Genomic DNA, 57,671 nt, shown 5'->3' on the forward strand with positions numbered 1-57,671 from the left:
CGGCCTCCACAGCAACCGGCGGCCGTCAACTCCGTGTCGGCCACGCCTGGCCCATCGCCTTCGACGCCTCCTGGCAACCCATGCTCTGGATGTTCGCCGGCCACGAGCTCCACATGGTCCCCGAGGACGTCCGCCGAGACCCCGCAGCCCTCCGGGACTTCCTCGCCCACCACCGCATCGAGTTCATCGAACTGTCCCCCTCCCTGCTCGCCGAACTGGTCGCCCAAGGAGCCGACTGGCAGGCCGACTTGAAGGTCCTGGGCGTCGGCGGCGAGGCCGTACCGCCCGACCTGTGGCGCACCCTGCGCGAGACGGACGGACTGGCCGCGCACAACCTCTACGGCCCCACCGAATGCACTGTCGACTCGGCCGACTGCGACCTCGCACTCAGCGAGCGTCCTGCGATCGGCCGGCCCGTGGCGGGCGGCACGCTGTACATCCTGGACGGCCACCTCAACCCCGTCCCCGTCGGCGTCGAGGGCGAGCTGTACGTGGCGGGCGCCGGCCTGGCCCGGGGCTACCTGGGTCAACCCGCCGCCACCGCGGCCCGCTTCGTCGCCGACCCCTTCTCCGGCGACCCCGGCGCGCGCATGTACCGCACGGGCGACATCGCCCGCTGGACCGGGGACGGCCTGGTGGAGTGCCTGGGCCGGGTCGACGACCAGGTCAAGATCAGGGGCTACCGGATCGAGCCCGGCGAGATCGAGGCCGTGCTGCTGGGGCACGAGTCGGTCGAACGGGCGGCGGTCGTCGTCCGCGAGGACACCCCCGGCGTACGACGCCTGGTCGCCTACGTCATCCTCTCCGAGCCGTCCGCCGAGGACACCGCGGAGCTGCTGCGCCGGGCCGTGGACGCCGTCCTGCCCGACTACATGGTGCCGTCGGCCTTCGTCCCGGTGGACGGCTTCCCGCTCACCCTCAACGGCAAGCTGGACACCGCCGCCCTTCCGGCACCGTCCCGGTCCGCGGGGCCGGCCGCGCAGCCGCCCCGGAACCCGGTCGAGGAGCGGCTGGCCGCGCTGTTCGCCCAGGTGCTCGGGCTGGACACGGTCGGCGTGCACGACAGCTTCTTCGCCCTCGGCGGCGACAGCATCGTGTCCATGCGGCTGGTGAGCCAGGCGCGCGCGGCAGGGCTCGCGATCTCGCCGCGGGACGTGTTCGAGCGGCCCACGATCGCGGAGCTGGCCGAACGGGCGGACGCCGCGGGCACCGCCGCCGTACGCAGGGGTACCGACCCCCACGCAGGGACCGGCGACATACCGCTCACCCCGATGCTGACCTGGCTCACCGAACAGGGCGGCCCCTTCCGTGGTCTCAGCCAGGCGCGCTTCCTGCGGACCCCGGCTGACATGGACCTCGACGGGCTGCATCGCACCGTCCAGGCCGTCCTGGACCGGCACGACCTGCTGCGTTCCACCTTCGCCAGGGCGCAGGACGGGGCCTGGCGTTTCCACGCGGGCCCCGTCGGCTCTGTCCGCGCCGACGGGTGCGTACGGCGGATCGACGCCGAGCGTCTGGACCACACGGCGATCGGCACGCTGGTGCCGGAGGCGTTCGACGAGCTGGTGGCGGAGCTCGACCCGGCGACCGGGGCGGTGGCTCGGTTCCTGTGGTTCGACGCGGGCGGCGGCCGAGAGGGGCGGCTGCTGGTCGTACTGCACCACCTGGTGACCGACGCGGCGTCCTGGGGTGTGCTGGTCGCCGACCTGGCCGCGGCCTGGGAGGGCCGGGAGCTGTCACCGGCAGGCACGTCCTTCCGCGAGTGGGCGCGGGCGCTGCGAGACGTGGCCCCGGACCGGTCGGCCGAACTCGCCTTCTGGAAGGAGATGCTGCAACAGCCGGAACCACCCCTGGGCGCCGGACCGTTGGACCCCGCCCTGGACACCAGGGCGACGATCCGCAGGCACTGGACCACCCTGGGCCCGGACATCACCGCCCCCCTGACCGCCGCCTCCGTCCAGGAGGTGCTGCTGACCGCACTGGCCCTCGCCGTACCGTCCTGGCGAAGCGCTCCCGATCGCACGCCCGATCGCATCTCTGACCGCTCGGTGCTGATCGCCCTGGAGGGCCACGGCCGCGAGGAACAGCTCCTCCCCGGTGCCGACCTCTCCAGCACCCTCGGCTGGTTCACCAGCGTCTTCCCCGTCCGGCTGGATCCCGGCACCACGGACCACGTACGCCGCATCCGCGACCAGCTGGCCGCCGTGCCCGACAAGGGCATCGGCTACGGCCTGCTGCGCCACCTCGACCCGGAGACGGCCCGGCAGCTCGCCGAACTCCCCGAGCCGCAGACCCAGTTCAACTACCTGGGCCGCATGGCGGTGGGCGAGCGGCGCGAGTCGGCCGTGTTCACCAGCGCACCCGAGACCGGTGCCATGGGCAGTGGCGCCGACCCGGGGATGCCGGCCTCCTACGCCCTCGTCGTCGACGCGGTGATCACCGGAACCGAACTCTCGGTGTGCTGGCAGTGGCCGGAACGGCTTTTCACGGAGACGGAGATCCAACGGCTGGCCGCGCTGTGGACCACGTCCCTCGAACTGCTCCTGAAAGGCGGAGACCAGTGACGCAGACCCCGACCGCCGACCTCGCCGCACGCAAGCGCGAACTGCTGCGCCGCAGGCTGGAAAACGCCGGTCTGGCCGCCGCCGGGGACCGCTCCGAAGGCATCCCGCGGCGCCCCGCGGACACGCCCCGGCTGCCGCTGTCGTACGCCCAGTCCCGGATGTGGCTGCTCCAGCAACTCGACCCGGCCAGCCCCGCCTACAACGTCTGCCTCGCCGTCCGGCTGCGCGGCCCGCTCGACCCGGCCGCGCTGCGCACGGCCTTACAGGGTCTGCTCGACCGGCACGAGGTGCTCCGCACCCGGTACCCCGCAGCCGAGGACGGCATCCCGGAGCAGATCGTGGATGCCGAGGCGGAGGTGGAGTTCGCCACGGCCGACCTGCGCGGGCTCCCGGAGGAGGAGCAGGACCGCAGGGCGACGGAACTGGCCCGCACCGCCTCGGCCACCCCCTTCGACCTCGCCGCCCACCACCCGCTGCGCGCCCTGCTGATCCAGCGCACGGAGGAGGACCACACCCTTGTCCTGACCGTTCATCACATTGCTTGGGACGGAGGCACGTTCAACGCCCTCTCCCGCGACCTGAGCGTCCTCTACCGGGCGGCCGGCACCGGCGAGCCCGCCGGCCTCGGACAACTTCCGCTCCAATACGGCGATTTCGCTCTCTGGCAGCGCACCACCTGGACCGACGAGCGACTGGCCGAGCACCTCGACCACTGGCGCACCACCCTGACCCCCGCCCCCCGCCCCCTCGCCCTGCCCACCGACGCCCCGCGCGCGGCCCGCCCCACCGCGCACGGCGACCGTCGCTTCCACACCTTCGCCCCCGACGTCACCGACCGCCTCACCGCCTTCGCCCGGGGCGCGGGCGCGACGCCGTTCATGGTGCTGTTCGCCGGCCTGGCGGCCCTGCTGCACCGCACGACGGGCGCCACCGACATCCCCATCGGCTCGGCCGTGATGAACCGCGACCTCCCCGGCCTCGAGCGGCTGATCGGCAACTTCGGCAACACCCTCGCCCTGCGCGCCGACCTGGATGGCGATCCCGGCTTCGCCGAACTCGTCGAACGCGTCAAGCACGTGTGCACGGACGGATACGCCCACCAGGACATGCCCTTCGACAGGCTGGTGGAGCAGCTGAAGCCGGAACGGCAGCCGGGCCGCTCCGTCTACTTCGACGTCATGCTCCTCTTCCTCACCCAGGGACTCGAAGGACCACAGCTCCCCGGGGTGACCGCCGCCTGGGAGACCGTCCACAACGACACCACCCAGTTCGACCTCTCCCTGGAGGCGTTCCTCACCGGCGGCCGTCTGCGGATCGAGGCCACCTACCGCAGCGGCCTCTTCACCCCGGACACCGTCGACCGGCTGCTCCAGCACCTGGAGACACTTCTCGCCGCAGCCCTCACCGACCCCGAACTCGCCCTGTCCCGGCTGCCGTTGATGACCGACGCCGAGCAGCGCGGGGTCCTGGAGGACTGGAACGCCACCGACCACCCCGTCCCCGCCACGCACCTCTCCGACCTCCTCGCCCAACAGGCCGCACGCACCCCTGACGCGCCCGCCCTCGGCGCCGACGACGGCTCACCGGGTCTCGACTACGCCGCCCTGCACGCCCGCGCCAACCGCCTCGCCCGCCTGCTGATCTCCCACGGCGTGGGGCCCGAGAACCTGGTCGGCGTGGCCCTGGACCGGGGAACCGACCTGGTGGTGGCGCTGCTCGCGGTGCTCAAGGCGGGTGCCGCGTACGTCCCGCTGGACACCGGCTACCCGGCCGAGCGGCTGGCGTTCATGGTGGAGGACGCCGCGCCGGCGCTGGTGCTGACCGCCACGGACACGGCCCGCATCCTGCCGCCCGGAGTGCCGCTGCTCCTGCTCGACGCGGAGACCACGGCGGCGGAGACCACCGCCTTCGACTGCGCCGAGCTCACGGATGACGACCGGCTCCAGCCCCTCCGCCGCGAGCACTCCGCCTACGTCATCTACACCTCCGGTTCCACGGGCCGCCCCAAGGGGGCCGTCGTCCCGCACGCGGGGATCGTGAACCGGCTGCTGTGGATGCAGGAGACGTACGGACTCGGCCCGGGCGACCGCGTGTTGCAGAAGACACCGGCCAGTTTCGACGTGTCCGTCTGGGAGTTCTTCTGGCCGCTGATCACCGGAGCCGAGCTCGTGCTCACCCGCCCCGGCGGCCACCGTGACCCCGCCCATCTCGCCGGGCTGATCCGGGACCGGCGCATCACGACCGCGCACTTCGTGCCCTCGATGCTGCGCGTGTTCCTCGACGACCCCGCCGCCGAGCAGGCACGCGGGATCCTGCGCAGGATCGTGTGCAGCGGCGAGGCCCTGCCCTCCGAACTCGCCGAGCGCTGCGCCCGGTCGCTGCCCGGAACCGAACTGCACAACCTGTACGGCCCCACGGAGGCCGCCGTGGACGTCACCGCGTGGCCGTGCGCCGACGGGACGAGGTCCGCCGCCGGTTCCGTGCCGATCGGCCGCCCGGTGTGGAACACCCGCACCCTCGTGCTGGACGCGTCCCTGCGCCCCGTGCCGCCGGGCGTCCCCGGCGAGCTCTACCTGGGCGGCGCCCAACTGGCCCGTGGCTACCACCGCCGTCCCGGCCTCACCGCCGACCGCTTCGTCGCCGACCCCTACGGCCCGCCCGGCGCCCGCCTGTACCGCACCGGCGACCTGGTGCGCTGGACCGCGCGAGGTGCCCTGGAGTTCCTCGGCCGGTCCGACGACCAGGTGAAGATCCGCGGCTTCCGCGTCGAGCCGGGCGAGACCGAGGCCGCCGTGGCCGCCCTGCCCGGTGTCTCCCAAGCCGCGGTGACGGTAGGTCAGGACGAGTCCGGCGGGCCGACGTTGGTGGCGTACGCCGTGCCCCACCCGCGCGCCACGCTGCAACCCCTACAGCTCAGGCAGGACCTCAAGGCGACGCTCCCCGACCACCTGCTGCCCGCCGCCGTCGTGATCCTCGACGACCTGCCGCTGACCCCCAACGGCAAACTCGACCGCGCCGCCCTGCCCGCCCCCGACCTCGCCGGCCTCACCACCGCCACCGCCCCTCGCACCGAGGCGGAAGCGGCGCTGTGCACCCTGTTCGCCGACCTGCTCGGGCTGCCCTCCGTCGGCATCCACGACGAGTTCTTCGCCCTCGGCGGCCACTCGGTCCTGGCCACGCGCCTGGTCGCCCGCATCCGGGCCGAGCTCGGGGCGGTGGTCCCCCTGCGGGCCGTCTTCGACACGCCTACCGTGGCCGCGCTCGCCCCGCTCCTGGAGGCATCGGCCGCCGAGCGACGCCCCGCGCTGCGGCCGGTCCGGCGCCCCGACCCGGTTCCGCTGTCCTCCGCGCAGGCCAGGCTGTGGTTCCTGTACCGGCTGGAGGGCCCGAGCCCGACGTACAACATCCACACCGCCGTACGCCTCACCGGACGGCTCGACGCCGAAGCGCTGCGAGCCGCCCTCCAGGACGTCGTGGCCCGGCACGAGGCGCTGCGCACGGTCTTCCCGGACGACGACGGCACCCCCTGCCAGCGGATCCTGCCGGACGCTGCCGTGCCGTTCGAGGTGGTGCCGACCAGGGCCGGAGAACTTGACGCGCTCCTGCGCGAGGCTGCCGCGTACGCCTTCGCGCTGGACGCCGAGATCCCCGTACGCGCCACGCTGTACTCCCTGGCCCCGGACGAGCACGTGCTGCTCCTGCTCGTCCATCACATCGCCACCGACGGCTGGTCGGCGGAGCCGCTGCTGCGGGACCTGGAGGCGGCCTACGCGGCCCGGGTGCGAGGGGGGTACCCCGAGTGGCCGCCGCTGGCCGTGCAGTACGCCGACTACACGTTGTGGCAGCGGCAGATGCTCGACGCGGGCGGGTCGGGCGAGGCCGAACTGGCTTACTGGCGGCGGCAGTTGGAAGGGATGCCGGAGGAACTCCAGTTGCCCGTCGACCGGCCCCGCCCGGCCGTCGCCGGATACCGGGCCGGTGCCGTCGACTTCGCCCTCGACGCGGACGTCCACGGCACGCTGCGGGAGCTGGCCGCGGAAGCCGGCGGCACCGTCTTCATGGCGCTCCAAGCCGCCCTCGCGGTCCTGCTCGGCCGCCTCGGCGCCGGGGACGACATCCCCCTCGGAACCCCGGTCGCCGGACGGGGCGACGCGGCGCTCGACGACCTCGTGGGCCTCTTCGTCAACACCCTGGTGCTGCGCACCGACGTCTCCGGCGACCCGACGTTCCGAACGCTGCTCGCCCGGGTGCGCGAGACCGACGTGGACGCCTACGCCCATCAGGACCTGCCGTTCGAGCGGCTCGTGGACGCCCTCGCACCGGCCCGCTCGATGGGCCGGCATCCGCTGTTCCAGGTGATGCTCGCCCATCAGCAAGCCCCGGACGACACACGGGACTTCGCCGGGCTGAGGCTCAGCGAGCTGCGCGTCGACTTCCACACGGCGAAGTCCGACCTCGCCTTCCACGTCTTCGAGCGGCCGGACGGCGCGGGGATCACCGGGTCGCTCGTGTACAGCCGCGACCTGTACGACCCTGAATCCGCCCGGGACATCGTCGAGCGGTTCGTGCGGCTGGCCGGCGAGCTGGCCCGGCGACCGGACCGGCCGGTGGCCCTGGCCGACGTCCTCACCCCGCGTGAACGGTCCCTGCTGCTGGGGGAGTGGAACGACACCGCGCACCCCATGCCGTCCACCACTCTCACCGCGCTGGTCGAGGAACAAGCGGCGAAGACCCCTGACCTCATCGCCGTGGAGTACGGCATCGAGGGCGGTACGCGCCTGACCTACGCCGAGCTCAACGCCCGCGCCAACGCCCTCGCCCGGCAGCTGACCTCGCTGGGCGTCGGGCCCGAGCGCTGTGTCGGCATCCATCTGGAACGCTCGGTGGAGATGGTCGTAGGACTGCTCGCCGTACTGAAGGCGGGCGGGGCCTTCGTCCCGCTGGAGCCGTCCTGGCCGGCGCGGCGGATCGCCGAGGTGTGCCGGAGCGCGGCACTGACGGCGGTGCTGGGCAAGCCGGGGGACCTGGGGAAGCCGGGGCACGGAGGGGCCCTCGGGGACGACGACGCCCCACCATTCGTGGAGGTGCGCCTCGACGGACCCGAGGAGCCGGACAGCCCGGCCGTCCCCGTCGATCCCGAGGGCCTCGCCTACGTCATCTACACCTCCGGCTCCACCGGCGTCCCCAAGGGGGCGATGATCCGGCACCGGGCCATCGCGCACCGGCTGCTGTGGCAGCGCGGCCTGCTCGGCTTCGGCACCGAGGACGCGGCCCTGTTCAAGGCGCCGCTCGGCTTCGACATCTCCATCAACGAGATCTTCCTGCCGCTGGTGAACGGCGGCCGTCTGGTGGTCGCCGAACCCGGTGGCGAACGCGACGTCGACTATCTGCTCGACACCGTCGAACGCCACCGGGTCACCTTCACCTACCTCGTCTCCTCGATGCTCGACCTGCTCCTGGAGCTGGACGGCTTCGCCCGCCGGGCCCGCTCCCTCAAGCACGTGTGGTGCGGCGGCGAGGTGCTCACCCCCGAGCTGTTCGCCCGCTTCCGCGCCGCGATCCCCGCGGTGATGTACCACGGGTACGGACCGGCCGAGGCCACCATCGGCGTCAGCCACGTCGTCTACCGCACCGGCGCGATCCGCAGCGCCGTCTCCATCGGGCGGCCCAACACCAACACCCGTCTCCACGTCCTCGACGACCGGCTGCAGCCCGTCCCCGTCGGAGTGCCGGGCGAGCTGTACGCCGGCGGTGTCCACCTCGGCCGCGGCTATGTGAACGACCCCCGCCGCACCGCCGACCACTGGGTGGCCGACCCGTTCGGCCCGCCCGGCGAACGGCTCTACCGCACCGGCGACCTGGTGAGGTGGCAGCGCGACGGCACGCTCGAGTTCCTCGGCCGGGCCGACAACCAGGTGAAGATCCGCGGCATGCGGGTCGAGCTGGAGGAGATCGAGGCGATCCTCGAACAGCATCCGGGCGTCCGGCGCGGCGTGGTGGTGCTCCGGGAGGACGCCCCCGGCGTCAAGCAGCTCGCCGGGTACTACCTGGCCGCCGACGACCTGGGCGACCTGCACGGCTGGCTCCGGGAGCGGCTGCCCGACCACATGGTCCCGCGCACCCTCACCGCCCTCGACGCCTTCCCGCTGCTGCCCTCCGGCAAGGTCGACCGCGGTTCACTGCCCGCGGCCGAGGCCACGACCTCCACAGCGGCGACACGGGCGCCCGCGAACGAACGCGAGCGGCGGCTGTGCGAGTTGTTCGCCTCCGTCCTCGGGCTGGGCCGCGTCGACGTCGACGACAACTTCTTCGAGCTGGGCGGCGACAGCATCGTCTCCATCCGGCTGGTGACCCTGGCCCGCAAGGCCGGGATCGCCCTCAGCCCCCGGCACGTCTTCCGGACGCCGACCCCGGCCGGGCTGGCCGCGGCGGCCGGTGAATCCGTGGAGCGCATCGGGGCCGAGGTCACCGACGAACCCATCGGTGAGGTGGAGCCGACCCCGATCATGCGGGCGACAGCAGGCTCCGACGGCTCCTACGGCGGCCTCGCGCAGGCGGTCCTGCTCGTGACCCCGCCGGATCTCACGTACGACGCCGCCGTCGACGTACTCCAAGCGGTACTGGACCGCCACGACATGCTCCGCGCCCGATGGACGGACACGTTGGTGGTGCCCGCCGAAGGAGCGGTGCGTGCGGGCGAGCTGCTGACGCAGGTGCGGCAGGCCGCGCTCGACGAGCAGCTGGCCGCCGCGGTGGCCCGGCTCGACCCGGCGGCCGGGCGCATGCTCCAGGCCGTCTGGTTCACCGACTCCGGCCGGCTGCTCCTCGTGGCCCACCACCTGGTCGTCGATGGTGTGTCCTGGCGGATCATCACGTCCGACCTGGCAGAGGCATGGCGGTCCGGACGCCTCCTGCCACGCTCCGGAACCTCCTTCCGCACCTGGAGCAGGCTGCTGGCCGAGGAGGCGCGCAAGCCCGAGCGGGTGCGGGAACTCGCTCGGTGGACCAGGGAGTTGGACGGCGCCCGCCCCTTCCTGGAGCGTGATCTCGGCACCGCGGGGAGCGCGCGCGACCACACCCTCGTCCTCCCGGACGACGTCACGGCCCCCCTCCTGACATCCGTGCCCACCGCCTATCACGCCGCCGTCCCCGACGTCCTGCTCACCGCCTTCGCGCTCGCCGCGGCGGCCTGGCGGGAGCGGCGCGGCGATCTGACCGGTCGCTCACTGCTCGTCGGCGTGGAGGGGCACGGGCGCGAGGACATCGCCGAGGGCGTCGACCTGTCGGCCACCGTCGGCTGGTTCACCACGATCCACCCGGTCGGCATCGACCCCGGCCCGCTGGACCTCGACGCGGCGCTGTCGGGTGGGCCCGCTGTGGGGACGGCGCTCAAGCGGATCAAGGAACAGCTGCGCGCCGCACCGGACCACGGCATCGGCTACGGCCTCCTGCGCCACCTCAACCCCGACACCGCGCCCGTCCTCGAGAAACTCCCGCAGCCGCAGATCCTCTTCAACTACCTGGGCCGATTCACCGCGTCCGCGTCCGGGGCGGCCGGCGAGCCCTGGGAACTGGCCCCCGAAGCCCCCATGCTGCGCATGCCACCGCCCGCCGGAGGGGGGCCCGCGGCCTTCGGTCTGGAGATCAACGCCGTGGCCGTGGAGGAGGCGGGAAGTGTCCGGCTGCATGTCTCCGCGTCCTGGCCGGACGGCTTCCTGACCGAATCCGAGGCGGGCGACCTGCTCGCCCTCTGGGAGCGCGCCCTGCGCGGCCTCGCCCGGCACGCCGAGGACTCCCCGGCAGGCGGCCTCACCCCGTCGGACCTGCCCTTGGTCGAACTGACCCAGGAGGACATCGACGACTTCGAGAACGACCTCGAGAACGACTTCGACGACTTCTGAGCCACCACGGACCACGACTTCGGAGGAACCGGTGACGCAGCACCCCCCGACCGCGGACGAGCTGCTCCGTTCGGTCACCGACACATTCGGCTCGGAGGCACCGCCGAGCGAGGACGACAGCCTCATCGCCTGGGGCCTGGACTCGATCACCCTGATGAAGATCGCGGGCGGCTGGCGAAAGCAGGGCATCCGCGTCAGCTTCGCCGAGCTCGCCAAGGACCCGACCCTGCGGGCCTGGCGGACGCTGCTCGCAGCGCACATACCGGCCGCCGGCCAACCCGCCGCGGCAGCCGGCCCCGCTGAGAGCCGGCCGGTCCCGCCGCAACCGGCCGCCCCCGAACCCCGCGACCCCTTCCCGCTGGCCGTGATGCAGCACGCCTACTGGATCGGCCGCGGCGACGAGACCACGCTCGGTTCGGTCGCGGCGCACCTCTACGTCGAGTTCGACGGCCCCGGCGTCGACCCCGACCGGCTCGACACGGCCGTACGAGCCCTCGCGGCCCGGCACGGCATGCTGCGTGCCCGCTTCACCGACGACGGCCGCCAGCAGATCCTGCCCGACCTCACCCGCCCCGCGACGGTCGTCAACGACCTGCGGACACTGGACGCGCGGACGGCGGCGGCCGCACTGGAGGACGTCCGGCAGTCCGCCTCGCACGCGCGCCTGGACATCGCGTCCGGCGAGGTGTTCTCCGTGCAGCTCTCGCTGCTGCCGGACGGCTCGAGCCGACTGCACGTCGACGTCGACATGCTCGCCGCCGACGCGCTCAGCTACCGGGTGCTCCTCTCCGACCTCGCCAAGCTCTATCAGAACCCGGGCACCCCGCTCCCGGCGATCCGCACCAGCTACCCGGAGTACCTGGCGGAGCGCGCGGACGTACGGCGGCTCAGCCGGGAGCAGGCACAACGGTGGTGGCAGCGACGGATCCCCGAGCTGCCCAGCGCCCCCGAACTCCCGCTCGTGCCCGAGGCGGAGCGCACCGACCCGACCCGGGTCACCCGCCGCCACCACTGGCTGCCGCCGGAGGAGAAGCGGCGGCTGACCGCCCGCGCCCACCAGCACGGCCTGACCCCGGCGATGGCGGTGGCGACCGCCTTCTCGGAGGTCCTGGCCGCCTGGAGCGGGCAGCCGCGGTTCCTGCTGAACGTGCCGATGTTCGACCGCCGGGGCTCCCACCCCGACACCGACCTGCTCGTCGGCGACTTCACCAGCTCGGTGCTGCTCGACGTCGACCTGGCCGAGCCGGGCTCGTTCACCGAGCACGCACGGCGCCTGCAGGACCGTATGCACACCGACGCGGCGCATGCCGACTACTCCGGCGTGGAGGTCCTGCGGGACCTGTCCCGGCACAGCGGCGAACAGGTCCTGGCCCCGGTCGTGTTCACCAGCGCCCTCAACCTCGGTGAGCTCTTCGACTCCGGCGTACGGCAGTCCTTCGGCAAACCCGTCTGGATCATCTCGCAGGGACCGCAGGTACTCCTCGACGCCCAGGTGACCGAGGTCGACGGAGGTCTGCTGGTCAACTGGGACGTCCGTGAGGACGCCTTCCCGCCGGGCCTGATCGACGCCATGTTCGCCGCCTTCCACGGGCTCGTCACCGGGCTCGGCACCGACGACACGGTCTGGGAGAGGCCGGTGCCCGCCCTGCTGCCGGCCGAGCAGTCGGCAGTCCGCGCCAAGGTCAACGCCACCGAGGGCCCGCGCAGCCACCGGCTGCTGCACCAGGGCTTCTTCGAGCGCGCCGCCGAGCAGCCGGATGCCCCGGCCCTGCTGTGGGGTACCGAAGGCACCCTTTCTTACGGCGAGTTGGCCGCCCGCGCACTGAGTACCGCAGCCTCCTTGCTGGAGCGCGGCGTACGACCCGGTGACACAGTCGCCGTCAGCCTGCCCAAGGGGCCCGACCAGATCACCGCCGTACTGGGCGTGCTGGCCGCGGGCGCCGCGTACGTGCCGATCGGCGTCGAGCAGCCGCCCGCCCGCCGCGACCGTATCCGCGCCACCGCGGGATTCCGTGTCACGCTGACCGACGGACGGCCGGTCGAGGGTGTCGACGCCCTGCCGGTCGCCGAGGCGGTGGCGGGGGCGCCCCTGTCCGAGCCGGTGGCCGTGGCCGGGGAGCAGCCCGCCTATGTGCTGTTCACCTCCGGCTCCACCGGCGAGCCCAAGGGCGTAGAAGTGCCGCACCGGGCTGCCATGAACACCATCGACGACCTCAACGACCGTTTCGGCGTGGGCACTTCGGACCGCTGTCTCGCCCTGTCCGCCCTGGACTTCGACCTCTCCGTCTACGACGTCTTCGGGCTGCTGAGCGCGGGCGGCGCGCTCGTGCTCGTGGACGACGACGACCGGCGTGAGGCGCGTCAGTGGGCCGACCTCGTGCGCACGCACCAGGTGACGCTCCTCAACTGTGTGCCCCCGCTGCTCGACATGCTCCTCCTCGCCACTGGACCCGGCGAACTGGCGGGACTGCGGGCGGTGTTGCTCGGCGGCGACTGGGTGGGCAACGACCTGCCGGGGCGGCTCGCCGAGCGGGCACCCGGGTGCCGGTTCACCGGGCTGGGCGGGACGACGGAGACCGCGATCCACTCCACTGTCTGCGAAGTGACGGGCACTCAAGTCCCTGCGCACTGGCGGGCGGTGCCGTACGGCACCCCGTTGCGCAACGTCCGCTGCCGGGTCGTCGACGCCCACGGGCGGGACTGCCCCGACTGGGTGCCGGGGGAGCTGTGGATCGGCGGGGACGGGGTGGCGCTCGGCTACCGAGGCGATCCTTCGCGTACGGCGGAGAAGTTCACCGAGGCGGACGGAGTGCGCTGGTACCGCACCGGCGACCTCGCGCGGTACTGGCCCGACGGCACCCTGGAGTTCCTCGGCCGCCGGGACCACCAGGTCAAGGTGCGCGGCTTCCGGATCGAACTCGGCGAGGTGGAGGCCGCGCTCGCCGGACACCCCGCCGTACGGCGTGCCGTCGCCGGGCTGACCCGGGGCCAGGGCGTCCAGCTGGCGGCCGCGGTGGCCGCCGAGGCGGGGACGGCCGAGGACGAGCTGCGGGAGTGGGCGCGGTCCGTGCTGCCGCCGCACATGGTCCCGGCCCGGATCGCCGTGGCCGGGGAACTGCCGCTCACCTCCAACGGCAAGCTCGACCGTCGTGCCGTACAGGAGCTGTGGCAGATGGCCGAGGCGGAGCAGCGGCACCGGGCGCCCGGCAGCGCCCTGGAGACCGTCGTGGCCCGCGTCTGGCAGGACGTCCTCGGCGTCGAACGCGTCGGCCTCGACGACGGCTTCTTCGCCCTCGGCGGCGACTCGGTGCTCGCCACCGTGATCGTCGGCCGGCTGCGCGAGGCCCTGGACACCTCCGAGGTGTCCGTGCGCTCCCTGTTCGCGACCCTGACAGCGGGCGGCATGGCCAAGCGGCTCTCGGCCGAGGAGGAGACGCCCGGGCGGCTCGAACAGGTCGCCGCGATCCACCTGGAGATCGAGGACATGTCGGCGGAAGAGGTCGACTCCGCGCTGAACGACACCTGAGCACCCCGCACTTGAGGACTGCGTACGGAACTGCCCACGAGAAGGAGGGGCGGGGCGCCCGCAGGCGCCCCGCCCCTCCTCCGATTCCCCCTCGGGCCGGTCAGTCGAGCTTCTTGAACCCGGGCTCCAGGTTGTTCAGCGCCCACGGGATGCCCAGCACGGACGGGCTGCGCAGCTGGCTGATGGTCGCGACATCGGTCACGACGTACCGGTCGTCCTTCACCGCGGACATGTTCTTCACCAGGTCACTGGCCTCGAAGGCCTTCTTCAGGTCCGGCGTGGTGAACGCGATGACGACCAGGTCGGCGTCGAGCTTGTCGAGCTGCTCGAAGGACAGCTCACCGGTCGGGCTGCCGTTGACCGTCTTGATGTTCTTCACCGAAGGGGTCAGGCCCATCCCGACCTGGCTCATCAGCTTGGCGGCGAAGTCCTCCTCGGACGCGATGGTGAAGATCTTCGCCGGGGTGTTGCCGATGGACAGGCTGTAGGTCTTGCCCTGCAGCTTCGGATGCTTCGCCTTCACCGCGGCGATGCTGTCCTCGGTCTTCTTGATGACCTGCGCGCCCTGCTCCTCCTTGCCGACGGCCTTGGCGACCACCTGCACGTGCTCCTGCCAGGTCTGCTGGCCCCAGGCCGTCTCGTAGCCGATGGTCGGAGCCACCGCGGCGAGCTTCTTGTAGTCCTTGTCCAGGGTGAAGTCGGAGGTGGCGAGGATCAGATCGGGCTGGAGGGACGCGACCTTCTCGTAGTCGACGGAGGTCAGCGTGTCGAGGAGCTCGGTCTTTCCGGTGTCGATCTCGTCCTTCAGCCAGGGGTAGACGCCGTCCTTGCTGAGGGCGTCCTTGGAGATGGCGACCGGCGTGACGTCCAGGGCGTACAGCGCGTCGATGTCGTCCGTACCACCGTTGCCGATCACGACGATCCGCTGCGGAGCCTTGGTGATCTTCGTCGTGCCGAACTTGTGCTTGATGGACACCGGGAAGGCGGACGAGGCGTCCGCCTTCGCGTCGCCGGAGGCGTCGGAGGAGGTGCTCGAGTCGTCCTTGACGGAACCGCAGGCTGCCAACCCGGCGGCCAGGGTGACGGTGAGAAGGGTGGTGAGGAGCTTTCTCGACATGTGCGTCCCTTGTCGCCGGTGACAGGCAGGAGTGGTGCGGCCGTCAGTAAAGCAAGGTAAGGCTTGCCTTAGCAACGGTTCTCGGTCAAGTGCCCCGATTTCGCAATGAATTGATGGAGCGTCAGCTCAGGGACGCGCCGTCAGGTAGCCGCCCATCGTGCGGAAGTAGTCGGTCGCCGCGTACTCCGTGCCGTCGTCGGTGCGCAGCCGCCTGACGAGCAGTCCCGGGTGCCGGCCCGTGTGGGCGTCCGCCCCGGCCACGATCACGACGCCGTCGCCCTCGCGGATGAAGATGCGGCCCGGAGTGCCGCCGTAGTGGCCCTCGGAGACGGCGGCCGACACGATCCTGATCCGCTGCCCGCGACGGAACGTGTACGCGTTGGGATACGGGTCCGACTGCGCGCGTACGAGACGTTCCAGGCGCTCCGCGGGCCAGGTCCAGTCGATACGGCTGTCCTCGAGGGACCGCTTGTGGAAGAAGCTCGCCCGGCTGCGGTCCTGGGGCTGCCAGTGGGCGGCGTCCTTGCCGGAGGCGATGAGGCCGAGCGACTCGCGCACGATGGGGGCGATGAGGTCGACCGTGCGGTGGAACAGGTCCGTCGCCGTGTCGGTCGGCCCGACCTTGACCGAGCGCTGCACCAGGATGTCGCCCGCGTCCAGCTCGGCGTTCATGCGGTGCGCGGTCACGCCGACGCGTTCCTCGCCGTTGATGAGTGCCCAGATGAGGGGGGAGAAGCCGGCGTAGGCGGGCAGCAGCGAGTCGTGGATGTTGAGCGTGCCGTGCGGGGGCAGGTCGAAGAGCTCGGGCGGCAGCCAGGTGCGCCAGTTGTTGGCGACGACGATGTCCGGCCTCGACTCGCGCAGGGTGTCGAGGAGTTCGGGGTCGTCGGGGCGGTTGCGCAGGAGTACGGGGACGTCGTTCTTCTCGGCCAGTTCGGCGACGGAGTCGTCCCAGATCTTCTCGTAGGCGTGGTCGCTCTTGGGGTGGGTGACCACGAGGACGACCTCGTGGCCGGAGTCCAGCAGGGCCTGGAGCGTGCGGTGACCCCAGGTCTGGTAGCCGAACATGGCGACGCGCATGCGGTTCTCCCCTTCGGCAGGCTCCATTGCAAGGTAAGGCTAACCTTATCTAACATGTGGCTGCCTGAGGGAGGCGATGCCACGGTGAAGTCACCGCTCACGGGATCGGACACCACCTACGACGTCCTCGGAATCGGCTTCGGGCCGTCAAATCTCGCCCTGGCCATAGCGATTGACGAACACAACGCGGACCTTCCGGCCGACCGTCGGACCAACGCCCTTTTCCTGGAGCGCCAGTCGCGTTTCGGCTGGCACCGGGGCATGCTCATCGACGACGCCACCATGCAGGTGTCGTTTCTCAAGGACCTTGTGACGCTGCGCAACCCGGCCAGCGACTTCAGCTTCCTGTGCTTCCTGCGCGAGCGCGGCCGGCTGGTCGACTTCCTGAACCAGAAGACGCTCTTCCCGCTCCGCGTCGAGTTCCACGAGTACTTCGAGTGGGCCGCCGAGCGGGTGCGGCACCTGGTGGCGTACGACCACGTCGTGACCGCCGTCGAGCCCGTGCGCGACGGCACGGGCACGGTGACGCACTTCGACGTCGTCTGCCGGGACCCGGAGCGGCCCGGCCGTCATGTCACCCACCGCGCCCGCGACCTCAGCGTGGCGGTCGGCCTGGAACCGCACGTGCCGCCCGGTGTCGAACTCTCCGAACGGGTCTGGCACAACAGCCAGTTACTTCCCCGGGTGAGTGAACTCGCCGCCTCCGGCAGGCCGGTGCGCCGCGCCGTCGTCCTCGGCGCGGGGCAGAGCGCCGCCGAGACCGTCGACTTCCTGCACCGCTCCTTCCCGGAGGCCGAGGTGTGCGCGGTGTTCGCCAAGTACGGCTACACCCCGGCCGACGACAGCCCGTTCGCCAACCGCATCTTCGATCCCGAGGCGGTGGACGTGTACTTCACCGCCCCCTCCGAGGTGAAGCAGTCCCTCTTCGACTACCACCGTTCCACCAACTACTCCGTCGTCGACATGGAGTTGATCGAGTCCCTGTACGCCACCGCGTACCAGGAGAAGGTCATGGGCCGGGAGAGGCTGCGCTTCCTCAACGTCTCCCGCATCCGCGACGTACGGCAGCGCGGCGACGGCCCGCTCGACATCTCGGTGGAGTTCCTGCCGACCGGGGAGCAGCACATCCTCCAGGCCGACGTGCTCGTGCACGCCACCGGCTACCGGCCCCGCGACCTCACCGCGCTGCTGGGCGAGGCGGCGAAGGTGTGCCTGCGGGACGACGGAGACGCGATCCGTGTCTCCCGCGACCACCGGGTGGAGACCGCGCCCGACGTCGCCGCGGGGATCTATCTGCAGGGCGGCACCGAGCACACCCACGGGCTCACCTCCACCCTGCTGTCCACCACCGCGATCCGCGCCGAGGAGATCCACCGCTCCCTGCTGGCTCGCCGCACGGCGTCCGTCTGAGCCGGTCAGACCGCCTCCGCCGCGGACACGGCGGGGTCGAAGACCGCCACCACCCGATCCGTGGACGTCACCGCCCCGCAGGTGTCCGCCACCCATTCGAGCGCGAACTCATGGCTCCCGGCCGACACATCGGCGATGGCGTCCGCGACGACGAAGGGCTCCAGGTCCTTCACCCAGGCGTCGGCGGCCGTCATCAGCACACCGACGCGGGCGAACAACCCGACGACCACCACCTGATCGCGCTTCAGGTCGCGTAACCGGCTCTCCAGCCGGGTCCGGGCGAACGCGCTGTACTTCCGGGCGGTGAGCACCGTGTCCCCGATGTGCGGCATCACCTGCTCGGCGAAGGCCTCGCCTTCCTCGCCGTCCTTGTCGGCCGATGGCCCGGAGAGGCGGCCGGTGGGTGCGGGACCTCGCTCGCCGGCCGGCACCGAGTGGATGACGGGGACGCCCGCCGCGTGGGCGGCGCTCACCAACCTGCCTGTGTTCGCGAGGAGTTCGCCGACCGGGGCGCCCTCGTGGTCCAGCTCCCGCAGGAAACGCCGCTGCAGATTGAGCACCAGGAGCGCCGCCCGGCCGGGGGCGAGGGTCCACTCGGTCCGGTCGTCGGGGAGCATCGCGGGGGTCGGCATGACGTACGGGAAGATCGAGCCAGGCGTCATCTCGGGTTGCCCTTCGGTGAGTCGGGAACCCTAGTTAGGTTAGCCTCACCTAAGTTCGATTGTCTCGCTCGTGCGTCCTGTGAACGCGCCTCATCCCAGGGCGCGGTCCAGATTGAAGGCCGCACTGATCAGCGCGAGATGGGTGAACGCCTGCGGGAAGTTGCCCTGTTGCTCGCCGGTGTGGCTGATCTCCTCGGCGTACAGGCCCAGATGGTTGGCGTATGTCAGCATCTTCTCGAAGGCGAGCCGCGCCTCGTCGATCCGGCCGGCCCGGACCATGGCCTCGACGTACCAGAACGAGCAGATCGAGAACGTGCCCTCGTCGCCGCGCAGCCCGTCGGGGCTGGCCATCGGGTCGTAGCGGTAGACCAGCGAGTCGGACACCAGCTCCTGGGTGAGCGCGTCCAGGGTGGACAGCCACTTGGGGTCGGTCGGGGCGATGAACTTCGACAGCGGCATCATCAGTACGGCCGCGTCGAGCACGTCGCCGTCCTCGTGCTGGACGAAGGCCTGACGCCGCTCGGACCAGCCGCGCTTCATGATCCGCCGGTAGATGGTGTCCCGGCACTCCCGCCAGCGCGGCAGATCGGCGGGCAGACCGCGCCGGTTGGCCATGCGGATGGCCCGCTCGATCGCCACCCAGCACATCAGCCGCGAGTACAGGAAGTTCTTGCGTCCGCCGCGGGTCTCCCAGATGCCCTCGTCGGGCTGGTCCCAGTTCTCGCACACCCAGTCCACCAGCCCGCACACGTCGTCCCACTGGCCGCTGGAGATCGGCTCCGCCCACTTGTCGTAGAGGTAGATGGAGTCGATCAGCGCGCCGTAGATGTCCAGTTGGAGCTGGTCGGCGGCGGCGTTGCCGACACGCACCGGGGCGGAACCGAGGTGGCCCTCCAGGTGGTCGAGTTCGCGCTCGGTCAGATCGGTGCGCCCGTCGATGCCGTACATGATCTGCAGCGGACCGGCGTGACAGCCGTCGCCCCGGCTGACGTACTGGGTCAGGAACTTCATGAACGCCTCGGCCTCGCCTGTGAAGCCGAGCCGCAGCAGCGCGTACACGCAGAAGGCGGCGTCGCGCACCCACACGTACCGGTAGTCCCAGTTGCGCTCGCCGCCGGGCTCCTCGGGCAGGCTCGTCGTCGGTGCGGCCACGATGGCGCCGGTGGGCGCGTAGGTGAGCAGCTTCAGGGTGAGGGCGGAGCGGTGCACCATCTCCCGCCAGCGGCCCCGGTACTTGGAGGCCGACAGCCAGCGCCGCCAGTACGCCACCGTACTGTTGAACTGCTCCTCGGCCTCGATCCGCGCGCACCGGCGCGGGGTCACCTCGCCACCGACCTGGTCCAGCGCGAACACCGCCGACTCGCCCTGGGCGAGCTTGAACTCGGCGCACGTGTCCAGGCCGTCGACCTCCAGCGGCACGGTCGCGGTCAGCCCGAGCGACAGCTTCTCCGACTCGAAGACCGCGACGTCGCCGACCATCCGGACGGTGTGCGGCGCGGCGCCGTAGTCGAAGCGCGGCGCCACGCGCGTGCGGAACGGGATGGACCCGCGCACGCACACCACGCGCCGGATCAGCCGGTGGCGTTCCGCCTCGACCGAGTCGCCGTCGACCGGCATGAAGTCCTGCACCTCGCCGACGCCGTCGTCGGTGAAGAACCGGGTGATCAGGACGTTCGTGTCAGGGAAGTAGAACTGCTTGGTCTTCGCCGGCACCGCGGCCGCCAGCTCGAAGCATCCGCCCCGCTCCGCGTCCAGGATCGCCGCGAAGACGCTCGGCGCGTCGAACGCCGAGCAGCAGTACCAGTCGATCGTGCCGTCCGTCCCGACCAGGGCCACACTGCGCAGGTCGCCGATCAGCCCGTGCTCGGCGATCGGCAGATACCGCGAAGCCGCCGGTCCGCCGTGGTCGATCGGTGTCGTGCTCATCGCAGCCTCCCTGGCCCGCCGCCATGCGCCTCGCACCCAGCCTAGGTCGAATCGGGCGGACGAGTGCCGGGATTGCCGCTCGCGCCGGGATCATGGCTGGGTCGGGACCAGGACTTGGCCCGGATTGGAGCTTGGCCCGCATTGGAGCCTGGCCGGGATCAGGACGTGGCCGGGATCAGGGCTTTGCCGGAACCAGGACTAGGCCGGGATCAGGGCTTGGCCGGTATCGGTGGGCTGAACCGGGCTCGCGGACCGCCGGTCAGACCGCGACGACCGTCAGGCCCGCCTCCTCGAAGCGCCGCACCGTCTCCGGATCGACCGCCGTGTCCGTGACCAGCGTGTCCACCGCGTCGGCCGCGCAGATCCGGGCGAACGCCCGCCGGCCCAGCTTGCTGGAGTCCGCGGCCACGACCACCCGCTCGGCCCGCTCGCACAGCAGCCGGTTGATCGCCGCCTCCGCCTCGTCGTGCGCGGCGGCGCCGTGCGTGACGTCGAAGGCGACGACGCCGAGCACCGCCACGTCGATCGTGATCTGGGCCAGCACCGCGTCCGCGAGCGGTCCGATGAGCTCGTACGACTGCGGGCGCGCGACCCCGCCCGTCGACACGATCTTGAACTGTGGCCGTACGGCCAGCTCATTGGCGATGTTGAGCGCGTTCGTGACGACGGTGAGCGCGGGTGAGCCCGACGCCAGGTCGCTGCGTACGGCCAAGGCGCGCGCCACCTCGGTGGTCGTCGTACCGCCGGTCAGCCCGACCGCCTCGCCGGGCGCGATCAGGTCGGCCACCGCCTTGGCGATGCGCTGCTTCTCGGAGGCGTGCCGGGCCGTCTTGTAGCGCAGCGGCAGTTCGTAGGACACCCCGTGCACGACGGCGCCGCCCCGCGTGCGCACGAGCATCTGCTGCTCCGCGAGCTGGTCGAAGTCGCGCCGGATCGTGGCGGCCGAGACCTCCAGCTCGGCGGCCGCCTGCTCGACGTCCAGCCGGCCCCGCTCGACGAGCAGCTCCAGCAGCGCCTTCCAGCGGGCATCGCGCGACATCCGCCCTCCATTCCTCGATCTCCGGCGACCTTAGCGCACGTTGTTCCGACGGGAATGCTTGATGTTGCTCGAAAAAGCGCGATATCTTGCAGGAACAATCAGGATCGGGGAAGGTGGCGGCATGACACATGTCGAGGACGAGCTGGGAAGCCAGCCCGAGTGCTGGACGCGCGCCGCGGCGGAAGCGACCGGCCTCGGCGGGGTGCTGCCGGCGCCGGGGGAGCGGGTCGCAGTCGTCGGCTGCGGGACGTCGTACTTCATGGGGCAGGCGTTCGCCGCACTGCGCGAGGGATCGGGCCAAGGGGAGACGGACGCCTTCGCCGCGTCGGAGTTCCCGCACGGGCGGGCGTACGACCGGGTCCTCGCCCTCACCCGCTCCGGCACCACCACCGAAGTCCTCGATCTGCTCGGCCGGTTGAAGCGGCGAACGCGCACCACTGCGATCACCGCCGATCCGGACACGCCCGTCATGGCATCCGCGGACGAGGTCGTCGTCCTCGACTACGCCGACGAACGATCCGTCGTGCAGACCCGGTTCGCCACCACCGCGCTCACCCTGCTCCGCGCCCACCTCGGCCTGCACACCGACGCCGCCGTGGCCGACGCCCGCACCGCGCTCGCCACCGACCTGCCCGAAGGGCTCGTGAAGTGCACGCAGTTCACCTTCCTGGGCCGTGGCTGGACCGTGGGGCTGGCCAACGAGGCCGGGCTGAAGATGCGCGAGGCGTCGCTGTCCTGGACCGAGGCCTACCCGGCGATGGAGTACCGGCACGGCCCGATCAGCATCACCACGGGCGGTACCGCCACCTGGATGTTCGGCGAGGCACCCGAGGGGCTGGCCGAACAGGTCCGCGCCACGGGCGGGTTGTGGATCGAGGGCCGCCTCGACCCGCTCGCCGAACTGGTCCGCGCCCAGCGACTCGCGGTCGCCGTCGCCGCGGCCCGCGGCCTCGACCCGGACCGGCCGCGCCACCTCACCCGCTCGGTCATCCTCGCGCCCTAAGGAGAGCTCGTGCCCCTCGTGACCACCGGTGAGCTCGTCACCGGCGCCGTACAGACACGCTCCGCCGTCGCAGCCTTCAACATCATCACCCTGGAGCACGTCGAGGCCGTGATCGCCGGTGCGGAATCCGTGCGCTCACCCGTCGTCCTCCAAGTCAGCGAGAACGCCGTCAAGTTCCGCTACGGACGGCTCCTGCCGCTGGCCCGCGCCGCCGTCGCCGCCGCCGAACGCGCCGCCGTCCCGGTCGCGCTGCACCTCGACCACATCCAGAGCGACAGCCTGCTGCGCCAGGCGCCGGAGGCCGGGTTCAGCTCCGTGATGTACGACGCGGCATGCCTGCCGTATGCCGACAACCTGGCCGCGACGAAGGCGGCCGCCGACTGGGCGCACGCCCAAGGCCTGTGGATCGAGGCCGAGTTGGGGCGCCTCGGCGGCAAGAACGGTGAGCCTCCCCTCGATGCCCACGCCCCGGGCGCCCGCACCGACCCTGCCGAGGCCCACGCCTTCGTCACCGACTCCGGCGTCGATGCCCTCGCCGTCGCCGTCGGCAGCTCCCACGCCATGACCACCCGCACCGCGACCCTCGACCACGACCTCCTCAAACGCCTTGCCGCCACCCTGGACGTCCCCCTCGTCCTGCACGGCTCCTCCGGCGTCCCCGACACCGAACTGACCGCGGCGGTCGCGGGCGGCATCGCCAAGGTCAACGTCGGCACGGCCCTCAACATCGCCATGACGGCCGCCATCCGTGACTTCCTCGCCGCCCATCCCGAGGCGGTCGACTCACGCAAGTACCTGAGCGTGGGGCGGGAGGCGATGGTGCAGGCGGTGGCCCGCATCATCCAGGTGCTGGGATCCCCGTGAGGCCTACCGTTTGACAGCCCTCAGCACCACGAACTTCGGGTCGCTCGCGACCAGTTGACTGTTGCCGAACAGCCGCCGCAGCTTCACGTGGTACCCGAGATGCCGGTTGCCGATCACCCACAGCTCACCGCCCGGCCTCAGCGCGCGCCGCGCACCCGTGAACATCCGCCAGGCCGTCGCGTCGGTCGTCGCCTGGTGGGAGTGGAACGGCGGATTGTTCAGCACGAGGTCGACGCTGCCGGCGGGCACGCCCGCCAGCCCGTCCCCGACGCGGAACTCGGCGTGCCCCGGCACCCCGTTCGCCTTGTACGTGGCCTCCGCCGAGGCAACGGCCGGGAACGACTCGTCGACGAACAGCACCTCGGCCTCCGGGTTCGCCAGCGCCACCGCCGTACCGACGACCCCGTTGCCGCACCCGAGATCCACCACCCGCCGGGCGCCCTGCCCGCCCGGCAGATGCCCCAGGAAGAACCGCGTCCCGATGTCGAGCCGGTCGGCACAGAAGACACCCGCGTGGTTGACCACCGTGCGCCCCGAGACCGCGCCGATGCCGTCAGGGAGCATGTAGGTGTACGGCCACGGGTTCGCGGGCCGCTCCAGGGAGGGGTCGGGCGTGCAGAAGATCAGCCGGGCCTTCTTCTCGGCGAGCGAGGTGCGGGTCGGGCCGAGGATCCGCTCGAACAGCTGGAGCGTCGAGGTGTGGATCTCCTTCACCATGCCCGTGCCGACGACCACCGTGCCCTCGTGCACCGCGGGCGCCAGCCGCAGCAACTGGTCCTCCAACAACGCCAGGCTCTTCGGGACCCGCACGAGCAGGACGTCGATGCGGTCCGGTGGTGGATCCTGCGTGGTGAGCAGCCGGACGGCACCGGGCTCGACGCCGTGCCGGGCGAGGTTGGCCCGGGTGGCCTCCTGGGTCAGGTAGGAGTCGGTGATCTGCACGGGCCGGTGCGCCGCGAGCGCCGTGACGAGGGCGCCCCAGCGGTCACCGACGACCACGACCGTGCCGGACAGCGGGATCTCCTGCCCCGCCAGGTGCCTGAGGAGGTACTCGTCGGAGGCGTCCCAGGCACGCAGCCTGTCACGCGGGTCCTCGGGGAAACGGGTCAGCGCGAGCTCGCCCCAGGGCGTCGTCATAGGGTCGTTCATCGTGCGTCAAGGCTAAGCGACCCCGGGGACGCACCCGCACCTGCCGCCGGCCGAGCCGCAGCTCACAGCCGGTGGGGGAGGATGGGAGGCATGGACGCCGAGCTGTTCCCCCGGGAGCGTACGCAGGTTGCGCCGGGCGCGGTGCACGTGCCCGACTGGCTGGACGCCGAGCGCCAGTGCGAGCTGCTGGAGGCCTGCCGCGCGTGGGCGCGCCCACCGGCCGGCCTGCGCACCGTCCACACGCCCGGCGGCGGCACGATGACCGCCCGGCAGGTCTGCCTGGGATGGCACTGGTACCCGTACGGCTACGCCCGCACCGTCGTCGACGGCGACGGCGCTCCGGTGAAACCGTTCCCCGAGTGGCTGGGCGAACTGGGCCGCCGCGCGGTGCGGGACACGCTGGGCGAGTCGGAGGCGGCGCACTCTAAGGCGTCGTACGACATCGCGCTGATCAACTTCTACGACGCCGACGCCCGCATGGGCATGCACCGCGACAGCGACGAGGAGTCGGACGCGCCGGTGGTGTCCCTGAGCCTCGGCGACACCTGCGTCTTCCGCTTCGGCAACACCGAGACCCGGACCCGGCCGTACACCGACGTCGAGCTGCGCAGCGGCGACCTGTTCGTCTTCGGCGGCCCGTCACGGCTCGCCCACCACGGTGTGCCGAAGGTGCAGCCCGGCACCGCACCGCCTGAGTTGGGTCTGACCGGGCGGTTGAACATCACGCTCAGAGTGAGCGGGCTGTAGGCCGCCACATCTGCGGATCATGGGAGACTCGCCCTCATGAGCGGCAAGGCGGACCCCCGGCCGGCGGGGGAAGGGACCACCTCGAGGACGCGGTTGGACCGGGGGCGCGGTGCGCTCGGGCCCGCGTTGGAGCTCGTGCACACCGGACGCGCCCCCACGCGTGCCGTGCTCACGGCCGAGCTCGGGGTGACCCGGGCCACGGCCGGTGCGGTCGCCGCCGAACTGGAAGCGCTCGGGCTGATCCGGGTCGACGCCCGGCCCGGCGCGGCGGCCGGTTCCCAGGGGCGGCCCTCACACCGGCTGGCGGTCGCCGAGGACGGGCCCGTCGTCCTCGCCGCACAGGTGCACGCCGACGGTTTCCGTGCGGCCCTGGTCGGCCTGGGCGGCCGTATCGTCGCCACCACGCCCGGCTGCGAGATCGTGGACGCGGACCCGGCGAAGGTCCTCGGCTCGGTGGTCGAGGCTGGTGCCGAGCTCCTGCGCACCACGGGCAGACGCTGCGTCGGCGCGGGCCTGGCCGTCCCTTCCGCGGTCGCCGAACCCGACGGCCTGGCGCTCAACCCGCTGCACCTCGCCTGGCCCGTGGGCGCGCCCGTGCGCCGGATCTTCACGGAGTGCGTGCGCGAGGCCGGGATCACCGGACCGGCCTTCACCGGCAACGACGTCAACCTCGCCGCGCTCGCCGAGCACCGGCACGGCGCGGGCCGCGGCGCCCGCGACCTGCTGTGCGTGGCGACCGGGCACCGGGGCGTCGGCGGCGCACTCGTCCTGGACGGCCGCCTGCACACCGGCAGTTCGGGCCTGGCCCTGGAGGTCGGCCACCTCACCGTGAACCCCGAGGGCCGCCCCTGCCACTGCGGCAGCCGCGGCTGCCTCGACGTCGAGGCCGACCCGCTGGCCCTCCTCACGGCGGCCGGCCGCGAGCCGGGACCCGAGGTCTCCCTGCTCCAGCAGGCCAAGGACCTGATCCGCACCCAGTACGACGACCCGGCGGTCCGCACGGCCACCGAGGCCCTCATCGACCGCCTCGGCCTGGGCCTGGCCGGCCTGGTCAACATCCTCAACCCCGACCGCATCATCCTCGGCGGCCTCCACCGCACCCTCCTCGACGCCGACCCCGACCGCCTGCGCGCGGTCGTCGCCGACCGCAGCCTGTGGGGCCAGAGCGGCGGCGTCCCGATCCTCGCCTGCACCCTCGACCACAACAGCCTCGTCGGCGCGGCCGAGTTGGCCTGGCAGCCGGTGCTGGACGATCCGCTGGGGGCGCTGACTTAGGGCCTGTCGTTCGGATCATGCCCGCGTCGCGGGGGCCCTGGCTCCGGCAGGACTCAGGCCTCGTCGGCGGTTTCCAGGATCCGCGTCCGGGGCGCACCGGCCAGCGCCGGCGCGTTCTCGGACGAGGACCACACCCTCGTCCTGAGGAATCCCAGGAACCGCTCGGCGTCGGCCACGTCGTCGAAGTCGAGGTCCACGACGACGTAGGCGGGGTCGTCGACCGGCTGCTGGACGCGGTAGTGGCGTACCCCTGCTTCTGCGCGCTGCGGGGCGAAGCGGTCGAAGGCCGACTTCCAGGTGGCGAAGTCCTTGATCGGATGCTCGATGTGCAGAGTCGGCATTGCTCCTCCTGGGCTGTTCCCGCCGGTCACTCCCGCCGGTCACCTCCATGCTCGGCGGCACGCCGGGCGGGCGCATGCCCGGCGGTAGGCTCGAGCCATGCGGATCTCCGTCTCCTCCGACATGGACGAACCCGTCGCCCGCCTCCTCGTCGCCGAGCTGCGCGAGCGCGGCCACGAGGTGGTCACCCACGGCGCGCTGAGCCCCGGCGACAACCCCCAGTGGGCGCCCTGCTCGGAGGCCGCCGCCCGAGACGTCGCCGCCGGGACAGCGGACCAGGCGGTGGTGTGCTGCTGGACCGGCACGGGCGCGTCCATCGCCGCGAACAAGGTGCCGGGCGTACGGGCCGCCCTGTGCACCGACGCCTACACGGCCAACGGCGCCCGCCGCTGGAACGACGCCAACGTGCTCGCGCTCAGCCTGCGCCTCACCTCCGAGCCGCTGCTCAAGGAGATCCTCGACGCCTGGTTCACGGCCGAGGCGAGCACGGACGCCGAGGACCGGGGAAACGTGGCCCATGTCGGGCGGCTGGACGACAGCAGGGTGTAGCCCTCCTGCCGACGTCCCCCAGGTCTACCCGGATGGCGGCTTACCCCCGTCACGGTGACGGGAACGTTGAGGAGGCCCACGAAGAAAGGCACGATCACATGGCGAAGAACACCGTCGTACGCCACAGCGGCGAGGGAAGGGCATTCTGGATGCTGGACAGCCTCTACGAGGTCAAGGTGTCCGGCGAGGAGGCCGGTGACGCGATGACCGTCATGGAGATGACCATCCCGGAGGGGATGGGTCCCCCGCCCCACATTCATCCCGGAACCGAGACCATCTACGTGCTGGAAGGAACCCTGCGCCTCCACATCGGCGACGAGGTGTTCGACGGAGGCCCCGGATCGCTGTTCCACATCCCCGAGGGGACGATGGAGCGGTTCGAGCCCACCAGCACGGTGCGTCTCGTGGTCACCTACACGCCGGGCGGCCTGGACAAGTTCTTCGCCGAGGCCGGTGAACCGGCCCAGCGCCACGAGCTGCCCCCGAAGTCGGACTCCCCACCGGACGTCGACCGCATCATCGAGATCGCCGCACGGCACGGCGTCGACATGCGGCCCATGCCCGGCAGCTAGGACAACGATCCGCTGGGGGCGGGGGAGTCGGTGGGTACCGGGCGCTCGGCGTACTGGGCCACACCCTCGCCGAAGGACCAGTCGATCGGTTCGTTCTCGGTCAGCGTGACGAACACGTTGCGAGGCTCGGTCCCCGCGTAGGCGTGGGCGAGTTCGGCGATCCGCCGGTACAGCGCCTGCTTCTGCGCGGGGGTCCGCCCGGAGCGCATCGTGATCGCCACGTACACGACGTCGTCGTCCCGGCGGACGCCGAGGTAGCCGTCGTCGTAGCGCAGGGTGCTCCGGCTGCCGTCATGGCCCACCAGCACCTGGAACCGGTCGTCGGCCGGAATCCCGATGGCCTCCACGAGGGCGTCGTGCACGGCACGGCCGAGGGCGTCCAGCCGCTCGGGGTCGGCTCCCAGAGCGTCGATACGGACGAAGGGCATGGGTGGGGACCTCCTTTTCAGGAGCGGCGAGGTCTGGGGACCAGCTCGCCACCGCAGTTGGGGCAGATGTCCCGCATCGCCTCGCTGCACGGCACACAGAAGGTGCACTCGTACGAGCAGATACGGGCGGGCGCGTCGAGCGGCAGTGCCGCCGTCTCGCAGCGCTCACAGCGATCGCGCATCTCCAGTGCCATGTCCTTGCCTTTCGTCGGGTCCGCAGACCATGGCGGTCTGTCACCTCCCATCCTCTGCATGGCCGTCGTGACCGAAAGTGGCCGCCGGGTCGGAGATCAACAGGATCGGGCCAGCCGGTCCCGCTCCGGCGCGGACATGTGCAGTACCTCGAACACATCGCCCTCGGTCTTGGGCGTGTCGTGTTCCCAGAGAGAGAAGTGGACGAGCTCCCAGCGGCTCGTGTCCACGGCTGCCGCCGCGAGCACCGCACCGTCCTCGCCGGCCAGCCGCCGGGTCTCCCGGGCCGCGTCCGCCATGACACCGCTCAACAGCCGGTCGGCCGGAACCGGTTGGCGCCGCCGCACCGCGAACCGCGCGCACGAGCGGGCGGCGCCGCCCTCCTCGTACGCCAGCCCGGACCACTGCCGGACCGACGGCCGTCCGAAGTCGTCGGCGACGCCCTGGAACGGGCCTCCCCAGAGGAAGGAGTTCATGCCCGCCGAGGTGTTCCACAGATAGAACGGCGCGTACTGGTTCACCGGCGATCCGTGCACACCTCGCTCCCGCACCAGATACGTCTTGAAGCCCAGGCCCTGCCACTCGTCGAGCAGATGCCCCTTGCGCGCCACGCGCCGGCGGATGATCTCCATGTCGTAGTCGGCGGGCAGGGTGATCTCGTACTGCATCGCGTGCATCGGGCCGCCTTTCCTGGCGTGGTGGGAGAGCCGCCTTCTCAGCGGGGTGAGAGAAGGGAGAGCAGACCCCGGACGCCCGCATCGAAGGCGGCGGGGGAACCGGACGCGCGGGCGAGGACATAGCCGCCCTGAACGGTCGCGACGATCGTCGCCGCGATGGCCTCCCCGTCGAGCCCGGGCGCGAACCGGCCCTGCTCCTTGCCCTCCTCGACGATCCCGGCAAGCCGTTCCCGCAGCCAGTCCAGCGTCTCGTCGACGGGCGCCCGCAGCTCGTCGCTCGCGATGACGTCCGGGTCCATCGTCAGCCGCCCGACCGGACAGCCGCGCAGCACATCGCGCTCGCGCCGCAGATACGCCTCGATGCGCTCGTACGGCGTCCCCGGACCGTCGAGTACTCCCGCGGCGGTAGCCCGCATCTCCTCGGCGGTCCGCCGGATCGCCGCCAGCGCGAGATCCGGCTTGCCCTTGAAGTGGTGGTACATGCTGCCCTGCCCGGCGCCCGCCCGCTCCAGGATGGCTTTGGGGCTGGTGCCCACGTAGCCGCGCTCCCACAGCAGCTCCCGGGTGGACTCGATCAGTCGGTCCGAGGTGTCCGAGGTGCTCATGCCGTCACTGTACATACTAGTAGTTACAGAAGTCGAGCCCTTCCGGAGCAGCCGCACCAGCCCCGCGTACTCCCCGCGAGGTACGCGCACTGCCGCTGGCCGTACGACGACCCGGACCCTTCCCCGGCGCGACTCTCGAGGCATCACCGAACGACCCACTCTCCGAACCGACTCGGGAGATGACTCGAGATGCAGACGCTGGCACACTTCGCCGACGGCGGCCCCGGCCCGTGGATCCTCTTCTTCCCGCTCGTCTGGGCGGCCGTCGTGATCGGCGGCCTCACGCTGCTGCGCCGCACCGTGTGGCGCGGACGCCGTGGCCCCGGCCGGTCGACCCCCGACGACAACTCACCGATCACCGTGCTCGGCCACCGCTTCGCCTCCGGCGAGATCGACGAGGACGAGTACTGGCGCCGCCTGTCCGTCCTGGACGAGCAGTTCGGCCGTACGGCGGGCAAGGGCGGTGCGGCATGACCACCACCACGACCGCCACCCGTACCGCCGCCCGCGTGGTCGACGCCGTGAAGGTGTACGGCACCGGCGACACCAGCGTGAGGGCCCTGGACGGGGTGAGCGTCGACTTCCCGGCCGGCCGCTTCACCGCGATCATGGGGCCCTCGGGCTCCGGCAAATCCACCCTCATGCACTGCGCGGCAGGCCTCGACACGCTCACCTCGGGCGCCGCCCACATCGGCGACACCGACCTCAGCACGCTCGACGACCGCCGCCTGACCCTCCTGCGACGCGACCGCGTCGGCTTCGTCTTCCAGGCGTTCAACCTGGTGCCGACACTGACCGTGGCCGAGAACATCAGGCTGCCCCTGGACCTGGCGGGCGGCAAGGGCGACCTGGAGTGGATCGACGCGCTGATCGACGTCGTCGGCCTGCGCGACCGCCTCCACCACCGCCCCTCCGAACTCTCCGGCGGCCAGCAGCAACGCGTCGCCGTGGCAAGGGCGTTCGCGGGGCAGCCGGACGTCGTCTTCGCCGACGAACCCACCGGAAACCTCGACTCCCGCTCCGGTGAGGAGGTCCTCGGCCTGCTCGGCCGCACGGTGCGCCAGACGGCCCGCACGGTGGTCATGGTCACCCACGACCCGGTGGCCGCCGCCCACGCCGACGAGGTCGTGTTCCTCGCCGACGGACGCCTGGTGGACCGTATGACCTCCCCGACCGCCGACAAGGTCCTGGACCGCATGAAAGCCTTCGAGGTGCCCTCATGACCGCCATGACCGGCATGACCGCCATGAACGCCTCCGTCCGCCTGAGCGTGTCCTCCCTGCGTGCCCACAAGCGCCGCTTCGCCGGTACGTTCCTGGCGGTCTTCCTCGGCGTCGCCTTCCTGGCCGGCACCCTGGTCATGGGCGACACCCTCCGCGCCGGCTTCGACACCATGTTCGGCAACGCGACCAGCGGCACGGACGCCGTCGTCCGCAGCGCCGACGCCATCACCACGCCCGGCGAGAGCGAGGGCGTCCGCGAACCGGTCGACACGGACCTCGTGAACACGGTCGAGAAGGTCCCCGGCGTCGCGGCCGCCGCGCCCGTCATCCAGGGCGCCGGCCAACTCGTCGGCAAGAACGGCGACCCCATCGGCGGCCAGGGCCCGCCCACCCTCGCCGGCAACTGGATCACCGACCCGGACCTCAACCCGTACCGCCTGGCCGAGGGCCGCGCACCGCAGAAGTCCGGCGAGGTCGTGGTCAACCGTGGTACAGCTGAAAAGGGTCACCTGAAGATCGGCGACACCACAACCCTGCGCACACCCGACCCGGTCAAGGTGACCATCGTCGGCCTCGCGACCTTCGGCGGCGAGGACGGCATGGCCCAGGTGACCTTCACCGGCATGACCCGGGCCGACGCCGAGAAGTACCTCACCGCCCGGCCCGGCGAGGCGACGAGCATCCAGGTACGGGCCGACTCCGGCGTGAGCCAGCAGGAACTGGTCGACAAGCTGACTCCCGCACTCCCCAAGGGCGTTGAGGTCATCACCGGTCAGGAGTCGGCCGAGGAGAACACCGACATGATCGCCAGCCAGTTCCTGACGATCTTCACGACCTTCCTCCTGGTCTTCTCCGGCGTAGCCCTCCTGGTGGCGACCTTCTCCATCCACAACACCTTCGCGATCGTCGTCGCCCAACGCACCCGCGAGAACGCCCTGCTGCGCGCCCTGGGCGCCTCACGCCGCCAGGTCACCGCGTCCACCCTCGTCGAGGCGACCGCCGTGGCCCTCACTGCGTCGGCGGCGGGCCTCGCAGGCGGCATAGGCATCGCGGCCGGCCTCCAGGCACTCTTCCCGGCGATCGGATTCCCGTTCCCCGAGGGCGACTTGGTGGTGAAGACCCTCTCCATGGCCCTGCCTCTCGCGGTCGGCATCGTGGTCTGCCTCGGCTCCGCGCTGCTGCCCGCCGTACGCGCAGGCCGCACCGCACCGCTGGCCGCCCTGCGCGAGACGGCCGTGGACACCTCCGGCGCCTCCCGCCTGCGCGCCGTCACCGGCCTGGGCCTCCTCGCCCTCGCGATCGGCGTGACGCTCACCGGCGTCCTGGTGTCCCCGTCCCTCTGGCTGGCGGGCACCGGCGCCGTCTTCGCCCTGGCAGCCTTCGTGGTCCTCGGCCCGGTCGCGTCGAACACGGCCGTACGCACCCTCGGAATCCCCCTCGACCGGCTGCGCGGCGTCACCGGCGGCCTCGCCCGGCGCAACGCCCTGCGCAGCCCGAAGCGGACGGCCGCCACCGCGAGCGCCCTGATGATCGGCGTGGCGGTCGTCTCCCTCTTCACGGTGTTCGGCGCCTCGCTGAGGGCGACGATGGACCAGACGGTGTCCTGCTCGTTCGCCGGCGATGTCGCCGTGAGCACACCGTCCTTCGGTGCGGGCGGCAGCGGCCTGAGCCCCCGCCTCGCCGAAGCCGTACAACGACTGCCCGAGGTGGACACGGCGGTCGGACTCGGCCGAGGCGTCGCCGAAGTCGACGGCAAGGGACGGGCCCTGACGGTCACGGACCCGGTCGCCCTGGAACGCACCTTCGACCTGGGCGAGATCCGCGGCTCCCTGAACGACCTCGGAACCGACGGCATAGCCATCACCGAGAAGGAAGCCGACAAACAGCACCTCACCACCGGCGACAAGACCCGCCTCACCTTCACCGACGGCCAGAAGCAGACCTTCACGGTCCGAGCGGTCTACGGCCAGTCCGAACTCGCCGGCGACTACGTCATCACCCGCGCCGCCTGGGCCCCGCACCGCGCCCAGGACGCCGACACCCTGCTCGCGGTCTCCTTCAAGGACGGCGTGAGCACGGACGCGGGCAAGGCGGCGGTGGAGAAGATCACGGCCCAGTACGGCAACCCGGAAGTCCAGACCCGGGACGAGTACGCGCAGTCCTCGGCCGGCGGCATCGACATGATGCTCACCCTCGTCTACGCCCTGCTCGCCCTCGCGGTACTCATCGCACTCCTCGGCATCGCCAACACCCTCACCCTGGCCATCCACGAACGCACCCGCGAACTGGGCCTCCTGCGAGCCGTGGGCCAGACGCGCTCCCAGCTCCGCGCGATGGTCCGCTGGGAGTCGGTCCTGGTCGCCGCCTTCGGCACGGTGGGCGGCCTCACCCTGGGCGCCTTCCTGGGCTGGGTACTGGTGAAGGCCTCCGACGGCGCAAGCGACAGCGCCTTCGCCTTCGCGATACCACCCCTGCAACTCACGGTGGTGGCCCTGGTAGGCCTGACAGCAGGAGCCCTGGCGGGCCTACGCCCGGCCCGCCGTGCAGCACGCCTGGACGTACTGAGGGCCATCGCCACGGAGTGACCCTCGCCGCTGCCCGGACCCCTGTCGGCCAACGGCCCACCGACGGCCAACAGGGCCAACGGCAAGTGCCCACCAACCCGAACCGGCCCAACGACACCGGCCGTGAGGGAGCCGAAGGGGCGCGCCGGTGTCGAGAGGGCGAACGCGCGGAGGCGCGAAGCGCCGAGCACGATCGCCCTCTCGACACCGGCATGTGGCGCCCCGTAGGCGACCGAACCATTCAAAGGGTGAGGGCGCTTGGAGCCACTGCCGGACCGATTCAAGGACCGAGGGTGCTTGGAGCGACCGCCGGACCGATTCAAGGACCGAGGGTGCTTGGAGCGACCGCCGGACCGATTCAAAGATCGAGGGTGCTTGGAGTGACCGCCAGACCGATTCAAAGATCGAGGGTGCTTGGAGCGACCGCCAGACCGATTCAAAGGGTGAGGGCGCCTGGAGCCACCGCCGGACCGATTCAAAGACCGAGGGCGCCCAAAGCCACCGCCGGAACGAAAGACCGAGCTCGTCCAACCACCACCCCCTCACCGCCCGATCAGCCGACAACGGCCGACCGGGCGGGAGCATGTTCCGGCCTGCGCAGATCAACCCGCGCCCCGACCTCCGCGACCGCGAACTGCCGCACGGGCTTCTCCACGTCCGCGCCCGTCCGCTGCGGCGGCTGCGAGGCCCCGGCCCGTGCCGCGGCAACGGGCGTCGGCAGGGTGAACCACACGACCTTGCCGGAGTCGCCGTCCGGCCGCACGCCCCAGCTCTCGCTGACGGCGGCCACCATCGCCAGCCCGCGCCCACACGTGGCGAGCGAGTCGGCGTCCTTGGCGTCGGCCACGACCGGCAGTCGCGGGTCGTGGTCGCGCACCGAGACCATGAGCCGGTCGAGCAGCAGCTCGATCTCGACGGTGCACGTCTTGTCCGGCTGAGCGTGCTGGTGGACGTTGGTCAGCAGCTCGGTCAGACCGAGCGCGGCGCGGTCTATCAAGGGGTCCAGATGCCAGTAGCGCAACTGCGCTGAAAGGATTCTGCGGACCTGGCCGATCCGCGACGGCAGGGCTTGGAGCTCCACCGTGCAGTGCCTGCTTGGGTAACTGATCACGGCTGCGACTCCCCGACTGAAGAGGTCCGGAAGAACACGGAGTACGGATCCAGCAGGGTGCTTGAAGGAAACGGCCGCCTGCTGTCGTGGCCGGCGGGCTGGTTCGCAGCGTTATCGCCGGTAAACCCAGAGTGACGTGAGACCAGCGTGACGCAAGGGACGCGGTATCGCAACTCCCCGTGACTCAGCCCTTACGCCCCGCAGCCTTCCGTACGGCCTCGATGAACCGGCGCGCCGCAGGAGGACCCGGCTCTCCCGGAGCCGGGTCATGGTCGCCCAGCGTCAGTGAGTACCGCTTGCCGTTGAGGTCGGCGAGCGCCTTGTCGTCCGGGGCGAACCAGGGCTTGGACGCTCGCACCGCCTGCACCGGCGCGCTGTCTATCTCGCTGCCGTAACTGGTGAGCAGCTGCACCCTGCCGTCGCTGATGCGCACCTGCCCGGCCCGGGTCAGCGAGCGCAGCCGCTTCCCGATCCGCACGCCCGTGGCCCTGAACTCCGGCTCCGCCATGCCCCGCCCCCTTGTGCGCCTCGGTGTGCCGGCTCCTTCTGCGTCGGTGCGGCCGGCCCTGGTCGTGATCCAGTGTGCCCCCGTTCGGGATCGTCGTCCCGTCCGGAGCAGTGTGCCCGCGTCCCGCAGTAAGCACCAGTACGCCCGTCATGGCTGACCGGGGGCGCTCGGAGCACTCGCGTGAATGCGCCCCCACGGGCCGCGTGAGACCAACGGCCCAGGGATGCCTTTGAGGCTCTCAAAGGTGTGTTTATGCAGGTGAGAAGCGTGCGGAAGATGTTTATGCTCGAAGCGACGGCCGCGCGAGTCGCCGCTGCCGCACAGCACGAGGAGCAGCGCCGTGAGCACCATCCAGCAGACCCCGTCCGGCGTGACCCTCGACGTCGACCACAGCGACGCCGCCTATCGCGCCTGGCTGAAAGAAGCCGTGCGCAAGGTCCAGGCCGACGCGAACCGCTCGGCCGACACGCACCTGCTGCGTTTCCCGCTGCCGGAGCACTGGGGCATCGACCTGTACCTCAAGGACGAGTCCACGCACCCGACCGGCAGCCTCAAGCACCGGCTCGCCCGCTCGCTCTTCCTCTACGGCCTGTGCAATGGCTGGATCCGGCCGGGCCGCCCGGTGATCGAGGCGTCCAGCGGCTCGACGGCCGTGTCCGAGGCGTACTTCGCGAAGCTGATCGGCGTGCCCTTCATCGCGGTCATGCCGCGCACGACGAGTGCCGAGAAGTGCCGCCTGATCGAGTTCCACGGCGGGCAGTGCCACTTCGTGGACGACTCGCGCAAGATGTACGAGGAGTCCGCCCGCCTCGCGGTGGAGACCGGCGGCCACTACATGGACCAGTTCACCTACGCCGAACGGGCCACGGACTGGCGCGGCAACAACAACATCGCCGAATCGATCTTCCGTCAGCTCCGCCTGGAGCGGTTCCCGGAGCCCACGTGGATCGTCGCCACGGCCGGCACCGGCGGCACCTCCGCGACCATCGCGCGCTACGTCCACTACATGCAGCACGACACCCGCATCTGTGTCGCCGATCCGGAGAACTCGTGCTTCTTCGAGGGCTGGACCACCGGCGATCCGGACGTCACCTGTGACTGCGGCTCCCGCATCGAGGGCATCGGCCGGCCGCGCATGGAGCCGAGCTTCGTGCCGGGCGCCGTCGACCGGATGATGAAGGTGCCGGACGCGGCGAGCGTGGCCGCCGTGCGGGCCCTGGAGCAGGCCATCGGGCGCAAGGCGGGCGGCTCGACGGGCACCGGTCTGTGGAGCGCGCTGAAGATCGTCGCCGAGATGGTGGCCGAGGGACGGCGGGGGAGCGTGGTGACGCTGCTGTGCGACCCGGGGGACCGCTACCTCGACAAGTACTACTCGGACGCGTGGCTGGCGGAGCAGGGCCTGGACATCGCACCGTACTCGGCGGCCATCGAGCAGCTGCTGGCGACGGGTGTGTGGCCGGAGTGACCTGCGAGCCTCAGCGCGCCCGCGCCGCCAGTCGTCGGTCCAGTGAGGTCACCGCGTCCCGGAACGCCCGGCCGAGGCCGGCTCGGGCGAGGCCGAGGGAGAACCGGAAGGGTGCCGTGCCGTCCGCGGCGAACGTCCACTGCACGCGCGTGCCCGTGCCCGCCGGGGCGAGCCGCCACTCCTCGACCAGCGCCCGCGCTCCCGGCGCGTTGGTGACGTCGACGCGGTAGGCGTACACATCGGGGCTCTTCGCCGCGAGGATCGTCTCCTCGAAGCGCGTACCGCCTCTGAGCCGGATCTCACGCCGGGCCCCGTCGTCCAGCGGCCGGGCCAGTGTCACCGCCGAGAACCACTCCGCCCAGCCCGGCACGTCCTCGGCCAGTGCGCGGAAGACCGGCTCCGGGGGAGCGGAGATCTCCCGCGCGAAGACATGCCGTACGGGCGCGCTCGCGACGAAGTCGAGCCCCACCTCACGCAGCAGGTGAGCCATGGACGAAACCCCCTATGCCGACGCCGCACCGGGCAGCGTCACCATAGCTGGCGCTCCGTCAGATGTCTGCACCGTCAGATGACTGCACCGTCCGGCCGCGCCGGACTCGGACGACTGCCCCGACGTCGGCGCCGGCCTCAGATGTCCTCGTCCTCGTCGGTTTCGCCAGCCACCACCAGCCTGAGGTGCTCGGAGATCTCCGAGCGCGCATCCGTCGGCAGCCCGGCGTCCGTGACCAGCGTGTCGACCTGCTCCAGCGCCGCGAACGAACTCAGCCCCACCACACCCCACTTGGTGTGGTCGGCGACCACGACGACCCGGCGCGCCGACTGCACCAGGCGCCGGTTGGTCTCGGCCTCCGCGAGGTTCGGCGTGGACAGGCCGGCCTCGACCGATATCCCGTGCACCCCGAGGAACAGCACGTCGAAGTGGAGCGTACCGATCGCCTGGTCGGCGACCGGGCCCACCAGCGAGTCGGACGGGGTGCGCACGCCACCGGTCAGCACGACCGTGGCCGCGCCCTGCCGCGGGCCCGTCGTGCGCGCCGCGGCGTGGAAGACGTCGGCGACCCGCACCGAGTTCGTGACGACAGTCAGGTCCGGCACGTCGACCAGCTGGTGCGCCAGCGCGAACGTCGTGGTCCCGCCCGACAGCGCGATCGCGGAACCGGGCGCGACCAGCTCGGCCGCGGCCCGCGCGATGTCCTCCTTGGCCGTCAGCTCCAGACCCGACTTGGCCTCGAAGCCCGGCTCGTGCGTGCTCGCCTCGACCACCGGGACCGCGCCACCGTGCACCTTCTCCAGCACGCCCTGCCGGGCGAGCGCGTCCAGATCGCGGCGCACCGTCATGTCCGACACGCCGAGCTTGCGGGTCAGCTCGTTGACGCGAACCCCGCCTCGGCGCCGTACCTCGTCCAGGATCAGGGCGCGCCGCTGCTCCGCGAGGAGGTTCTGATTCTCACTCACGTACGCTCCGGTCCTTTCGTTGCCTCAAGCCGTCCGACACGCCCTGTCGCACCTGCTCCCACGAGGACATTCTCCCCGTTCCCGGTGCGCGGGCGTCCCATCCTCGCACGGGTGGGCACCAGGGGCGCCACCGAGTGTCCCGACGCGCGCATGCCACGTCGGCAACTTCCGTTCCGCTGTTCTTCACACGGAACGGGGAGATTCCGTGACGACAGGTGTACAAGGGGTTCTCAGCGGAGATCCTTGTGCCCGCACGGACAGAGGCCGAAGGCTCGTCACGGGGGAAGTGCGAACAGTGGAACGTGCGCAGGAACGTGCCGCGATGAAGGGGGCGGAAGCCGCAACCGCCCTGGAACTCCTGGTCCACGGTGTCGGCGGCACGACACCGCAGGAGATGCTCGACGATCCGCGCACCGTGCGGATCACCGGCGACGACACGGCGGCCGTCTTCCGACGGGCCGAGGACGTCGACGCCGAATCCAGACCCGACGACTACCGGGGCAAACCGGTGCCCGAGGCGTACGTCTGGTGCAACCTGACCTCGGGAAACAGCGCACGCGCCCTGTGGCTGCTGTTACTGCCGTTCATGGTGGTCAACCTCGCCCACTGGATGCGCCCCACCGCACCGGGCCGTGAGCGCACGATACGCCTCTACGGCCTGCTCGTGCGGCTGGCGGGACTGACCCTGACGGTGCTGCTCGTCGCGGCCGCGTGCGAGGTCGCCCTGGACCTCGCGGCCTGGCAGTGCGCGGGCACGCGCGCGTGCGCCGACCGGCACAGCTGGCTCGGCTTCCTGTCGCCCGAGGGCTCGGACGGCGGCTGGTGGAGCCGCCCCGGCCGCAGGCTCGCACTCGCCGCCATGGTGCCCGCGGCGCTGACCGGTCTGCTGTGGTACCTCTCGCGCCGCACGTGGAGCGCGTACGAGTCCCAGCAGCCGATGTCCCGCGAGCCCGAGCCCGAGGAGGAGTCCGGCCGCACATCTCTGGGCCGCCCCGGCTTCTGGTACGGCCGCCGCCTGGTCGCCCGGCTGCGCGCGGCGCACACCGCCGCCGGCCTGCTCACGGTCGCCGCGGCGGTCGGCTCGGCCGCCGCACGCTTCGACCGCCGGACCGGCGGTCCCGTACTACTGGACGCGCTGGGGTGGCTGCTGGAAGCGGCCATCGTCGCCGGGGCGGCCGTCGTGGTGGGGGTGGTCTGCCGCCGGGGCCGCAGCGAGAACCGCCTCGATCAGGAACTCGACGAGCACCTCGTACGACGCCTGCCGCTCGCCTCCCTGCTCCTGCTGGTGATCGCCCTGGTGTACGCCGGGTGGGAGCGCCCCGGCTGGCAGTCCGAGGGCCGCCTCCCAGGCGACGCCACCTTCGGCGCCATCGCCTTCCTCCAGGGCCTCCTCGTGATCGTCCTCGCCGTCGTGGCCCACGCCCTCCACCGCACCGCTCCCGACCCGCGCGCCGCGATGCGGGGCCTGGGCGGACCGGCCGTGGCGATGCTGGCCTGCGCGCTCGGCGGCGTCATGTCCGGCGGGGTGTCCCAGCGCGTGGCCGACTGGCTGGACGGCACGGGCACGTCCATCGACGGTCCGCCGGTCCTGCTGACCTGGCAGGCCTCGGTCATCCCGCCGCTGCTGGTCCTCCTGCTGCTGCTCTGCGGCTGGCTGGCACGGCGGGCCTGGCTGCTGCGCCGCACCGAGCTCGGCACGGTGGAGCTCGACTACGCCGGAGAGCCCCAGGACACGGCCCGCACCCGCCGTATCGCGAGCACGCGCGCGATGGCCACGCTCACCGACCGCGCCCCTCTCGTCGTCGCCGTCACCTCCACCGCGACCCTGCTCCTGGGTGCCGGAGCCCTGGTCGGCGCCCTGACCAGCGACGAGACACCCAGCCAGGCCGCCGACGGGACGTACCCCTTCGTCCACGGCGCCGCCGAGACCGCGCAGGCGCTGGGCTCCTGGCTGATCGGGTTCGGCTTCATACTCTTCGTCACCTGGGGCCGGCGCGCCTACAAGGACGCCTCCGCACGGCGCACCATCGGCATCCTCTGGGACGTCGGTACGTTCTGGCCGCGCGCCGCACACCCCTTCGCGCCGCCCTGCTACGCCGAACGCGCCGTGCCCGACCTGACCTGGCGGATGGCGACCTGGACCCGCGCCGAGAACGGCCGCCGCCTCGTCATCTCCGGGCACTCCCAGGGCAGTGTGCTCGCGGCCGCCGCGGCCTGGCAGCTGACGCCCGCCGACCGCAAGCGGGTCGCGCTCCTCACCTACGGCTCGCCCCTGGAGCGTCTCTACGGCCGCTGGTTCCCGGCCCACTTCGGCCCGGCCGCTCTCTCCTCGCTGCATGCCGAGGTCGACTGCTGGCGCAACCTGTACCGGCTCACCGACCCGATCGGGGGCCCGGTTTGCTTGCCCGGCGACTGCGGGCCCGCGGTGGACCGTGCGCCGCTGAAGGATCCCTTGGCTTACGGGCGGACACCTGAACATCCTTTGCCTGCGCCCGTTCTCGGGCATGGCGACTACCAGGCGGATCCGGCGTTCGCGGAGGAGCGGGGGCGGTTGCTGGGGCGGTTGCGGCCGGGGGTGCCGGGGCAGCGGGGGGAGGCGGTGGGGGAGGGGTGAGCTGGGCGGGGCTGTGAGCGTCGGGAGGCTGGGTTCCGGGCGTGGTTGGCTGTGCAGTGCCTTTTGCAGTTGGCGTGCCGAATGTCTGGCTCGGTCGCCTACGGGGCGCCACATGCCGGTGTCGAGAGGGCGATCGTGCTCGGCGCTGCGCGCCTCCGCGCGTTCGCCCTCTCGACACCGGCGCGCCCCTTCGGCTCTCTCGCGGCCGGTGTCGTTGGCCCGGTGCGGTTGGTGGGCACTTGCTGTGGGCCTTGTCGGCCTACGGCGACCTCGTGGCTGCCTGCTGTTTCGTCACCGACTGTGGCCGGGGCGTGCACTGCAGCGCTCAGTGCCAGAAGCTCAGTACAGCGTGCGTGGCTTGGTCGGCGTGCTCAGGGCAGCTCCGGCAGGTCCTCCGCGTACAGCAGTGTCAGGTCGTCCGTGCTCGGTTCGTCGAGTTGGGCGACCCGGCCCGCGTGCCGCTCGACCATCGCCTCGAAGGTCTGGCGTGCCGTGCGGCCGTTGCCGAAGGCCGGGCCCTTGGGGATCGCCGTGAAGTACTTCAGCAGGGCCTCGGCGAGGCCGGGGCCGAGTCGGTACTCGTGCTCCTCGGCCTGCTGCTCGACGATGCGCAGCAGTTCTTCGGGGCCGTAGTCGCTGAAGGTGATGGTCCTTGAGAAGCGGGAGGCCACGCCCGGGTTGACCGACAGGAAGCGCTCCATTTCGGCCGTGTAGCCGGCGACGATCACCACGACCGCGTCCCGGTGGTCCTCCATCAGCTTCACCAGCGTGTCGATGGCCTCCTTGCCGAAGTCCCGGCCGGAGTCCTCCGGCGACAGCGCATAGGCCTCGTCGATGAACAGGACACCGCCGCGTGCCTTGTCGAAGGCCTCCTGCGTGCGGATCGCCGTGGAGCCGATGTGCTCGCCGACCAGGTCGACGCGGGACACCTCGACCAGGTGGCCCTTCTCCAGGACGCCGAGGGAGGCGAGGATCTCGCCGTAGAGGCGGGCGACCGTCGTCTTGCCGGTGCCGGGGGAGCCGGTGAAGACCAGGTGGCGTTTGACCGATGCTGCCTTGAGGCCTGCCTGCTGGCGGCGCCGGCCGACCTCGATCATGTCGGTGAGGGCGCGGACCTCGCGTTTGACGCTCTCCAGACCCACCAGTGCGTCCAGTTCACCGAGGACGGCCTTGGGGGTGCGTGTCGGTGTCTCGGGCTGTGTGGCGGCGATGAGCGGTTCCTGCTCGGTGTTGCGCTGGCCGGGGATCGCGCCGAGGAGGCCGGGGGACTGGGTCGCTGTCTGGACGGCGGGCTCCGGTGCTGTGGGCGGCTGCCTGAGGCCGGCGCTCTCGTCGCTGGTGCAGTCCTCCACGTCGGGGCCCACGCCTGAGGCAGCGTCCGGGCCGCCGTCCGCGAACTCGTACCCGCCGCGCGCGCACCGCTCCGTACGGCACTTCCTCAGCGTCGTTCGGCAGCCGTCGATCACATGGAAGCCGTAGCCGGAGCTGCCCCTCACGCGGCAGTTCAGGAAGGTGCCGCGGCCGCCCGCCGAGACGTAGAACCCGGCCTCCGCCGGGGACTCGACCGTGCAGCGCTCGATGGTGGGGTCGGCGCCCTTGGTGACGATCACGCCGGTCTGGGTGCCGTCCAGGGTGCAGTTGTTCAGGGTGCCACCGCTGCCGTGGTCGCGGAACCAGGCGCCCGTCGCCGCGTCGCGGATACGGCAGTCGTCGAGTTGTGCGGTGGCGCCGTCGCTCACCGACACGGCCGTGTTGCGCACCTGGGACAGGTCGCTGTCGACGACGTCCGCGCGGGAGCCGCGGTCGAGGACGAACAGGGCGTCCGGCACGTCGTGCACCCGGCAGGAGTCCAGCACCGCGGTGGCGCCGTCGCTGACCCACACCGCGGGGTAGTCGCCGGTGCTGTCGAAGATCTCGCACTGGTTGGCGTCCACGCGCGTGCCCGGATCCCACACCGACAGGCCGTTGCGCCCGAACTGACGCACCGTCGTGCGGGTGAGCGTGAGGACGGAGCGGGAGCGCAGGTCTACCGCGTTCTCCGGGATGTCGTGGATACGGCAGTCGGCCAGGGTCAGCACGGCATCCGTGTCGAGCGTGACCCCGTCGGCGGTGGTGCGGTGCACATCGCAGTCGGTGAGGTGGGCGGTGGCCCGGCCGGTGACCTGGATGCCGGAGCCGCGGACCTCGTAGACCTCGCAACCCACCGCTTCCAGGGCTGAGTTCTCGCCGGTCGCCGTCAGTCCGGAACCCGCGGCGTGGTGGATCCGGCAGCGCTCCAGGCGCGGGTGGGCGCCGCCGCGTACGGCGATGCCCGCCTGGCCGGCCGCGACGACCTCGCACTCCTCGAACACGCCGCCCCCGCCGTCGAGTACGGCGATGCCGATGCCCGCGGGATTGTCGACGGTGCACCGCCGCACGGTGGGTCGCGCGCCGCCGCGCACCTCGATCCCTGCTGCGGACCGTGTGACGATCCGGACGTCCGACAGCTCCGGGGCGCCCTCCTCGACCAGCAGCGCGGGAGCCGCCACGTCCTGGCCCTCCACATGCAGGTCCTGGACCACCGCCGAGGCGCGCACCGTCAGCGGCACACCGTCCACGGGCGCGATGCGCACCGAACCCGGGGAGCCCTCGGGGCCGCGCAGGGTCACCGCCCGCTGGACGACGAGGTTCTCCCGGTAGGTGCCGGGCGCGACGGTGAGGACGTCACCGTCGGCCGCGGCCTCCAGGGCGGCGGCGAGCGATGCGTACTCACCCGTGCGGCGCCGCCACCGCGATGTGCCGGTGTGCGTCACCTGGACCGTGCCCTGTGCCATGGCGTTGATGTGCCCCCACCTCGTCGTACGCGGGTTGTGCTGCCGAAGAGTTCGGCCGGTCCACCGTAGCGTGCGCGCGGACGGTGGGTTGACCAGAGCGGGAAGGCCGTCAACTGCCGGTGCCGGTCCGGCCCCAGTCCGGACCCGCCTTGTCCCAGGCCTGGTCCCAACGTGCGTACCGGCGAAGGACCATGCGCCAGACGATCAGCCGTCTGCTGCCCTCGATGAGGCCGGTGGCTATCAGTGCCGCGCCGAAGCCGGCGAGCACGGCGTGCGTGGCCGCAGTGGCGGAATCCAGCGGGCGGGCCACTGTGCGGCCCTGGCGGTCCGTCCATATCGTGAAGCGGTCGCCGGGTTGGGGGGTGTCGATGCTCGTCATGACCGGCGCGTGGTGCGTAGTGCCGTCCGGTGCGGTCCAGTCGGCCACGACCCGGGTGCGCATGTCCCGGCCGGTGGAGGTCTCGGGGTCGGCGTCCAGGGGGGAGCCGTCCGCCTTGCGGACCACGGTTGCCGTCACCAGGTGCCGGGACGCCCGCTGTTCGCGCACGGACTCCTGCAGTGCGTCCTGGGCGAGGCCGCCGATCAGGGAGCCGGCCAACGGCGTGACGACGAGGATCAGCAGCAGGGCCGCGAGGGCGAGCCAGGCCTCGACCAGATCGGTCGTACGGCGCAGCGGATTGTGCCGCCAGCGCCAGAGTCCGCTGATCGCCCGCATCGACCGGCCACCCCCTTCCCGCTCCGTGATAACCCCTCGCAGAGCCGTTCACCCACGGGCCCGGCGAAGAGAGAGCGAAATCACCCGCGCCCAGGGCCTCTCATGAACTTCTCACGAACACCCCAACGCACGGGCCCCCGGCCCCGGTTCCCGCGCGCCGTCGCCCGGCGGGATCCTTTTCGGCCGAGCATCCTGACCAGGCCAAGCAGGAGGTCGTGACGTCAGTCGAGGATCGTGACCGGGTCGCCGACGCGGATCGTGCCGCGGGACAGGGGCACCAGGTTCTGGCCGAACACCAGCCTGCCGTCGAGGCGTCGGTGCCTGCCCAGGGTGTGCAGGGGCTCCCGGCCGCGCTCGGCGGTGGTCTGGTCGGTCGTGGTCACCACGCAGCGCCCGCACTTCTTCGCGATGCGGAAGGTGACCTCGCCGATGGTGATGCGCGACCAGTCGTCCTCGGCCCAGGCCGCGGTGCCCGACACGACCACGTTGGGCCGGAAGCGGTTCATGGGCAGCGGGCCCTCGTCCGCGTGGTCGCCCTGCGCTATCAGGGAGTTGAGGGCATCCAGCGAGGCTGCCGAGGTGAGGAGCAGCGGGTAGCCGTCGGCGAAGGAGACCGTCTCGCCCGGCAGCGCGTACTGCGGGTCGACGGGACGGCGTGTGGCGGGGTCGTCCATGTACGCGAGGCGTATGTCCTCGCCGAGATAGGCGCTGCACCAGGCGTGCGCGGCGTCGTCCTCGGCGAGAACCGCCTCGACCTTGTCCCGGAAGATCTCCACCGGCACCGTACCGACCGGACGCGGTAGCGGCACCGTCAGCGGTTCCATGCCGGGTGCGGACAGCCGGACGCCGCCGCCGGACAGCAGCTCGGCGGCGGCGAGCGCGAGGCGCGGTCGCAGGCGCTGCGTGACGACCTTTCCCCCGTCGTCGATCAGCACCCAGCGTCGGTCTCCGGCCAGCCCCCAGGGCTCCACGACGGCCTCCCGGGGCGCGATGCCCCGGCACGCCTTGACCGGATGAAGGTGAATCGACTGCAGCTGCGCATGCCCCATGGGGCCATCGTGCCAGGTGGCGCCGACAGCCCTGGGGAACGGGTCAGTAGCCGCGGTACTGCTGGTTGTTGTACGGGTCCTGGTAAGGAGCCGCGGCGGGGCGGGGAGCCGCGGGGCGCATCGCCTCGTAGCCCATGCCGCCGGGCGCCACCGGACGAGGCTGCTGAGCCTGCGGACCCGGGTAGCCACGCGGCGGGGCCGCCTGCTGCGGGATGTACGCCGCGGGCGCCTGCTGCAGCGGAGCGGGCTGCTGCGCCTGCGGATAACCGTAGGAGGGCTGGGACGGTGCCGCCGGGAGGGCGGGCAGTGCGGAGGGCAGCGCGGGCAGGCTGCTACCCGGCATGTCGTACGCGGCGGGGACCCGGATCGGGGCGATCTGCGGGGTGCCCCGCTCGGCCACGAGCGAGTCGTAGATCGGGGTGTCCGGGAAGGAGGCGGAGTAGTAGCCGCCGCCATAGGTGGAGCGGGGGGAGGTCATGGCGCATACGTTAAGCCCACGATGTGCTGGTTGGGGAGACCGATAAGAGGGTTGTTTTATGTGTCTGCGGTGACGCCGGATCCCCAATGCGAGCGAACTTGGCAAAAAGGGACGCCAATCGGCGCTCGAATCATGTAAATGCCGAGTTCCGAGCGGGTTACCGGGGGTTGGCCTCCGGGTTCCTGTGCTCCACGTGGGAGTTCGCCGGGGGCGGGGAATAGGTTGGCCTTGGAGAAGAACCCGATGAGCTGCCGGGGTGTGCCTGGCGCGCTGACCCGTTATGGGGGCGGACATGTCAATGCCGAAAGGATCGAATGCTCCGGTGCCGACGACGGCGCTGCGGGTCGAATTGGGCTGGCGTTCCGGGCCGGGAGTGCCCGACGCGGACGCCTCGGCTCTGCTGCTGGTCGGCGGGAAGGTCCGCTCCGACGGCGACTTCGTCTTCTACAACCAGCCCGAGCACTCCTCCGGCGCGGTCCGCCACGAGGGCAAGCGGGACGCCGGCGGGCGGGTGACGGACAGCCTGCTCGTCGACCTCGCGCGCGTGGAGCCCGCGATCGAGACCGTCATCCTCGCCGCCTCCGCGGACGGCGGCGCGTTCGGCCAGGTGCCGGATCTGGCCATCGAGGTCAAGGACGCCGCCCAGGGCACCGTCGTCGCCCGTTTCGACAGCATGGGCGCCACCGTCGAAACCGCTTTCGTCCTCGGTGAGTTCTACCGCCGTCAGGGCGCCTGGAAGTTCCGCGCCGTCGGCCAGGGCTACAGCAGCGGCCTGGCGGGCCTGGCCACCGACTACGGCATCACGGTCGACGAGCCCCAGCAGGCGGCCCCCGCCGCGCCGCCCGCGGCCCCGCCGGTCGCGCCCCCGGTGACCGCGCCCGCGACCGTGGCGCCGCCCGCCATGCCGCCGGTCCCCCCGCCCGCGCCCCCGGCGGCGCCGATCAGCCTGAGCAAGGTGACGCTCACCAAGGCGTCCCCGTCGGTCTCGCTCACGAAGCAGGGCGGCACCTCGGGCGTGATGCGCGTGAACCTCAACTGGCAGGTGCGCAAGCAGTTCTCGGGCTGGGCGAGCAAACTGGGCCGCCCCGTCGCCATGCACAACGACCTCGATCTCGACCTGTGCGCCCTGTACGAGCTCACCGACGGCAGCAAGGGAGTGATCCAGTCCCTCGGCAACGCCTTCGGCGCCCTGCACCAGCCGCCGTACATCCACCTCGACGGCGACGACCGCACCGGCGCCGTGGCCAGCGGCGAGAACCTCACCGTCAACCTCGACCACCAGCGGGCCTTCCGGCGCATCCTGGTCTTCGTGACCATCTACCAAGGGGCGCGCTCCTTCGCCGACCTGCACGCCACGGTCACCCTCACGCCCCAGCACGGCGCCCCGGTCGACTTCTCGCTCGACGAGTGCACGGTCCCCTCGACGGTGTGCGCGCTCGCCCTGATCACCAACACCGGCAGCGACCTGATCGTCCAGCGCGAGGCCCGCTACCTGGTGCCCGAGCACGGCGTGAGCCCGCAGCGGACGGTCGACTACGCCTACGGATGGGGCATGAACTGGACGCCCGGCCGCAAGTAGTCAGCCCTCGTCGGGCACGGCGTCGGGTCGCGTGTACGTGCGCCCCTTCCAGGCCGCGCCGCGCCCCCGGTAGTGCTGCACCGCGGAATCGACCGTCATCAGGAGGTAGAGGAACGCGGTGAACGGCAGCAGTGGAGCGAGCCACAGCGGCTGGCGGTAGTAGCGGAGCATCGGCACATACGTCCCGGTCATCACCAGCCACGCGAGACCGCCGACGGCCGCCGTCGCCGTGTCCCCGACGACCGCGCCCGCGACCACGGCCACGGGCGGCACCAGATACACCAGCGTGAGCCCGGCGACCGTGCCGGCCAGCACCAGCGGGTTGTGCCGCAGCTGTGCGTACGCGCTGCGCGACACCATCCGCCACAGGTCGCGCAGCCGCGGATACGGGCGCACGCTGTCCACCCGCTCGGCCAGCCCCAGCCAGATGTGTCCGCCGCCGCCCTTGACGGCCCGCGCGAGCGCCACGTCGTCGATGACCGCGTGCCGGATGGCGTCCGGAACGCGTGCCCGCTCGGCGGCCTCGGCGCGCAACAAGACGCAGCCGCCCGCCGCGGCCGCCGTCCGTGTCCCCTTCTTGCCGATCCGGCGGAACGGATACAGCTGCGCGAAGAAGTACACGAAGGCCGGCACCACCAGCCGCTCCCACAGGCTCTCCACCCGCAGCCGGGCCATCTGCGAGACGACGTCGAAGCCGCCGGCGCGCGCCGCCGCGACCAGTTCGCGCAGGCTGTCGGGCGCATGCGCGATGTCGGCGTCCGTCAGCAGCAGGTATTCGGGGGCACGCGCGCGTGCCAGGCCGATGCCGTGCCGCACCGCCCACAGCTTGCCGGTCCAGCCCGCGGGCGGCTCGCCGGGGGAGTCCACCGTGAGCGGGAGTCCGCCGTGCCGCCGCGCGAGCTCGCGCGCCAGGTCCCCGGTGCCGTCCGAACTGCCGTCGTCGATCAGGAAGACCTCCGCCCGCCCCGGATAGTCCTGGGCGAGCAGCGTCGGCAGGCTCGAGCCGAGCACCGCGGCCTCGTCGCGCGCCGGTACGACGACGCAGACGGGCGGCCACGCGTCCGGTTCGACGCGCCTGGGCAGTCTGACGTCGGTGCGCCAGAAGAACCCCTGGCAGAGCAGCAGCCACAGCCAGGCGGCGAGTGATCCGGCGGCGGTCCACGCGATGGCGCTCACGCGCGCAGTCTGCCCCACCCAACCGACCCGTAAGGGCCCATCGTCTATCGTGGCCGGGTGAAGATCGCGCTGATGGACTCCGGAATCGGCTTGCTCGCGGCCACCGCCGCGGTACGACGCCTGCGACCCGACGCAGATCTCGTGCTCTCCCTCGACCCGGACGGCATGCCCTGGGGTCCGAGGACCCCCGAGGACCTCACGCAGCGCGCGCTGGCCGTGGCCGAGGCCGCCGCCGCGCACCGGCCCGACGTGCTGATCGTCGGCTGCAACACCGCGTCCGTGCACGCCCTGCCCACCCTGCGCGCCCACCTGGAACCCGGCATCCCGGTCATCGGCACGGTCCCCGCGATCAAGCCGGCCGCCGCCGGCGGCGGTCCCTTCGCGATCTGGGCCACGCCCGCCACCACCGGCAGCCCCTACCAGCGGGGCCTCATCAAGGACTTCGCCGACGGTGTGGCCGTCACCGAAGTGCCGTGCTTCGGGCTGGCCGAAGCAGTCGAACACGCGGACGAGACGGCGATCGAGGCCGCCGTCGCCGCGGCCGCGGCGCTGACCCCCAAGGACGTCACGACCGTCGTCCTGGGCTGCACCCACTACGAGCTCGTCGCCGAGCGCATCCGCACCGCGGTCCAGCGCCCCGGCTTCCCGCCCCTCGTTCTGCACGGCTCCGCCGGAGCCGTCGCCGCGCAGGCACTGCGCCGGCTCGGTGAGCAGCCCGCCCCCGAGGCCGAGGCGAGCGGCACCCTGACCGTGCTGCTGAGCGGACGCGAGGGCACGCTCCCCGAGCCCGCCCTCGCCTACGACGAAGGCCGTCTCCTGCAGGAGATCAGCCCCGCGCGGTGACCGGCGGTCACCGAAAGGACGCCGTGGCTCGAACCTGGTCCGCTCGGCGCAGTCACCCTCCGCAGCGCGGTACCAGCACAGCGAAACCTGAGTAACCTCATAGGCATGAGGGACCACCCCCACGGCAGGAAGCCGCACCCCGATGTCTGGACCGGGCGGGCGACCAACCGGGTCCAGTGGCTGCTGGCGCTCGCCGGTGCGGCCTGTATGGCGCTCGGGATCGAGCTGGCCGTCGACTCACCGTGGACGGAGGGCATCGCCCCGCTCGTCATGGCCGTCGTCGGCTGCATCGCCGCCGGGCTGCTGGTCCTCTTCGGCACGCTGGCGTTCGTGCACGTCGCCCTGAAGGTCGACCAGGAGTGCCTCGAGGTGCGCTGTGGTCACATCGGTGTGCCGCGCCGCCGCATCCCCCTGTCCGAGGTGGTGGGCGCCGACTTCGTCCCGCACGTCACTCCCCGCCACTGGGGTGGCTGGGGCTATCGGTGGCGGCCCGAGAAGGGCACCGCGGTCGTCGTACGGCGTGGCGAGGGCCTGATCCTGAGGCTGTGGGACGGGCATACGTTCACGATCACCGTGGACGACGCGGAGGCGGCCGTACGGGTCATCAGGGACCGGCTGCGGACAGGGGCGCCCGGCACGGCCCACTGAGCAGCATCGCCCGGCACGGCGGATCGGGGACGACGATCGGGCCGTCACCGCGGGGGAGAGCATTCGGAGTCATGGGTCGGTTGACCCCTGCGACGCGTGTCGGGTCATGGGACCTGCCGCTCGCCACGCGCGCGTACGTCGATCTCGCGCCCCGCTGATCCGCCGGCGAGTGGCCGCGCCGTGGCCAGACCGGCCAGCAGGCCTGCGCCCACCGACACCGAGGCGAAGCTGAGCGCGTTGCCGACCGCGGCGATCGCCGCCACCGCCGTCAGGGCGGCGCCCGCGGTCAGCGCGACGGGAGTGGGGCGCGCGGTGCGCCACAGCGCGAACAGCATCCAGCAGAACGCCGCCGCCAGCAGGAGCACGCCGACGACTCCCTGTTCGGCCGCCTGCTGCAGGGGTGCCGAATGCGGCTTGCCGTCGGACAGCAGCGTGCCGGTCGCCGTCGTGCTGAGCTCGCCGAAGCGCCCCGGGCCCACGCCCAGAGCGAGGTCGTCGTGCGCCAGGTGCAGGGCGTCCTGCCACAGCTGGATGCGATGCCGCGTCAGCTGAGCCTCCAGCCAGGAGGCGAAACCGCCGGGCACCGCGTTCCTGGCGGCCGCCCAGATCAGGCCGGTGACCGCGGTGGCGGTCAGGGCCAGTCCGGCGATGCCCACGCCACGATGGCGGAGGTGGCCGGCGGCGAGCGAGCACAGCAGGACGGCGGTGCAGGTGACGAAGCCCGTCGTCGAGCCGAGGGCGGCCGCGGTCACCGCGATCGCGGCGGCCAGCAGACGCAGGCCCAGTCGCAGGGCCGGTGCCGTGGCAGCCCAGGCGGCGCAGCACGCGGCCCCGGCGGAGAGGGTCAGTACGGCGGCGGTGGCCCCCGCGTGGCCCAGCGGGGTGACGATCTGCGGTCCGGGGGCCAGGTGCGGGACGGTCAGCGTCAGGCTCACTCCGGCCAGTGCTCCGGCGCAGGGCGCGGCGACCGGCAGGAGCGCCCCGCTGATCCGCCCCGCGGCATAGCCGGCGGCCACGGCGAGGATCGCGAGCAGCACACCCTCCGGGCGGCCGGCGTGCACGGCGGCCGAGATCAGCGACCAGGCGGCGCAGGCCCCCAGCACCACCACGCCCGCAGCATCAGAAACGTTTCGTCTGTCGCCTGTCTCATCCTGATCCACCGCAGAGGCCATCCCCGTGACACCCACCCCGCCCCCCGAACCCGGTCCCCCGACCTGTGACGGACCCCGCCGCCCGGACCTGACCGGCCAGTACGACTGAGGCTCCGGCATACCGTAACGGCTGATGGCCGATTTGTGGACGTCTCGTGCAGGAGGGGTGCGTCACCTGCGAGTGGAGGGGTCGGCCACGGCGTCCGCGCTCGCTCGGCGGCCGGCGCGGTGCCACGGCGATGCCGCCGCGCCCACCCGTGCCGCCGACGCCGTGGCCGGTGCCCCAAGGGTCGCCGCGGGCCGACCCGTGCTGTGAGTGCCGCGGGCCGGACCGCGCTGTCAGTGCCGAGGTCAACCGCCGTACACTCCCGGAGTGACCGTCACCGCAACTTCCGTGGGCGAGTCGGACCAGCTGCAGCCGCAGATCGCGCCCGCCTCGCGCGCGGCACGGCTGCTGCGCCTGGTTCCGCCCCTCGCCGCGGCGCTCTCCGGAGTGCTGCTCTACGTCAGTTTTCCGCCGCGCACCCTGTGGTGGCTGGCCCTTCCGGCCTTCGCCGTCTTCGGCTGGGTGCTGCGCGGCCGCAGCTGGAAGGCGGGCCTCGGCCTCGGCTATCTCTTCGGCCTCGGCTTCCTGCTGCCGCTGCTGGTGTGGACCGGAGTGGAGGTCGGGCCCGGACCCTGGATCGCGCTCGTCGCGATCGAGGCGGTCTTCGTCGCGCTGGTCGGTGCGGGAGTCGCCGCGGTGTCGAAGCTGCCCGGCTCGCCGGTGTGGGCGGCGGCCCTGTGGGTCGCCGGAGAAGCGGCACGCGCGCGTGCGCCGTTCAACGGCTTCCCCTGGGGGAAGATCGCGTTCGGTCAGGCCGACGGCGTCTTCCTGCCCCTCGCCGCGGTGGGCGGCACCCCGGTGCTCGGCTTCGCGGTCGTCCTGTGCGGCTTCGGCCTGTACGAGGTCGCACGCCTGGTCATGGAGGGGCGGCGCACCCGGGCCGTCCAGCGGTCCGCCGCGGCCGTGGCCCTGTTGAGCGTGGCCGTACCGGTCGTGGGCGCCGTGGCCGCGCGGCCGCTGGTCAGCGACAAGGCCGAGGACGGCACCGCGACCGTCGCCGTCATCCAGGGCAACGTCCCGCGCGCGGGACTGGACTTCAACGCCCAGCGGCGCGCCGTACTGGACTACCACGCGCGTGAGACCGAGCGCCTTGCCGCCGAGGTCAAGGCGGGCAAGGTGGCACAGCCCGACTTCGTGCTGTGGCCCGAGAACTCCTCCGACATCGACCCCTTCGCCAACGCCGACGCCCGCACCGTCATCGACGAAGCCGCCAAGGCGATCGGCGTGCCCATCTCCGTCGGCGGTGTCGTCGAGCGGGACGGCAAGCTGTTCAACGAGCAGATCCTGTGGGACCCCGCCAAGGGGCCGGTCGACACCTACGACAAGCGGCAGATCCAGCCGTTCGGCGAGTACCTGCCGTTGCGCTCGCTCGTCGGGGCGATCAACGAGACCTGGACCTCGATGGTCCGCCAGGACTTCAGCCGGGGCACCGAGCCGGGCGTGTTCACCATGGACGGCGCCAAGGTCGGCCTCGTCACCTGCTACGAGGCGGCCTTCGACTGGACGGTGCGCTCCGAGGTCACCGACGGCGCGCAGATGATCTCCGTGCCGAGCAACAACGCCACCTTCGACCGCAGCGAGATGACCTACCAGCAGCTCGCCATGTCCCGCGTGCGCGCAGTGGAGCACAGCCGGACCGTCACCGTGCCGGTGACCAGCGGCGTGAGCGCGATCATCATGCCGGACGGCAGGATCACGCAGAAGACGGGCATGTTCGTGGCCGACTCGCTGGTCCAGAAGGTGCCGCTGCGCTCCACCGAGACGCCCGCCACGCGGCTCGGCATCCTGCCGGAGATCGCCCTGCTGCTGGTCGCCGCGGGCGGTCTGGGCTGGGCGATCGGGGCGGGGATGCGCGCTCGACGCACCGCTGAGGTGTAGCCGTACGCCGGTCGCACGCCCCCGGTATTCCGCCGGGGGCGTCGCCATGTGCCCGTTAGGGTCGGGCCCATGGCTACTCCTGACTTCATTCGTACGATCCGGGCCTCCGCCGGCCACCAACTCCTGTGGCTCCCCGGCGTCAGCGCCGTCGTCTTCGACGACGAGGGGCGGGTGCTGCTGGGGCAGCGTGCGGACAACCGCAAGTGGACGGTGATCAACGGCATCCCGGACCCGGGGGAGCAGCCGGCGGCGTGCGCCGTGCGGGAGGTGTACGAGGAGACGGGCGTCCGCTGTGTCGCCGAACGGGTCGTCCTGGTCAGGTCCGGCGATGAGGTCACCTATCCCAACGGCGACATGTGCCAGTTCATGGACATCACCTTCCGCTGCCGGGCCGTCGGCGGCGAGGCACGCGTGAACGACGACGAGTCCCTGCAGGTGGGCTGGTTCGAGGTGGACGCGCTGCCCGTGATGGGCGAACGTCAGCTGTTCCGGATCAAGCAGGCGCTGTCCGATGAACCCACGTGGTTCGAGCCTATGACTTCGAACTGAACTATGGGCTGTGACCATATGTGGGCCGGCGAGGGTGCTGCCTAGGGTCGAAGCATGACCCCGCCCAGCGCTCTCCCGGCCCACGGCTCCTCCTTGCCCTCCTCGCTCGACCTCGGCGGCCGCACCGCCCTCGTCACCGGCGCCGCCGGCGGCATCGGCCGTGCCTGTGTGCTGAGGCTCGCTGCCGCAGGGGCCAAGGTGAGAGCGGTCGACCGGGACGGCACGGGCCTGGAGGCGCTCGCCGAGGAGGCGCGCACCCTGCCGGGCACGGTCGAGCCGCACGTCCTCGACCTCACGGACCTGGACGCCGCCGAACTCGCCGCCGCCGGCACCGACCTCCTCGTCAACAACGCCGGGCTGCAACTCGTGCGCCCCATCGAGGAGTTCCCGCCCGACGTCTTCCACACGGTCCTCACCGTGATGCTGGAGGCGCCCTTCCGGCTCATCCGCGGCGCCCTGCCCCATATGTACGGGCAGGGCTGGGGCCGGATCGTCAATGTGTCCTCCGTCCATGGGCTGCGCGCCTCTGCCTTCAAGTCGGCCTATGTGGCCGCCAAACACGGTCTGGAAGGACTCTCCAAGACCGCCGCCCTGGAGGGCGCACCCCATGGCGTCACCTCGAACTGTGTGAACCCCGCATATGTGCGCACCCCACTGGTCGAGAAGCAGCTCACCGACCAGGCCCGGGCGCACGGCATCCCCGAGGAGCGGGTGCTGTCCGAGGTGCTGCTGCAGGACAGCGCGGTCAAGCGGCTCATCGAACCGGAGGAGGTCGCGGAGGCCGTCGCGTATCTGTGCAGCCCGCAGGCGTCCTTCGTGACGGGTACCTCGCTCGTGCTCGACGGTGGCTGGACCGCGCACTGATCGGTGGTGCATCGGCGGGGGTTCCGAGTTATCCACAGGGCTGACGGAGTGGCAGTGCGATGAGCAATCCTGTGGGCATGTCCCGCGATCACGTGCAGTCCGCCGAGCGTTCCGCCACCGCTGCCGGAGCGCCCCTGAACAGCGCCGAGACGCCGTTCCTCGAGCTGCTGGCCCGGGGCGCGTCCGCCGACGCCTACGAGCAGCCGACGCTGCTCGCCCGCGCCGAGGGCAGAGCGGCCGAGCAGATCGTCGCCCTCGAACAGGCCAAGCTGCTCGCGCTGCGTGTGCGCTCCGAACTGGAGGGGCGGCGCAGACGCGAGGCCGAGCTGTCGGCCCTCTTCGAGACGGCCCACGACCTGGCCGGCCTTCGGGACCTGGACGCCGTACTGCAGGCCATCGTGCAGCGCGCCCGGTCGCTGCTCGGCACGGACGTCGCCTATCTCAGCCTGAACGACCCGGCCAGGGGCGACACCTACATGCGAGTGACCGAGGGCTCGGTCGCCGCCCGGTTCCAGCAGTTGCGGCTCGGCATGGGCGAGGGCCTCGGCGGCCTCGTCGCGCAGACCGCCCGCCCCTATGTCACCGACGACTACTTCAAGGACGACCGCTTCCAGCACACCCTCACGATCGATGCCGGCGTGCGCGACGAGGGCCTGGTCGCCATCCTCGGCGTGCCCCTGATGCTGGGACACCACGTGATCGGGGTCCTCTTCGCGGCGGACCGGCGCGCCCGGGTCTTCGAGCGGGAGCAGATCGCCCTGCTCGGCTCCTTCGCCGCTCTCGCCGCGGCCGCCATCGACACCGCGAACCTGCTCACCGAGACCCGCTCGGCCGTCGCCGACCTGGAACGCGCCAACGAGATCATCCGGGACCGCAGCGGCGTCATCGAACGCGCCTCGGACGTGCACGACCGGCTCGCCGAACTCGTGCTGCGCGGCGGCGGGGTACACGACGTGGCCGCCGCGGTCGCCGAAGTCCTCGACGGCACGGTCGAGTTCGCGGAGGCCGCGGACGCCCCGGCGAGCGCCCTGGAGGCCTCCCGCGCCGAAGGCCACGCGGTACGGCACGCCGACGACTGGATCGCCGCGGTGGCCGCGGGCGGCGAACTGCTCGGCGCGCTCGTGCTGCGCGGCCACCCCGGCCTCGACCCCGTCGACCAGCGCACCCTGGAGCGGGCCGCGATGGTCACCTCCCTGCTGCTCCTCGCCCGGCGCTCCGCCGCCGAGGCCGAACAGCGCGTGAGGGGCGAGCTGCTGGACGACCTGCTCGACGCCCGCGACCGCGACCCGCGTCTGCTGCGCGAGCGCGCCTCCCGGCTGGACGCCGACCTCGACGCCACCCATGTCGTCCTCGCAGCCCGCCTCGACGCCGCCGCGGCCGACGCCGACCAGGAGGCGGCCGCGCGCAGACGCCTGTGGTCCGCCGCCTCCCACCTCGCCGCGACCCGGCACGGCCTGGCCGCCGCACGCGACGGCGGGACCGTGCTGCTCCTGCCCCTCGAAGCGGGGGACACAGCCACCGCCCTCGCCCGCCGCACGGCCCGGCACCTCGGCACGGCCGTCCACGAGGCGGTCACCGTCGGCGCCTCCGCCCCGGTCGAGGACCTGGCGGCCCATCCCGACGCCGTGGCCGCCGCCTACGAGGAGGGCCGGCGCTGCCTCGACGCCCTGCGTCTGCTCGGCCGCTCCGGAGACGGCGCCGCCGCCGAGGACTTCGGGTTCCTCGGGCTGCTGCTGGCCGGGGACCGGGACATCGCCGGCTTCGTCGGCCGCACGATCGGCCAGGTCGTCGCCTATGACGAACGGCGCGGCACAGACCTGCTGCGCACGCTCGACGCGTACTTCGCCTGTGGGATGAGCCCGGCCCGCACCAAGGACGAACTGCACGTCCATGTGAACACGGTCGCCCAGCGCCTGGAGCGCGTCGGCCGCCTCCTCGGCGACGACTGGCAGAGCCCCGCCCGCGCGCTGGAGATCCAACTGGCCCTGCGGCTGCACCGGTTGTCGGCACCGGGACAGCGCTGACCCCCGTACGCGCGCGGCGTACGGGGGCGGATTGCACGGGGCTCGGCCGTGACGGCCGGGCGCCGGTCAGACGGTGTGCGCGTCCGCCGCACGGGCCGTAGCGGGCTCCCCGTCGTCGGTCGACTCGATGTCGGCCAGATCCCGGTGGCGGGTCTCCTTGGCGGCGCCCACCGCGATCACCGTGAGGAGGGCCGCGGCGATGACGTACAGGGAGATCGGAGTGGAGCTGCCGTAGTCGGACAGCAGCGCGGTGGCGATCAGCGGCGCGGGGGCGCCCGCCGCGACCGAGGCGAACTGGGCACCGATGGAGGCACCGGAGTAGCGCATCCGGGTCGCGAACATCTCGGAGAAGAAGGCGGCCTGCGGTGCGTACATGGCGCCGTGCAGCACCAGGCCCACGGTCACGGCCAGGATCAGGTTGCCGAAGCCGCCGGTGTCGATCAGCGAGAAGAACGGGAACATCCACAGCCCGACCCCGGCCGCGCCCAGCAGATAGACGGGACGCCGGCCGACGCGGTCGGACAGCGCACCCCAGGCAGGAATGACCGCGAAGTGCACGGCGGACGCGATCAGCACGGCGTTGAGGGCGGTCTGCTTGGAGACACCGGCCGAGGTGGTGGCGTAGACGAGGATGAACGCGGTGATGACGTAGTAACTGATGTTCTCCGCCATGCGCGCGCCCATCGCCACCAGGACATCACGCCAGTGATGCCGGAACACGGAGACCAGCGGCAGCCGCTCGGCATCGTCCTTGTGCGCCGCCTTACGGGCCTCGGCGTGCGCCAACGCCTGCTGGAAGACGGGTGATTCATCGACAGAGAGACGAATCCACAAGCCGACGATCACCAGCACGCCGGAGAGCAGGAAGGGGATCCGCCAGCCCCAGCTGACGAAGGCACGGTCCGACAGCACGGCCGTCAGCAGGGACAGCACGCCGGTCGCCAGGAGCTGCCCCGCGGGCGCACCCGTCTGCGGCCACGAGGCCCAGAAACCGCGCCGCCGCGCGTCGCCGTGCTCGGACACGAGCAGTACGGCGCCGCCCCACTCCCCGCCGAGCGCGAAGCCCTGCACCAGACGCAGCACGGTCAACAGCACGGGCGCGGCGGACCCGATGGTCGCGTACGTCGGCAGCAGCCCGATCGCGAACGTCGCCCCGCCCATCATCAGCAGGCTCAGCACCAGCAGCTTCTTGCGGCCGAGCCGGTCACCGTAGTGCCCGAAGACCAGCGCGCC

The 57,671-nt window shown here is 71.9% G+C and carries 44 protein-coding genes (2 of these 44 running past the window's edge); 22 read left to right on the forward strand and 22 right to left on the reverse strand.

The genetic code is table 11. The features are described from left to right. The 3 genes in view from ACZ7L6_RS07365 to ACZ7L6_RS07375 are tightly spaced (at most 31 nt apart) and all read left to right on the forward strand, a layout consistent with a single transcriptional unit that may run on beyond the window. Positions 1-2,564: the 3' portion of an amino acid adenylation domain-containing protein gene (locus tag ACZ7L6_RS07365; protein ID WP_471921013.1), read on the forward strand. It extends 2,029 nt beyond the left edge of the window; the window shows 2,564 of its 4,593 coding nt (coding positions 2,030-4,593); its start codon lies off the left edge, out of view; the stop codon is at positions 2,562-2,564. Next, complete coding sequence (locus tag ACZ7L6_RS07370; RefSeq protein ID WP_471921014.1) at positions 2,561-10,465, forward strand: amino acid adenylation domain-containing protein; 7,905 nt, start codon at positions 2,561-2,563, stop codon at positions 10,463-10,465. Before ACZ7L6_RS07365 ends, ACZ7L6_RS07370 begins: the two co-directional genes overlap by 4 nt. Before the next feature lie 31 nt (positions 10,466-10,496). Continuing rightward, positions 10,497-13,991: a non-ribosomal peptide synthetase gene (locus tag ACZ7L6_RS07375; protein ID WP_471921015.1), complete on the forward strand. Its 3,495-nt coding sequence runs from the start codon at positions 10,497-10,499 to the stop codon at positions 13,989-13,991. A gap of 100 nt (positions 13,992-14,091) precedes the next feature. Here the strand turns inward: ACZ7L6_RS07375 and ACZ7L6_RS07380 are convergent, their stop codons facing one another. Beyond that, on the reverse strand, positions 14,092-15,108 hold the full coding sequence (locus ACZ7L6_RS07380; RefSeq protein ID WP_471921016.1) for an iron-siderophore ABC transporter substrate-binding protein: 1,017 nt from the start codon (positions 15,106-15,108) through the stop codon (positions 14,092-14,094). Between the two features lie 126 nt (positions 15,109-15,234). Further along, a complete protein-coding gene (locus tag ACZ7L6_RS07385; RefSeq protein WP_471921017.1) occupies positions 15,235-16,188 on the reverse strand; it encodes a methionyl-tRNA formyltransferase in 954 nt (317 codons plus the stop codon). An 84-nt stretch (positions 16,189-16,272) separates the two neighbouring features. Here ACZ7L6_RS07385 and ACZ7L6_RS07390 point away from each other — a divergent pair, with 84 nt between their 5' ends. Then, positions 16,273-17,598, forward strand: coding sequence for a lysine N(6)-hydroxylase/L-ornithine N(5)-oxygenase family protein (locus ACZ7L6_RS07390; RefSeq protein ID WP_471921018.1), 1,326 nt, complete (start codon positions 16,273-16,275; stop codon positions 17,596-17,598). 5 nt (positions 17,599-17,603) lie between these two features. Here ACZ7L6_RS07390 and ACZ7L6_RS07395 read toward each other — a convergent pair whose 3' ends face one another. From ACZ7L6_RS07395 to ACZ7L6_RS07405, 3 genes are all read right to left on the reverse strand, one after another. Next, a complete protein-coding gene (locus ACZ7L6_RS07395) occupies positions 17,604-18,260 on the reverse strand; it encodes an isochorismatase family protein (protein WP_471921019.1) in 657 nt (218 codons plus the stop codon). A gap of 90 nt (positions 18,261-18,350) precedes the next feature. Further along, positions 18,351-20,186: a glycoside hydrolase family 15 protein gene (locus tag ACZ7L6_RS07400; RefSeq protein WP_471921020.1), complete on the reverse strand. Its 1,836-nt coding sequence runs from the start codon at positions 20,184-20,186 to the stop codon at positions 18,351-18,353. A gap of 259 nt (positions 20,187-20,445) precedes the next feature. Next, on the reverse strand, positions 20,446-21,225 hold the full coding sequence (locus ACZ7L6_RS07405) for a DeoR/GlpR family DNA-binding transcription regulator (RefSeq protein ID WP_471921021.1): 780 nt from the start codon (positions 21,223-21,225) through the stop codon (positions 20,446-20,448). A 121-nt stretch (positions 21,226-21,346) separates the two neighbouring features. On the opposite strand from ACZ7L6_RS07405, the gene ACZ7L6_RS07410 reads away from it, so the two are divergent. Together ACZ7L6_RS07410 and ACZ7L6_RS07415 are read left to right on the forward strand one after the other, a co-directional pair. Continuing rightward, complete coding sequence (locus ACZ7L6_RS07410; protein WP_471921022.1) at positions 21,347-22,228, forward strand: SIS domain-containing protein; 882 nt, start codon at positions 21,347-21,349, stop codon at positions 22,226-22,228. Positions 22,229-22,237: 9 nt separating this feature from the next. Continuing rightward, positions 22,238-23,092, forward strand: coding sequence for a class II fructose-bisphosphate aldolase (locus ACZ7L6_RS07415; RefSeq protein WP_471921023.1), 855 nt, complete (start codon positions 22,238-22,240; stop codon positions 23,090-23,092). 3 nt (positions 23,093-23,095) lie between these two features. Here the strand turns inward: ACZ7L6_RS07415 and ACZ7L6_RS07420 are convergent, their stop codons facing one another. Further along, a complete protein-coding gene (locus ACZ7L6_RS07420) occupies positions 23,096-24,229 on the reverse strand; it encodes a methyltransferase (protein WP_471921024.1) in 1,134 nt (377 codons plus the stop codon). Positions 24,230-24,331: 102 nt separating this feature from the next. Here ACZ7L6_RS07420 and ACZ7L6_RS07425 point away from each other — a divergent pair, with 102 nt between their 5' ends. Together ACZ7L6_RS07425 and ACZ7L6_RS07430 are read left to right on the forward strand one after the other, a co-directional pair. Then, positions 24,332-24,988: an alpha-ketoglutarate-dependent dioxygenase AlkB family protein gene (locus ACZ7L6_RS07425; protein ID WP_471921025.1), complete on the forward strand. Its 657-nt coding sequence runs from the start codon at positions 24,332-24,334 to the stop codon at positions 24,986-24,988. A gap of 36 nt (positions 24,989-25,024) precedes the next feature. Next, positions 25,025-26,263 carry an ROK family protein gene (locus ACZ7L6_RS07430; protein ID WP_471921026.1) on the forward strand — a complete coding sequence of 413 codons (1,239 nt, stop codon included), beginning with the start codon at positions 25,025-25,027 and terminating at the stop codon, positions 26,261-26,263. A gap of 53 nt (positions 26,264-26,316) precedes the next feature. Here the strand turns inward: ACZ7L6_RS07430 and ACZ7L6_RS07435 are convergent, their stop codons facing one another. Beyond that, entirely contained in the window at positions 26,317-26,604 is a 288-nt protein-coding gene (locus tag ACZ7L6_RS07435) for a hypothetical protein (protein WP_471921027.1), read from the reverse strand. 97 nt (positions 26,605-26,701) lie between these two features. Here ACZ7L6_RS07435 and ACZ7L6_RS07440 point away from each other — a divergent pair, with 97 nt between their 5' ends. Next, positions 26,702-27,151 (forward strand): RpiB/LacA/LacB family sugar-phosphate isomerase, encoded by a 450-nt coding sequence (locus ACZ7L6_RS07440; RefSeq protein ID WP_471921028.1) that lies wholly within the window; start codon positions 26,702-26,704, stop codon positions 27,149-27,151. Positions 27,152-27,249: 98 nt separating this feature from the next. Then, the gene (locus ACZ7L6_RS07445) at positions 27,250-27,723 is read left to right on the forward strand and encodes a cupin domain-containing protein (protein ID WP_471921029.1); all 474 of its coding nucleotides are present in this window, start codon (positions 27,250-27,252) and stop codon (positions 27,721-27,723) included. Here ACZ7L6_RS07445 and ACZ7L6_RS07450 read toward each other — a convergent pair. The 4 genes from ACZ7L6_RS07450 to ACZ7L6_RS07465 form a co-directional block, all read right to left on the reverse strand. Continuing rightward, complete coding sequence (locus ACZ7L6_RS07450) at positions 27,720-28,151, reverse strand: tautomerase family protein (RefSeq protein ID WP_471921030.1); 432 nt, start codon at positions 28,149-28,151, stop codon at positions 27,720-27,722. The genes ACZ7L6_RS07445 and ACZ7L6_RS07450 overlap by 4 nt on opposite strands. Positions 28,152-28,168: 17 nt before the next feature. Next, complete coding sequence (locus ACZ7L6_RS07455; RefSeq protein WP_274236736.1) at positions 28,169-28,345, reverse strand: DUF1272 domain-containing protein; 177 nt, start codon at positions 28,343-28,345, stop codon at positions 28,169-28,171. A gap of 96 nt (positions 28,346-28,441) precedes the next feature. Beyond that, positions 28,442-29,020, reverse strand: coding sequence for a DUF4865 family protein (locus ACZ7L6_RS07460; RefSeq protein WP_471921031.1), 579 nt, complete (start codon positions 29,018-29,020; stop codon positions 28,442-28,444). Between the two features lie 38 nt (positions 29,021-29,058). Next, on the reverse strand, positions 29,059-29,640 hold the full coding sequence (locus tag ACZ7L6_RS07465; protein ID WP_471921032.1) for a TetR/AcrR family transcriptional regulator: 582 nt from the start codon (positions 29,638-29,640) through the stop codon (positions 29,059-29,061). A gap of 174 nt (positions 29,641-29,814) precedes the next feature. Here ACZ7L6_RS07465 and ACZ7L6_RS07470 point away from each other — a divergent pair, with 174 nt between their 5' ends. From ACZ7L6_RS07470 to ACZ7L6_RS07480, 3 genes are read left to right on the forward strand one after another with little or no spacing between them, the layout of a single operon-like run. Beyond that, on the forward strand, positions 29,815-30,099 hold the full coding sequence (locus ACZ7L6_RS07470; protein WP_471921033.1) for an SHOCT domain-containing protein: 285 nt from the start codon (positions 29,815-29,817) through the stop codon (positions 30,097-30,099). Continuing rightward, positions 30,096-30,848: an ABC transporter ATP-binding protein gene (locus tag ACZ7L6_RS07475; protein WP_471921034.1), complete on the forward strand. Its 753-nt coding sequence runs from the start codon at positions 30,096-30,098 to the stop codon at positions 30,846-30,848. The genes ACZ7L6_RS07470 and ACZ7L6_RS07475 overlap by 4 nt, the downstream gene beginning before the upstream one ends. 23 nt (positions 30,849-30,871) lie before the next feature. Beyond that, a complete protein-coding gene (locus tag ACZ7L6_RS07480) occupies positions 30,872-33,433 on the forward strand; it encodes an ABC transporter permease (protein WP_471921790.1) in 2,562 nt (853 codons plus the stop codon). A 532-nt stretch (positions 33,434-33,965) separates the two neighbouring features. Here ACZ7L6_RS07480 and ACZ7L6_RS07485 read toward each other — a convergent pair. Both ACZ7L6_RS07485 and ACZ7L6_RS07490 read right to left on the reverse strand, forming a co-directional pair. Continuing rightward, a complete protein-coding gene (locus tag ACZ7L6_RS07485) occupies positions 33,966-34,523 on the reverse strand; it encodes an ATP-binding protein (RefSeq protein WP_471921035.1) in 558 nt (185 codons plus the stop codon). A gap of 184 nt (positions 34,524-34,707) precedes the next feature. Continuing rightward, entirely contained in the window at positions 34,708-35,031 is a 324-nt protein-coding gene (locus ACZ7L6_RS07490) for a hypothetical protein (protein ID WP_471921036.1), read from the reverse strand. Between the two features lie 340 nt (positions 35,032-35,371). Here ACZ7L6_RS07490 and cds1 point away from each other — a divergent pair, with 340 nt between their 5' ends. After that, entirely contained in the window at positions 35,372-36,496 is a 1,125-nt protein-coding gene (cds1, locus tag ACZ7L6_RS07495) for an L-cysteine desulfhydrase Cds1 (protein WP_471921037.1), read from the forward strand. A 10-nt stretch (positions 36,497-36,506) separates the two neighbouring features. Here the strand turns inward: cds1 and ACZ7L6_RS07500 are convergent, their stop codons facing one another. Together ACZ7L6_RS07500 and ACZ7L6_RS07505 are read right to left on the reverse strand one after the other, a co-directional pair. Beyond that, the gene (locus ACZ7L6_RS07500; protein ID WP_471921038.1) at positions 36,507-36,986 is read right to left on the reverse strand and encodes an SRPBCC family protein; all 480 of its coding nucleotides are present in this window, start codon (positions 36,984-36,986) and stop codon (positions 36,507-36,509) included. Between the two features lie 137 nt (positions 36,987-37,123). Then, entirely contained in the window at positions 37,124-37,951 is an 828-nt protein-coding gene (locus ACZ7L6_RS07505) for a DeoR/GlpR family DNA-binding transcription regulator (RefSeq protein ID WP_471921039.1), read from the reverse strand. A 295-nt stretch (positions 37,952-38,246) separates the two neighbouring features. On the opposite strand from ACZ7L6_RS07505, the gene ACZ7L6_RS07510 reads away from it, so the two are divergent. Beyond that, on the forward strand, positions 38,247-40,565 hold the full coding sequence (locus ACZ7L6_RS07510) for a hypothetical protein (RefSeq protein WP_471921040.1): 2,319 nt from the start codon (positions 38,247-38,249) through the stop codon (positions 40,563-40,565). A 371-nt stretch (positions 40,566-40,936) separates the two neighbouring features. Here the strand turns inward: ACZ7L6_RS07510 and ACZ7L6_RS07515 are convergent, their stop codons facing one another. The 4 genes from ACZ7L6_RS07515 to ACZ7L6_RS07530 all read right to left on the reverse strand — a co-directional run bounded on the left by ACZ7L6_RS07515 (position 40,937) and on the right by ACZ7L6_RS07530 (position 45,620). After that, positions 40,937-43,378 (reverse strand): right-handed parallel beta-helix repeat-containing protein, encoded by a 2,442-nt coding sequence (locus ACZ7L6_RS07515; RefSeq protein ID WP_471921041.1) that lies wholly within the window; start codon positions 43,376-43,378, stop codon positions 40,937-40,939. Between the two features lie 109 nt (positions 43,379-43,487). Then, on the reverse strand, positions 43,488-44,093 hold the full coding sequence (locus ACZ7L6_RS07520) for an Rv1733c family protein (RefSeq protein WP_471921042.1): 606 nt from the start codon (positions 44,091-44,093) through the stop codon (positions 43,488-43,490). Positions 44,094-44,314: 221 nt separating this feature from the next. Next, on the reverse strand, positions 44,315-45,142 hold the full coding sequence (locus ACZ7L6_RS07525; RefSeq protein ID WP_471921043.1) for an MOSC domain-containing protein: 828 nt from the start codon (positions 45,140-45,142) through the stop codon (positions 44,315-44,317). Between the two features lie 43 nt (positions 45,143-45,185). Beyond that, positions 45,186-45,620, reverse strand: coding sequence for a DUF6643 family protein (locus ACZ7L6_RS07530; protein ID WP_471921044.1), 435 nt, complete (start codon positions 45,618-45,620; stop codon positions 45,186-45,188). Between the two features lie 298 nt (positions 45,621-45,918). Between ACZ7L6_RS07530 and ACZ7L6_RS07535 the strand changes: the two genes are divergently transcribed. Beyond that, a complete protein-coding gene (locus ACZ7L6_RS07535) occupies positions 45,919-47,199 on the forward strand; it encodes a TerD family protein (protein WP_471921792.1) in 1,281 nt (426 codons plus the stop codon). Here the strand turns inward: ACZ7L6_RS07535 and ACZ7L6_RS07540 are convergent, their stop codons facing one another. Further along, the gene (locus tag ACZ7L6_RS07540; protein WP_471921045.1) at positions 47,200-48,375 is read right to left on the reverse strand and encodes a glycosyltransferase; all 1,176 of its coding nucleotides are present in this window, start codon (positions 48,373-48,375) and stop codon (positions 47,200-47,202) included. 57 nt (positions 48,376-48,432) lie between these two features. Here ACZ7L6_RS07540 and ACZ7L6_RS07545 point away from each other — a divergent pair, with 57 nt between their 5' ends. Then, positions 48,433-49,218, forward strand: coding sequence for a glutamate racemase (locus ACZ7L6_RS07545; protein WP_471921046.1), 786 nt, complete (start codon positions 48,433-48,435; stop codon positions 49,216-49,218). 105 nt (positions 49,219-49,323) lie between these two features. Beyond that, the gene (locus tag ACZ7L6_RS07550; protein WP_471921047.1) at positions 49,324-49,866 is read left to right on the forward strand and encodes a hypothetical protein; all 543 of its coding nucleotides are present in this window, start codon (positions 49,324-49,326) and stop codon (positions 49,864-49,866) included. 104 nt (positions 49,867-49,970) lie between these two features. Here ACZ7L6_RS07550 and ACZ7L6_RS07555 read toward each other — a convergent pair whose 3' ends face one another. Next, positions 49,971-51,038 (reverse strand): O-antigen ligase family protein, encoded by a 1,068-nt coding sequence (locus ACZ7L6_RS07555; RefSeq protein ID WP_471921048.1) that lies wholly within the window; start codon positions 51,036-51,038, stop codon positions 49,971-49,973. Positions 51,039-51,390: 352 nt separating this feature from the next. On the opposite strand from ACZ7L6_RS07555, the gene lnt reads away from it, so the two are divergent. From lnt to ACZ7L6_RS07575, 4 genes are all read left to right on the forward strand, one after another. Next, positions 51,391-53,001 (forward strand): apolipoprotein N-acyltransferase, encoded by a 1,611-nt coding sequence (lnt, locus tag ACZ7L6_RS07560; protein ID WP_471921049.1) that lies wholly within the window; start codon positions 51,391-51,393, stop codon positions 52,999-53,001. A 69-nt stretch (positions 53,002-53,070) separates the two neighbouring features. Continuing rightward, positions 53,071-53,550, forward strand: a complete 480-nt coding sequence (locus ACZ7L6_RS07565) for an NUDIX hydrolase (protein WP_471921050.1) — start codon at positions 53,071-53,073, stop codon at positions 53,548-53,550. 54 nt (positions 53,551-53,604) lie between these two features. After that, the gene (locus tag ACZ7L6_RS07570; protein WP_471921051.1) at positions 53,605-54,414 is read left to right on the forward strand and encodes a 3-hydroxybutyrate dehydrogenase; all 810 of its coding nucleotides are present in this window, start codon (positions 53,605-53,607) and stop codon (positions 54,412-54,414) included. 77 nt (positions 54,415-54,491) lie between these two features. Continuing rightward, positions 54,492-56,438 (forward strand): helix-turn-helix domain-containing protein, encoded by a 1,947-nt coding sequence (locus ACZ7L6_RS07575; RefSeq protein ID WP_471921793.1) that lies wholly within the window; start codon positions 54,492-54,494, stop codon positions 56,436-56,438. 66 nt (positions 56,439-56,504) lie between these two features. Here ACZ7L6_RS07575 and ACZ7L6_RS07580 read toward each other — a convergent pair whose 3' ends face one another. After that, on the reverse strand, positions 56,505-57,671 hold the 3' portion of the coding sequence (locus ACZ7L6_RS07580) for an MFS transporter (protein ID WP_471921052.1). The gene runs 219 nt beyond the window's last position; the window shows 1,167 of its 1,386 coding nt (coding positions 220-1,386); its start codon lies beyond the right edge, outside the window — the gene reads right to left on this strand; its stop codon occupies positions 56,505-56,507.

It is taken from the genome of Streptomyces sp. NPDC107522 (assembly GCF_055657525.1).

Excerpts from the sequence above, each read along its gene's own strand:
- ACZ7L6_RS07380 (WP_471921016.1), bottom strand. The coding sequence starts at position 15,108 with ATGTCGAGAAAGCTCCTCACCACCCTTCTCACCGTCACCCTGGCCGCC.
- ACZ7L6_RS07425 (WP_471921025.1), top strand. The coding sequence starts at position 24,332 with ATGGACGCCGAGCTGTTCCCCCGGGAGCGTACGCAGGTTGCGCCGGGC.
- ACZ7L6_RS07460 (WP_471921031.1), bottom strand. The coding sequence starts at position 29,020 with ATGCACGCGATGCAGTACGAGATCACCCTGCCCGCCGACTACGACATG.
- ACZ7L6_RS07490 (WP_471921036.1), bottom strand. The coding sequence starts at position 35,031 with ATGGCGGAGCCGGAGTTCAGGGCCACGGGCGTGCGGATCGGGAAGCGG.
- ACZ7L6_RS07450 (WP_471921030.1), bottom strand. The coding sequence starts at position 28,151 with ATGCCCTTCGTCCGTATCGACGCTCTGGGAGCCGACCCCGAGCGGCTG.
- ACZ7L6_RS07575 (WP_471921793.1), top strand. The coding sequence starts at position 54,492 with ATGTCCCGCGATCACGTGCAGTCCGCCGAGCGTTCCGCCACCGCTGCC.
- ACZ7L6_RS07400 (WP_471921020.1), bottom strand. The coding sequence starts at position 20,186 with ATGAGCACGACACCGATCGACCACGGCGGACCGGCGGCTTCGCGGTAT.
- ACZ7L6_RS07555 (WP_471921048.1), bottom strand. The coding sequence starts at position 51,038 with ATGGCCTCTGCGGTGGATCAGGATGAGACAGGCGACAGACGAAACGTT.
- ACZ7L6_RS07535 (WP_471921792.1), top strand. The coding sequence starts at position 45,919 with ATGCCGAAAGGATCGAATGCTCCGGTGCCGACGACGGCGCTGCGGGTC.
- ACZ7L6_RS07565 (WP_471921050.1), top strand. The coding sequence starts at position 53,071 with ATGGCTACTCCTGACTTCATTCGTACGATCCGGGCCTCCGCCGGCCAC.
- ACZ7L6_RS07455 (WP_274236736.1), bottom strand. The coding sequence starts at position 28,345 with ATGGCACTGGAGATGCGCGATCGCTGTGAGCGCTGCGAGACGGCGGCA.
- ACZ7L6_RS07395 (WP_471921019.1), bottom strand. The coding sequence starts at position 18,260 with ATGACGCCTGGCTCGATCTTCCCGTACGTCATGCCGACCCCCGCGATG.
- ACZ7L6_RS07530 (WP_471921044.1), bottom strand. The coding sequence starts at position 45,620 with ATGACCTCCCCCCGCTCCACCTATGGCGGCGGCTACTACTCCGCCTCC.
- ACZ7L6_RS07520 (WP_471921042.1), bottom strand. The coding sequence starts at position 44,093 with ATGCGGGCGATCAGCGGACTCTGGCGCTGGCGGCACAATCCGCTGCGC.
- ACZ7L6_RS07500 (WP_471921038.1), bottom strand. The coding sequence starts at position 36,986 with ATGGCTCACCTGCTGCGTGAGGTGGGGCTCGACTTCGTCGCGAGCGCG.
- ACZ7L6_RS07475 (WP_471921034.1), top strand. The coding sequence starts at position 30,096 with ATGACCACCACCACGACCGCCACCCGTACCGCCGCCCGCGTGGTCGAC.
- ACZ7L6_RS07515 (WP_471921041.1), bottom strand. The coding sequence starts at position 43,378 with ATGGCACAGGGCACGGTCCAGGTGACGCACACCGGCACATCGCGGTGG.
- ACZ7L6_RS07430 (WP_471921026.1), top strand. The coding sequence starts at position 25,025 with ATGAGCGGCAAGGCGGACCCCCGGCCGGCGGGGGAAGGGACCACCTCG.
- ACZ7L6_RS07550 (WP_471921047.1), top strand. The coding sequence starts at position 49,324 with ATGAGGGACCACCCCCACGGCAGGAAGCCGCACCCCGATGTCTGGACC.
- ACZ7L6_RS07470 (WP_471921033.1), top strand. The coding sequence starts at position 29,815 with ATGCAGACGCTGGCACACTTCGCCGACGGCGGCCCCGGCCCGTGGATC.
- ACZ7L6_RS07435 (WP_471921027.1), bottom strand. The coding sequence starts at position 26,604 with ATGCCGACTCTGCACATCGAGCATCCGATCAAGGACTTCGCCACCTGG.
- ACZ7L6_RS07570 (WP_471921051.1), top strand. The coding sequence starts at position 53,605 with ATGACCCCGCCCAGCGCTCTCCCGGCCCACGGCTCCTCCTTGCCCTCC.
- ACZ7L6_RS07405 (WP_471921021.1), bottom strand. The coding sequence starts at position 21,225 with ATGTCGCGCGATGCCCGCTGGAAGGCGCTGCTGGAGCTGCTCGTCGAG.
- ACZ7L6_RS07525 (WP_471921043.1), bottom strand. The coding sequence starts at position 45,142 with ATGGGGCATGCGCAGCTGCAGTCGATTCACCTTCATCCGGTCAAGGCG.
- ACZ7L6_RS07420 (WP_471921024.1), bottom strand. The coding sequence starts at position 24,229 with ATGACGACGCCCTGGGGCGAGCTCGCGCTGACCCGTTTCCCCGAGGAC.
- ACZ7L6_RS07465 (WP_471921032.1), bottom strand. The coding sequence starts at position 29,640 with ATGTACAGTGACGGCATGAGCACCTCGGACACCTCGGACCGACTGATC.
- ACZ7L6_RS07385 (WP_471921017.1), bottom strand. The coding sequence starts at position 16,188 with ATGCGCGTCGCCATGTTCGGCTACCAGACCTGGGGTCACCGCACGCTC.
- ACZ7L6_RS07480 (WP_471921790.1), top strand. The coding sequence starts at position 30,872 with ATGAACGCCTCCGTCCGCCTGAGCGTGTCCTCCCTGCGTGCCCACAAG.
- ACZ7L6_RS07445 (WP_471921029.1), top strand. The coding sequence starts at position 27,250 with ATGGCGAAGAACACCGTCGTACGCCACAGCGGCGAGGGAAGGGCATTC.
- ACZ7L6_RS07440 (WP_471921028.1), top strand. The coding sequence starts at position 26,702 with ATGCGGATCTCCGTCTCCTCCGACATGGACGAACCCGTCGCCCGCCTC.
- ACZ7L6_RS07410 (WP_471921022.1), top strand. The coding sequence starts at position 21,347 with ATGACACATGTCGAGGACGAGCTGGGAAGCCAGCCCGAGTGCTGGACG.